General features: G+C 69.7%; 50 protein-coding genes, 1 tRNA gene and 1 riboswitch (2 of these 52 only partly in view). Of the genes, 34 read left to right on the top strand and 17 right to left on the bottom strand.

Annotation, left to right across the window (positions count from 1 at the left end):
* From AC3EO7_RS13230 to AC3EO7_RS13210, 5 genes are all read left to right on the top strand, one after another.
* Nucleotides 1-1,361, top strand: the 3' portion of a protein-coding gene (locus AC3EO7_RS13230) for a peptide ABC transporter substrate-binding protein (protein WP_435591307.1). It extends 301 nt beyond the left edge of the window; only the last 1,361 of its 1,662 coding nucleotides appear in the window; its start codon lies beyond the left edge, outside the window; it ends in the stop codon at nucleotides 1,359-1,361.
* 61 nt (nucleotides 1,362-1,422) lie between these two features.
* On the top strand, nucleotides 1,423-2,349 hold the full coding sequence (locus AC3EO7_RS13225) for an ABC transporter permease (RefSeq protein WP_435591306.1): 927 nt from the start codon (nucleotides 1,423-1,425) through the stop codon (nucleotides 2,347-2,349).
* Nucleotides 2,342-3,304 carry an ABC transporter permease gene (locus AC3EO7_RS13220; RefSeq protein ID WP_435591305.1) on the top strand — a complete coding sequence of 321 codons (963 nt, stop codon included), beginning with the start codon at nucleotides 2,342-2,344 and terminating at the stop codon, nucleotides 3,302-3,304. Before AC3EO7_RS13225 ends, AC3EO7_RS13220 begins: the two co-directional genes overlap by 8 nt.
* Before the next feature lie 8 nt (nucleotides 3,305-3,312).
* A complete protein-coding gene (locus AC3EO7_RS13215) occupies nucleotides 3,313-4,983 on the top strand; it encodes a dipeptide ABC transporter ATP-binding protein (RefSeq protein WP_435591304.1) in 1,671 nt (556 codons plus the stop codon).
* 28 nt (nucleotides 4,984-5,011) lie between these two features.
* Entirely contained in the window at nucleotides 5,012-5,758 is a 747-nt protein-coding gene (locus AC3EO7_RS13210; protein ID WP_435591303.1) for an oxidoreductase, read from the top strand.
* A gap of 525 nt (nucleotides 5,759-6,283) precedes the next feature.
* Here AC3EO7_RS13210 and AC3EO7_RS13205 read toward each other — a convergent pair.
* Nucleotides 6,284-7,153, bottom strand: a complete 870-nt coding sequence (locus AC3EO7_RS13205; protein WP_431972691.1) for an HAD family hydrolase — start codon at nucleotides 7,151-7,153, stop codon at nucleotides 6,284-6,286.
* 368 nt (nucleotides 7,154-7,521) lie between these two features.
* On the opposite strand from AC3EO7_RS13205, the gene ssd reads away from it, so the two are divergent.
* From ssd to AC3EO7_RS13170, 7 genes are all read left to right on the top strand, one after another.
* Nucleotides 7,522-8,634, top strand: a complete 1,113-nt coding sequence (ssd, locus tag AC3EO7_RS13200; protein ID WP_431972692.1) for a septum site-determining protein Ssd — start codon at nucleotides 7,522-7,524, stop codon at nucleotides 8,632-8,634.
* Entirely contained in the window at nucleotides 8,631-9,818 is a 1,188-nt protein-coding gene (locus AC3EO7_RS13195) for a TadA family conjugal transfer-associated ATPase (RefSeq protein ID WP_431972693.1), read from the top strand. The genes ssd and AC3EO7_RS13195 overlap by 4 nt, the downstream gene beginning before the upstream one ends.
* Nucleotides 9,815-10,603, top strand: a complete 789-nt coding sequence (locus AC3EO7_RS13190; RefSeq protein WP_431972694.1) for a type II secretion system F family protein — start codon at nucleotides 9,815-9,817, stop codon at nucleotides 10,601-10,603. Before AC3EO7_RS13195 ends, AC3EO7_RS13190 begins: the two co-directional genes overlap by 4 nt.
* A 297-nt stretch (nucleotides 10,604-10,900) precedes the next feature.
* Nucleotides 10,901-11,515, top strand: a complete 615-nt coding sequence (locus tag AC3EO7_RS13185) for a type II secretion system F family protein (RefSeq protein WP_431972695.1) — start codon at nucleotides 10,901-10,903, stop codon at nucleotides 11,513-11,515.
* Nucleotides 11,516-12,205: 690 nt separating this feature from the next.
* On the top strand, nucleotides 12,206-12,394 hold the full coding sequence (locus AC3EO7_RS13180; protein WP_431972696.1) for a DUF4244 domain-containing protein: 189 nt from the start codon (nucleotides 12,206-12,208) through the stop codon (nucleotides 12,392-12,394).
* 737 nt (nucleotides 12,395-13,131) lie between these two features.
* Nucleotides 13,132-13,425 (top strand): TadE family type IV pilus minor pilin, encoded by a 294-nt coding sequence (locus AC3EO7_RS13175; protein ID WP_435591321.1) that lies wholly within the window; start codon nucleotides 13,132-13,134, stop codon nucleotides 13,423-13,425.
* A 1,001-nt stretch (nucleotides 13,426-14,426) separates the two neighbouring features.
* Nucleotides 14,427-14,741: an Rv3654c family TadE-like protein gene (locus tag AC3EO7_RS13170; RefSeq protein WP_435591302.1), complete on the top strand. Its 315-nt coding sequence runs from the start codon at nucleotides 14,427-14,429 to the stop codon at nucleotides 14,739-14,741.
* A gap of 299 nt (nucleotides 14,742-15,040) precedes the next feature.
* Here AC3EO7_RS13170 and AC3EO7_RS13165 read toward each other — a convergent pair whose 3' ends face one another.
* Nucleotides 15,041-17,455: a DEAD/DEAH box helicase gene (locus AC3EO7_RS13165; protein WP_435591301.1), complete on the bottom strand. Its 2,415-nt coding sequence runs from the start codon at nucleotides 17,453-17,455 to the stop codon at nucleotides 15,041-15,043.
* Nucleotides 17,456-17,891: 436 nt separating this feature from the next.
* Here AC3EO7_RS13165 and AC3EO7_RS13160 point away from each other — a divergent pair, with 436 nt between their 5' ends.
* The 3 genes from AC3EO7_RS13160 (at nucleotide 17,892) to AC3EO7_RS13150 (ending at nucleotide 22,332) form a co-directional block, all read left to right on the top strand.
* Entirely contained in the window at nucleotides 17,892-18,098 is a 207-nt protein-coding gene (locus AC3EO7_RS13160) for a cold-shock protein (protein ID WP_019044597.1), read from the top strand.
* Between the two features lie 855 nt (nucleotides 18,099-18,953).
* Nucleotides 18,954-21,767, top strand: coding sequence for a type I DNA topoisomerase (gene topA / locus AC3EO7_RS13155; protein WP_431967455.1), 2,814 nt, complete (start codon nucleotides 18,954-18,956; stop codon nucleotides 21,765-21,767).
* Nucleotides 21,768-21,828: 61 nt separating this feature from the next.
* Nucleotides 21,829-22,332, top strand: coding sequence for a mycothiol transferase (locus tag AC3EO7_RS13150; protein WP_435591300.1), 504 nt, complete (start codon nucleotides 21,829-21,831; stop codon nucleotides 22,330-22,332).
* Nucleotides 22,333-22,422: 90 nt separating this feature from the next.
* Here the strand turns inward: AC3EO7_RS13150 and AC3EO7_RS13145 are convergent, their stop codons facing one another.
* Complete coding sequence (locus AC3EO7_RS13145; protein ID WP_431967398.1) at nucleotides 22,423-22,968, bottom strand: DJ-1/PfpI family protein; 546 nt, start codon at nucleotides 22,966-22,968, stop codon at nucleotides 22,423-22,425.
* 140 nt (nucleotides 22,969-23,108) lie between these two features.
* Here AC3EO7_RS13145 and AC3EO7_RS13140 point away from each other — a divergent pair, with 140 nt between their 5' ends.
* Together AC3EO7_RS13140 and AC3EO7_RS13135 are read left to right on the top strand one after the other, a co-directional pair.
* Nucleotides 23,109-24,314, top strand: a complete 1,206-nt coding sequence (locus AC3EO7_RS13140) for a DNA polymerase III subunit delta' (protein ID WP_435591299.1) — start codon at nucleotides 23,109-23,111, stop codon at nucleotides 24,312-24,314.
* 72 nt (nucleotides 24,315-24,386) lie between these two features.
* A tRNA-Thr gene (locus tag AC3EO7_RS13135) sits at nucleotides 24,387-24,459 on the top strand.
* Nucleotides 24,460-24,648: 189 nt separating this feature from the next.
* On the opposite strand, the gene AC3EO7_RS13130 is transcribed toward AC3EO7_RS13135, so the two are convergent.
* Entirely contained in the window at nucleotides 24,649-25,161 is a 513-nt protein-coding gene (locus AC3EO7_RS13130; protein ID WP_431967394.1) for an ArsI/CadI family heavy metal resistance metalloenzyme, read from the bottom strand.
* Between the two features lie 96 nt (nucleotides 25,162-25,257).
* Here AC3EO7_RS13130 and AC3EO7_RS13125 point away from each other — a divergent pair, with 96 nt between their 5' ends.
* A complete protein-coding gene (locus AC3EO7_RS13125) occupies nucleotides 25,258-25,617 on the top strand; it encodes an Rv2640c family ArsR-like transcriptional regulator (protein ID WP_431967392.1) in 360 nt (119 codons plus the stop codon).
* A 157-nt stretch (nucleotides 25,618-25,774) separates the two neighbouring features.
* Here AC3EO7_RS13125 and AC3EO7_RS13120 read toward each other — a convergent pair whose 3' ends face one another.
* A complete protein-coding gene (locus AC3EO7_RS13120; RefSeq protein ID WP_435591298.1) occupies nucleotides 25,775-26,128 on the bottom strand; it encodes a DoxX family protein in 354 nt (117 codons plus the stop codon).
* A 92-nt stretch (nucleotides 26,129-26,220) separates the two neighbouring features.
* Between AC3EO7_RS13120 and AC3EO7_RS13115 the strand changes: the two genes are divergently transcribed.
* Complete coding sequence (locus AC3EO7_RS13115) at nucleotides 26,221-27,114, top strand: LysR family transcriptional regulator (protein ID WP_435591297.1); 894 nt, start codon at nucleotides 26,221-26,223, stop codon at nucleotides 27,112-27,114.
* 57 nt (nucleotides 27,115-27,171) lie between these two features.
* Here AC3EO7_RS13115 and AC3EO7_RS13110 read toward each other — a convergent pair whose 3' ends face one another.
* Nucleotides 27,172-28,227, bottom strand: coding sequence for an alpha/beta fold hydrolase (locus tag AC3EO7_RS13110; RefSeq protein WP_431967386.1), 1,056 nt, complete (start codon nucleotides 28,225-28,227; stop codon nucleotides 27,172-27,174).
* A 403-nt stretch (nucleotides 28,228-28,630) separates the two neighbouring features.
* On the opposite strand from AC3EO7_RS13110, the gene AC3EO7_RS13105 reads away from it, so the two are divergent.
* From AC3EO7_RS13105 to AC3EO7_RS13095, 3 genes are all read left to right on the top strand, one after another.
* Nucleotides 28,631-29,296: a hypothetical protein gene (locus AC3EO7_RS13105; RefSeq protein WP_435591296.1), complete on the top strand. Its 666-nt coding sequence runs from the start codon at nucleotides 28,631-28,633 to the stop codon at nucleotides 29,294-29,296.
* Between the two features lie 120 nt (nucleotides 29,297-29,416).
* Entirely contained in the window at nucleotides 29,417-29,878 is a 462-nt protein-coding gene (locus tag AC3EO7_RS13100; protein WP_435591295.1) for a DUF2752 domain-containing protein, read from the top strand.
* A 263-nt stretch (nucleotides 29,879-30,141) separates the two neighbouring features.
* Nucleotides 30,142-30,327, top strand: coding sequence for a hypothetical protein (locus AC3EO7_RS13095; RefSeq protein WP_431967380.1), 186 nt, complete (start codon nucleotides 30,142-30,144; stop codon nucleotides 30,325-30,327).
* 2 nt (nucleotides 30,328-30,329) lie between these two features.
* On the opposite strand, the gene AC3EO7_RS13090 is transcribed toward AC3EO7_RS13095, so the two are convergent.
* The 3 genes from AC3EO7_RS13090 to AC3EO7_RS13080 form a co-directional block, all read right to left on the bottom strand.
* On the bottom strand, nucleotides 30,330-31,679 hold the full coding sequence (locus tag AC3EO7_RS13090; RefSeq protein WP_435591294.1) for a M1 family metallopeptidase: 1,350 nt from the start codon (nucleotides 31,677-31,679) through the stop codon (nucleotides 30,330-30,332).
* Nucleotides 31,679-35,644 (bottom strand): Pls/PosA family non-ribosomal peptide synthetase, encoded by a 3,966-nt coding sequence (locus AC3EO7_RS13085; protein WP_435591293.1) that lies wholly within the window; start codon nucleotides 35,642-35,644, stop codon nucleotides 31,679-31,681. Before AC3EO7_RS13085 ends, AC3EO7_RS13090 begins: the two co-directional genes overlap by 1 nt.
* A gap of 148 nt (nucleotides 35,645-35,792) precedes the next feature.
* Nucleotides 35,793-36,440 (bottom strand): LysE family translocator, encoded by a 648-nt coding sequence (locus AC3EO7_RS13080; RefSeq protein ID WP_431967374.1) that lies wholly within the window; start codon nucleotides 36,438-36,440, stop codon nucleotides 35,793-35,795.
* Nucleotides 36,441-36,539: 99 nt separating this feature from the next.
* Nucleotides 36,540-36,653: riboswitch (SAM riboswitch) on the top strand.
* 46 nt (nucleotides 36,654-36,699) lie between these two features.
* Here AC3EO7_RS13080 and AC3EO7_RS13075 point away from each other — a divergent pair.
* Nucleotides 36,700-38,019, top strand: a complete 1,320-nt coding sequence (locus AC3EO7_RS13075; protein ID WP_435591292.1) for an aminotransferase class V-fold PLP-dependent enzyme — start codon at nucleotides 36,700-36,702, stop codon at nucleotides 38,017-38,019.
* Between the two features lie 165 nt (nucleotides 38,020-38,184).
* Complete coding sequence (locus AC3EO7_RS13070) at nucleotides 38,185-38,784, top strand: Uma2 family endonuclease (RefSeq protein WP_435591291.1); 600 nt, start codon at nucleotides 38,185-38,187, stop codon at nucleotides 38,782-38,784.
* A gap of 6 nt (nucleotides 38,785-38,790) precedes the next feature.
* On the opposite strand, the gene AC3EO7_RS13065 is transcribed toward AC3EO7_RS13070, so the two are convergent.
* The 3 genes from AC3EO7_RS13065 to AC3EO7_RS13055 all read right to left on the bottom strand — a co-directional run bounded on the left by AC3EO7_RS13065 (nucleotide 38,791) and on the right by AC3EO7_RS13055 (nucleotide 40,364).
* Entirely contained in the window at nucleotides 38,791-39,258 is a 468-nt protein-coding gene (locus tag AC3EO7_RS13065; RefSeq protein ID WP_435591320.1) for a flavin reductase family protein, read from the bottom strand.
* 183 nt (nucleotides 39,259-39,441) lie between these two features.
* The gene (locus tag AC3EO7_RS13060) at nucleotides 39,442-39,918 is read right to left on the bottom strand and encodes a YbaK/EbsC family protein (protein WP_431967368.1); all 477 of its coding nucleotides are present in this window, start codon (nucleotides 39,916-39,918) and stop codon (nucleotides 39,442-39,444) included.
* 116 nt (nucleotides 39,919-40,034) lie between these two features.
* Nucleotides 40,035-40,364, bottom strand: coding sequence for a 2-oxo-4-hydroxy-4-carboxy-5-ureidoimidazoline decarboxylase (locus AC3EO7_RS13055; RefSeq protein ID WP_431967366.1), 330 nt, complete (start codon nucleotides 40,362-40,364; stop codon nucleotides 40,035-40,037).
* A 179-nt stretch (nucleotides 40,365-40,543) separates the two neighbouring features.
* Here AC3EO7_RS13055 and AC3EO7_RS13050 point away from each other — a divergent pair, with 179 nt between their 5' ends.
* The 5 genes from AC3EO7_RS13050 to AC3EO7_RS13030 all read left to right on the top strand — a co-directional run bounded on the left by AC3EO7_RS13050 (nucleotide 40,544) and on the right by AC3EO7_RS13030 (nucleotide 45,683).
* Entirely contained in the window at nucleotides 40,544-41,365 is an 822-nt protein-coding gene (locus tag AC3EO7_RS13050; RefSeq protein ID WP_431967364.1) for a crotonase/enoyl-CoA hydratase family protein, read from the top strand.
* Nucleotides 41,366-41,495: 130 nt separating this feature from the next.
* Entirely contained in the window at nucleotides 41,496-41,999 is a 504-nt protein-coding gene (locus tag AC3EO7_RS13045) for a MarR family winged helix-turn-helix transcriptional regulator (RefSeq protein WP_435591290.1), read from the top strand.
* A 50-nt stretch (nucleotides 42,000-42,049) separates the two neighbouring features.
* Nucleotides 42,050-43,789 carry an MDR family MFS transporter gene (locus AC3EO7_RS13040; RefSeq protein ID WP_435591319.1) on the top strand — a complete coding sequence of 580 codons (1,740 nt, stop codon included), beginning with the start codon at nucleotides 42,050-42,052 and terminating at the stop codon, nucleotides 43,787-43,789.
* Nucleotides 43,786-45,036, top strand: a complete 1,251-nt coding sequence (locus AC3EO7_RS13035) for a sensor histidine kinase (RefSeq protein WP_435591289.1) — start codon at nucleotides 43,786-43,788, stop codon at nucleotides 45,034-45,036. Before AC3EO7_RS13040 ends, AC3EO7_RS13035 begins: the two co-directional genes overlap by 4 nt.
* On the top strand, nucleotides 45,024-45,683 hold the full coding sequence (locus AC3EO7_RS13030; RefSeq protein ID WP_435591288.1) for a response regulator: 660 nt from the start codon (nucleotides 45,024-45,026) through the stop codon (nucleotides 45,681-45,683). Before AC3EO7_RS13035 ends, AC3EO7_RS13030 begins: the two co-directional genes overlap by 13 nt.
* On the opposite strand, the gene AC3EO7_RS13025 is transcribed toward AC3EO7_RS13030, so the two are convergent.
* Nucleotides 45,653-47,158, bottom strand: coding sequence for an alpha/beta fold hydrolase (locus tag AC3EO7_RS13025; protein ID WP_435591287.1), 1,506 nt, complete (start codon nucleotides 47,156-47,158; stop codon nucleotides 45,653-45,655). The two genes, AC3EO7_RS13030 and AC3EO7_RS13025, sit on opposite strands and share 31 nt — an antisense overlap.
* Nucleotides 47,159-47,223: 65 nt before the next feature.
* Entirely contained in the window at nucleotides 47,224-48,399 is a 1,176-nt protein-coding gene (locus AC3EO7_RS13020) for a serine hydrolase domain-containing protein (RefSeq protein ID WP_435591286.1), read from the bottom strand.
* A 330-nt stretch (nucleotides 48,400-48,729) separates the two neighbouring features.
* Between AC3EO7_RS13020 and AC3EO7_RS13015 the strand changes: the two genes are divergently transcribed.
* Complete coding sequence (locus AC3EO7_RS13015) at nucleotides 48,730-48,972, top strand: hypothetical protein (RefSeq protein ID WP_435591285.1); 243 nt, start codon at nucleotides 48,730-48,732, stop codon at nucleotides 48,970-48,972.
* Nucleotides 48,973-49,135: 163 nt separating this feature from the next.
* Here AC3EO7_RS13015 and AC3EO7_RS13010 read toward each other — a convergent pair whose 3' ends face one another.
* A complete protein-coding gene (locus AC3EO7_RS13010; RefSeq protein ID WP_431967350.1) occupies nucleotides 49,136-49,627 on the bottom strand; it encodes an inorganic diphosphatase in 492 nt (163 codons plus the stop codon).
* Nucleotides 49,628-49,862: 235 nt separating this feature from the next.
* On the opposite strand from AC3EO7_RS13010, the gene dacB reads away from it, so the two are divergent.
* The 4 genes from dacB to hpt all read left to right on the top strand — a co-directional run bounded on the left by dacB (nucleotide 49,863) and on the right by hpt (nucleotide 54,223).
* Complete coding sequence (dacB, locus tag AC3EO7_RS13005; RefSeq protein ID WP_431967348.1) at nucleotides 49,863-51,254, top strand: D-alanyl-D-alanine carboxypeptidase/D-alanyl-D-alanine endopeptidase; 1,392 nt, start codon at nucleotides 49,863-49,865, stop codon at nucleotides 51,252-51,254.
* Between the two features lie 13 nt (nucleotides 51,255-51,267).
* A complete protein-coding gene (locus AC3EO7_RS13000) occupies nucleotides 51,268-52,386 on the top strand; it encodes a zinc-dependent metalloprotease (RefSeq protein WP_431967346.1) in 1,119 nt (372 codons plus the stop codon).
* A 138-nt stretch (nucleotides 52,387-52,524) separates the two neighbouring features.
* Entirely contained in the window at nucleotides 52,525-53,607 is a 1,083-nt protein-coding gene (gene tilS, locus AC3EO7_RS12995; protein ID WP_435591284.1) for a tRNA lysidine(34) synthetase TilS, read from the top strand.
* Nucleotides 53,608-53,665: 58 nt separating this feature from the next.
* A complete protein-coding gene (hpt, locus tag AC3EO7_RS12990; RefSeq protein WP_431967342.1) occupies nucleotides 53,666-54,223 on the top strand; it encodes a hypoxanthine phosphoribosyltransferase in 558 nt (185 codons plus the stop codon).
* Nucleotides 54,224-54,243: 20 nt separating this feature from the next.
* Here the strand turns inward: hpt and AC3EO7_RS12985 are convergent, their stop codons facing one another.
* Both AC3EO7_RS12985 and AC3EO7_RS12980 read right to left on the bottom strand, forming a co-directional pair.
* Nucleotides 54,244-54,951 (bottom strand): cyclase family protein, encoded by a 708-nt coding sequence (locus AC3EO7_RS12985; RefSeq protein WP_435591283.1) that lies wholly within the window; start codon nucleotides 54,949-54,951, stop codon nucleotides 54,244-54,246.
* Between the two features lie 19 nt (nucleotides 54,952-54,970).
* On the bottom strand, nucleotides 54,971-56,982 hold the 3' portion of the coding sequence (locus AC3EO7_RS12980; protein WP_435591282.1) for a serine/threonine protein kinase. The gene runs 154 nt beyond the window's last position; 2,012 of the gene's 2,166 nt are visible here — the last part of the coding sequence; the start codon falls outside the window, past its right edge; the stop codon is at nucleotides 54,971-54,973.

The following is a 56,982-nucleotide window of genomic DNA, read 5'->3' as shown; positions in this document are numbered from 1 at the left end:
CGATCGAGACCAGCGATCGGAAGAACTATCGGATCACCATCGAGCCGGATTGGAAGTTCACCGACGGCACGGCGGTGACAGCCAAGTCGTTCGTCGACGCGTGGAACTACGGCGCGCTCGGCACCAACGCGCAGCTGCAGAGCTACGTGTTCTCGCCGATTCTCGGCTTCGACGAGGTGTCGGCGGAAAAGCCCACCGCCCAGACGATGTCGGGCCTGAAGGTGGTCGACGATCGCACCTTCACCGTCGAGCTGAAGGCGCCTTCCATCGATTTCGAGAGCGAACTCGGCTACGCGCCTTTCTATCCGCTGCCCGAGGCGGCGTTCGCGGACATGAAGGCGTTCGGGCAGAACCCGATCGGCAACGGACCGTACAAGTTCGCCGACGCGGGCGCATGGGAGCACAACGTCAAGATCGATCTGGTGCCCAATCCGGACTATCGGGGCGGCCGTCCGGCCAAGAACAAGGGCCTGCGGTTCGTCATGTACCAGTCCTTCGACACCGCGTACGCCGATCTCCAGTCCGGCAATCTCGACGCACTCGACACCATTCCGTCCAGCGCGCTCTCGGTGTACAAGCAGGAGCTCGGCGATTGCGCGATCGCCAAGCCGGTCGCGCAGAACCAGCACATCGGCGTCCAGTCCAACGTCCCGCACTTCGCGGGCGAGGAGGGACTGCTGCGCCGCCGCGCCCTCTCGATGGCGATCAACCGGGAGCAGATCTGCGAGAAGATCTTTCACGGCACCCGCATCCCGGCGCGCGACTTCACCGCGAGCACGCTGCCCGGCTTCGACGGCAACCTGCCCGGTTCGGAGGTGCTGAAGTACAACCCCGAGGAGGCCAAGCGGTTGTGGGCGCGGGCCGACGCCATTTCGCCGTGGTCGGGGCGCTACGAGGTCGCCTACAACTCCGACGGCGGCCATCAGGCATGGGTGGAGGCGGTGGCCAACAGCGTCAAGAACACCCTCGGCATCGACGCCATCGCGGTGCCGTACCCGACCTTCAAGAACATCCGCGACGAGGTGAACGCCGAAACCATCCGCAAGTCCTTCCGTTACGGCTGGCAGGGCGACTATCCGACGATGCTGCAGTTCCTCACCTCGCAGTACTACAGCTACTCCGAGACCAACAACGTCAACTACGACAACCCCGAATTCGACCGGCTGCTCGACGCCGCGCTCGCCGCGCCGACCCAGGAGGAGTCCTACCGGATCATCGCCCAGGCGCAGGCCCTGCTGATCAGGGACATGGCCGACATCCCGGTGCTGGACTACGTGGCGGCGGCGGGCCATTCGGATCGGGTCCGCAACGCCCACCTGGCCTGGAACGGCCTGTTCGATTTCGAGGGCATCGAGAAGTAGACGCCCGGGGAGCCGGGCCGACGGCGAAAGTCGGTCCGGCTCGGTACTTTCCGGAGGAAATATGGCTTGGTATGTCGTGCGGCGCCTGCTCCAGATGATCCCCGTGTTCCTCGGCGCGACGCTGCTCATCTACGCGATGGTCTTCCTCATCCCCGGCGATCCGATCAAGGCGCTGGCCGGTGAGAAGCCGCTCACCCCTGCCGTCGAGGCCCAGCTGCGGGCCAGATATCACCTCGACGAGCCGTTCATCACGCAGTACCTGTTCTATCTGAAAGGCATCCTGACCTTCGATTTCGGCACCGCGTACTCCGGTCGTCCGGTCCGCGACGAGCTGGCGAGGGCCTTCCCGATCACGATCAAGCTCTCCGTCATGGCGGTGTTCATCGAAGGCGTGTTCGGCATCGTGTTCGGCCTGATCGCCGGTCTGCGCAAGGGCAAGCTGTTCGATTCGACGATGTTGGTGGCCAGCCTGGTGATCATCGCCGTGCCGGTGTTCGTCGTCGGTTATGTCGCGCAGTTCCTGTTCGGCGTGAAGTGGGGCATCGCGCCGACGACCGTCAGTGCGAAGGCGAGTTTCACGGAACTGCTGCTGCCCGCGTTCGTGCTCGGCTCGCTCTCGTTCGCCTATGTGCTGCGGCTGACGCGAAATTCCGTGGCGGAGAACATGTCCGCCGACTACGTGCGCACCGCGACCGCCAAAGGGCTGAGCAGACGTCGCGTGGTGACCGTGCACATCCTGCGCAATTCGATGATCCCGGTGGTGACCTTCCTCGGCGCCGATCTCGGCGCGCTGATCGGCGGGGCGATCGTCACCGAGGGCATCTTCAACATCCCCGGCGTCGGCGGCACCCTGTACCAGGCGATCCAGCGGGTGGAGCCGCCGACGGTCGTCTCGTTCGTCACGGTGCTCGTGGTGATCTTCCTGCTGGCCAACCTGATCGTGGATCTGCTCTACGCCGCACTCGACCCGAGGATCCGCTATGCCTGAGCTGGAGAAGGACGCGAGCAGCGACATCAGGCCCGGTCAGGAGTACTACGTCGCGCCGCAGGACGAGGTGGAGGTGCTCGCCACCGACCGCGTCGACACGTCGGGCGAGCCGACCAGCATCTGGGGCGACGCCTGGCGGCAGCTGCGGCGCAACCCGATCTTCCTGGTCGCCGTGCTGTTGATCGTGGCGGTGACGGTGGTGGTGCTGTGGCCGGGACTGTTCACCGATCAGGACCCGCGCCACTGCCTCGGCGACGACATCATGGCGCCCCCGCGCCCGGGACATCCCTTCGGCTTCGACCGGCAGGGCTGCGACGTCTACACCAGGACCATCTACGGCGCGCGGGCCTCCGTGCTGGTCGGGCTGAGCGCGGCGGCGCTGTTCGTGCTGATCGGCGGCACGCTCGGCGCGGCGGCCGGGTTCTTCGGCGGAGTGCTGGACGAGATCGTCTCGCGCATCGCGGAGATCTTCTACGCCATCCCGATGATGCTCGCCGCGATCGTCCTGTTGCAGATGCTGCGGCCCGCGACCATGTGGAACGTCGTCCTGGTGCTCGCCTCGTTCACCTGGCCGCAGGCGGCCCGCATCGCGCGCGGCGCGGTCATCGAGGCCAAGAACAGCGAATACGTCACGGCGGCAAAGGCGTTGGGCGTCTCCAGGACGGGAACACTGGTCCGGCACGTGCTGCCGAACGCGGCGGGCCCGCTCATCGTGGTCTCCACCATCTGGCTGGGCGTCTTCATCGTCACCGAGGCGACGCTGTCGTATCTCGGTGTGGGGCTGCCGCCCGACATCGTGTCCTGGGGTGGCGACATCGCCAGGGCCAAGAACGATCTGCGCACCTCGGCGATCCTGTTCTATCCCGCCGCCGCGCTCGCCATCACCGTGCTGAGCTTCATCATGCTCGGCGACGCGGTGCGCGACGCGCTCGACCCGAAGGCAAGGAAGAGGTGAGCGTCGCGATGACGGACCGTCCGCTGCTCGAAATCCGTGATCTCGATGTCTGTTTCAGCTCCGAGGGCAGGCAGGTGCCCGCGGTGCGCAACGTCGGTCTCACCGTGTACCCGGGCCAGACCGTCGCGATCGTCGGTGAGTCGGGTTCCGGGAAGACCACCACGGCGCACGCCGTCATCGACTTGCTGCCCGGCACCGGCCGGATCACCGCGGGGTCGATCGTGTTCGACGGCAAGGACCTCACCAACGCGTCGAAGAAGGAGATCCTCGCGGTGCGCGGGCGCGGCATCGGGCTGGTGCCGCAGGACCCGATGTCCAACCTGAATCCGGTGTGGAAGGTCGGGTTCCAGGTGCGGGAGACATTGGAGGCCAACGGAATCGCCAAAGGATCCGAGGCGCGCCGACGGGCCGTCGAGTTGCTCGAGGAAGCGGGCATGTCGGATGCGGCGCGGCGGATGAATCAGTACCCGCACGAATTCTCCGGCGGCATGCGGCAGCGGGCGCTGATCGCGATCGGGTTGTCGTGCCGTCCGAAACTGTTGATCGCCGATGAGCCGACCTCGGCGCTGGACGTCACCGTGCAGCGTCAGATCCTCGATCACCTCGACGGATTGACCGCCGAGCTCGGCACCGCCGTCCTGCTCATCACCCACGATCTCGGCCTGGCCGCCGAACGGGCCGAGCACTTGGTGGTGATGTACCGGGGGCAGGTGGTGGAATCCGGTCCCGCACTGCGCATTCTGCGCGATCCCCAGCACGCCTACACCAAGAAGCTGGTGAACTCGGCGCCTTCGCTCGCCTCGCAGCGGCTCTCCGCGGTGCGCAAGCGGATCGAGATTCGCGAGCAGGCCGAGCAGATCGCCGAGGCCGAATCGGCCGCGCCCGATGTGGTGGTCGCCGAGCGGCTCACCAAGGTGTTCCCGATCCGCGGCGGCGCGCCGTGGAGGAAGTCGTCGGAGCTGCGTGCGGTCGACGACGTGTCGTTCCGGCTGCGCCGCGGCACCACCACCGCCATCGTCGGCGAATCCGGGTCGGGCAAGTCGACCGTCGCGCAGATGGTGCTCGGCCTGCTCGCGCCGACCTCGGGCGCCGTCACCTTCGACGGACGCGATGTGACCACGTTGGATCGCGCGGGCACCTTCGCCTTCCGCCGCCGGGTGCAGCCGATCTTCCAGGACCCGTACGGCTCGCTCGACCCCATGTACTCGATCTTCCGCACGATCGAGGAGCCGCTGCGCGTCCACCGGATCGGCACGCTGAAGGAGCGCGCCGCGGTGGTGCGTGACCTGCTGGACAAGGTGTCGCTGCCCGCCTCGGTGCAACGGCGCTATCCGAACGAGCTGTCCGGCGGCCAGCGTCAGCGGGTCGCGATCGCGCGGGCCCTCGCGCTGTCGCCCGAGGTGGTGGTCTGCGACGAGGCGGTGTCCGCGCTCGACGTGCTCGTGCAGGCGCAGATTCTGAATCTGCTCAACGATCTGCAAGCCGCGCTGGGGCTTTCCTATCTCTTCATCTCGCACGACCTGGCCGTGGTGCGCCAGATCGCGGACGACGTGCTGGTCATGCAGCAGGGCCGGGTCGTCGAGGCGGCGAGCGCCGAGCAGGTGTTCGACCACCCGCGCGAGGACTACACGCGCCGGCTGCTCGACGCGATCCCGGGGCGGGATCTGCTGGCGGGGTGAGGTGGCCGCGCAAGTAGCCTCGTATCCCGTGACCGATCCGCTGCAGCCCCTCGTCGACCTGCCCGGCGTGCGCGACGCCGCCGACCGCGCCCGCGATGCACTGGCCGCGGTGCACCGGCACAAGGCGAACCGGCGCGGCTGGCCGACCACCGCGGCCGAGGCGGCGGTGCGCGCGGCGCGGTCCTCCGCGGCCATCGACGGCGGCAGCACCGACCTGCCCGCCGACGGCCGGGTGGAGGATCCGATCCTGGCGGGCTCGCTGCGCGTGGGGCAGGCGCTGGACGGCGATGCCCTGCGCAACCTCGCGGGCACCTGGCAGCGCGCGCCGCTCCAGGCCCTGGCTCGGTTGCACCTGCTGGCGGCCGCCGACCTGGTGACCGACGAGCAGCTGCTCGGGCGGCCGCGCGCCGACGCGGGCGTCGCCGAGCGGCTGGATCTGCTGGCGCAGACCGTGTTGACCACCAAGGCGCCCGCGCCGGTCGTCGCGGCGGTGGTGCACGGCGAGCTACTGGCGTTGCGACCGTTCGGCACGGCGGACGGGATCGTCGCGCGTGCGGCATCGCGGTTGGTGTCGGTGGCAAGGGGCCTGGACCCACACAGCCTGGGGGTGCCCGAGGTGTTCTGGCTGCGGCGCAAGCAGGCGTACGAGGCCGCGGCCGCGGAATTCGGGACCGGCAGGCCCGAGGCGGTCGGCGGATGGGTGATCCTGTGCTGCGGTGCGCTGGAGGACGGCGCCAGGGAGGCGACGTCGATCGCCGACGCGGCGTCGGGATAGCGACTCGGCGGACGTCTCGAAGTTCCCCCGCACATCAAAGCGGGCGGCGTTGTCGTTGACGACCTCACCGCCCGCTAGCACGGACTACCGGGTTACCAAGCGTGCTAGGTGGGTTGTGTTCTGCGGCCTCGGCGACTATTCGAACTCCGCCGGTTCATCCCCGCAACCTGTGCGAGGCCTTCGCCGTCGACAATTCGAATCTCGCAGGCCCACAACGCTTCTGCCCTTGTCGCGGCGTGCTCCGCGTGGGTGCCTGGTGTCCGTGCTGGGAAGGGTGGGATGGGAGACTGAACCTTCTCTTCCGGCTCCGCCTTGGCCTTCCGTCCTTCCGTGACTCATTTCTACCACTGTGAGCGGGCTCACTCAAGGGTCGAGAAAACAATGAAAAATCGGCGTGTTTGTCGGCGTTTCGTGCTTGAATGCCTGGTCGCGAACCCTCGGAGCTGGGCTGTCGAACCCCCGGCGAGCCATCGGCTACCCCTGTTGAACAGTGCGGCGGCGCGCAGCCGGGTCCACAGTCAATGATCAGCGGCGGCGCCGCAGCAGGCGATAACTGATCGCTCCGGCCAACACCGCGCTGAGTCCTACGGCCGCGGTCGCGGCAAGGGTGGTCGACGAGGGCGACTGGAATCGCGCCCACAGCGAGACCGGGTTGGAGAAGGCGAGGATCGGCCAGCCGCGGGCAGTCGCCTCGCGGCGGAGATTGCGATCGGGGTTCACCGCCGTCGGGTGGCCGACGGCGCTCAGCATCGGCAGATCGGTCGCCGAATCGGAATAGGCATAGCAGCGCGAAAGGTCGTAACCCTCTGCGGCGGCGAGCTTTTCGATGGCCTCGACCTTGCCGTCGCCGTAGCAGTAGAACTCGACCTCGCCGGTGTACTTGCCGTCCTCGACGACCATCCTGGTGGCCGCGGTGCGCGAGGCGCCGAGCACCTCGGCGATGGGGCCGACCATCTCCTCGCCGGACGCCGAGACGATCACCACGTCGTGGCCCCGAATCTTGTGATCGGCAATGAGATCGGCGGCCTCCGCGTAGATCAGCGGGTCGACCAGCTCGTGAAGTGTCTCGGCGACAATGGATTTCACCTGCTCGACGTCCCAGCCCGCGCACATCTTGGTCAGATGTTCACGCATCCGCTCCATCTGGTCGTGGTCGGCGCCCGACAGCAGGAAGAGAAAGTGCGCGTAGCTGCTCTCCAGCACGGTCCTGCGGTTGAGCAGACCCTGAGCGAAGAACGGCTTGCTGAAGACGAAGGCGCTCGATTTCGCGATCACCGTCTTGTCGAGATCGAAGAACGCGGCCACGCGCCCGCGCCTGGTCGGGGCGCTGTCCGCTGTCGTCGCGGCGCCCGCCTGATGGTCCGGATCCGTTGTCTGGTCGTCCTCGGCCGTCACCCGTTCAGAATATGCACACCGTGCAAATGCCGGTGGGCGGGTCGGGTCACCGGGGGCGGCCACGAGTTTGCTCGAGAGACGCCGGAGCGGCGGTGACGGCAAAGTTCTTCGATGACGGACTTGCGTGCGTGCCGGGGATTGGGTGTAGTATTGCTGGCACCTGGACATGGTCCAGGCGCGTTCAGCCCGACCCCCCGGGGCTGAACCCGACGGCCCCAGCCTCCTCCCCCCCCGGCTGGGGCCGTCCTCTATTTCGGGGACGAATTCCCCTTCTTCGTCGGTCCGACGGTTGTCCACAGCGTCGGAGTTATCCACATTCGGCATCTCGGGTCTTCTGGCGAGCCTTCGCGTGCACCACGCTGACCTGCATGGATAACGACGTCGCGCAGACAGTCTCGATCTCGCCCGCGCTCGTGCTCATCCGGGATGTCCGGTTACGAGACGAGGTCCGCCGGGTCGCCGCGGCCGCGGAGCGCCTGCTCGACGAACGCGAGCCGCCGGTGGGCAGGCATGCCTGGTCAGGGGCGCCCATGGTGATCCTCGACACAGTCACGGCGGGTGAGTGCGCGGCAGCCGGTTACCCGCGGCGGGGCGGCGTCGTTCTGGTGACCGATGGGGAGCCCGGACTACCCGGTTGGCAGGCCGCGGCGGCGGTCGGCGCCGAGCGCGTCATCGCGCTGCCGGGGGCCGCGGTGGGGCTTATCGAGAAGTTTGCTGAGCACGGCGAGCGGCGCGCATCCGACGGTGTCGTGGTGGCTGTCGCCGGTGCGAGCGGTGGCGCGGGAGCCTCGGTTCTCGCGGCTGCCACCGCCCTGCGCGCCGCCGCCGAAGGGTTCCGTCGCGACACCGTGCTCGTCGACGGAGCACCCCTCGGCGGCGGCCTCGACCTGCTGTTGGGCATAGAGACGGGTATGGGGCTGCGCTGGCCGGACCTGGTCGTCGAGGACGGCAGGATCGCGGCGACGGCGTTGCACGACGCGCTGCCGAAGGCGTCGCCGGGGCTGTCCGTGCTGTCCTGCGGCCGCGGCGGTGCCGGTCGATTGCCGGGCGCTATCGGGGCGGGCGCGGCGCGCGCGGTGATCGAAGCAGGCCGTGCCGCAGGCGATCTCGTGATCTGCGACGTGTCCGGTGAGCGCGGCGCGCACGCGGAACAGATGCTCGAAAGCGCGGATCTGGTGGTGCTGGTCGTGCAGGCCACGCTGCGGGCGGTGGCCGCGGCGGAGTCCGTCGCGGCGTATATCGGCAGGCGAAATCCCAACCAGGGCTTGGTGCTCCGCGGTCCGGCGCCGGGCGGGCTGCGCGGAGCCGAGGTGGCCGAGGTCCTCGACCTCCCGCTGCTGGCGGCCGTCCGAGCCGAAGGGGGCTTGGCGGCCCGCCTGGAGCGCGGCGGGCTCGCCACTCCGCGGCGTGGACCGCTCAAGGACGCGGCCGATGCGGTGCTCGCGGTGCTCGGCGCGCCTGCCGTGCGGAGCGAACCGTGAACGCGCTGGTGACGGCCGAGCTCCTGGATCGCGTGCGGGAGCGACTGGCGGGTGAACCGGGCGATCCCGACCCGGCGGCCGTCGCGGCGGCCATTCGCGCCGAAGCGGGCGGCGTCCTCGGTGACACCGACCTGCTGCGCGCGCTGCGGCTGTTGCAGACCGAGATGACCGGCGCGGGGGTGCTCGAGCCACTGCTGCACGATCCTCGGGTCGCGGATGTCCTTGTGACGGCGCCCGACGCGGTATGGATCGACCGCGGACACGGGCTGGAGAGGACCCCGGTCACGTTCCCAGACGAGGCGGCGGTGCGCAGGCTCGCCCAGCGGTTGGCGCTTGCGGCGGGGCGCAGGCTCGACGACGCCCAGCCGTGGGTGGACGGACGACTGGCCGGAACCGAAGCGGCGCTCGGTGATTCGTTCGGCGTTCGGCTGCACGCGGTGCTCGCGCCGATCGCACAGGGCGGCACATGTCTGTCGCTGCGAGTGCTGCGCCCCGCCACCCAGGGGTTGGGCGCGCTGGCGGCGGCGGGCGCGGTGCCGCCGGACGCGAAAACCCTGCTGGAGCGCGTCATCCGGGCTCGGCTCGCGTTCCTGGTGGTCGGCGGCACCGGGGCTGGGAAGACGACCCTCTTGTCCGCGCTGCTCGCCGAAGTCGATGCCCGCGAGCGGATCGTGTGCGTCGAAGACGCGGCCGAACTCGCGCCGCCGCACCCGCACGTGGTGCGGCTCGTGGCGCGCACGGCGAACGTCGAGGGCGTCGGAGCGGTGACGGTGCGCGATCTGGTGCGGCAGGCGCTGCGCATGCGTCCGGACCGGATCGTGGTCGGCGAGGTCCGCGGCGCCGAAGTCGTCGATCTGCTGACCGCGCTGAACACCGGGCACGACGGCGGCGCGGGCACGGTCCACGCGAACTCCCCGCGGGAAGTCCCCGCCAGGCTGGAAGCGCTCGCCGCGCTCGGCGGCATGGACAGCGCGGCGCTGCACAGCCAACTGGCCGCCGCGGTGCAGGTGGTGCTGCACGTGCATCGCCGGGCGGACGGCTCGCGCGGTCTGCGGGAGATCGGGGTGCTCGACCGTGACGCGAGCGGCAGGGTGCGCATCGTCGCGGCTTGGCGCGCCGACGATGCGCCGATTCCGGGTGCGGCCGGGCTGGCGGCCCTGCTGGCGGAACGGATTGGTCGATGAGCGCGGCGATGGTGTGCTTGGCGCTCGCGGTGCTGGTGGTGCCCGAGACGGGTCCGCGCCGACGAATGCGAGGTCTTTTCGCGCGGGGTCGTGCGCGAAAGCCGGACTACAGCAATGTTGTTCGCGTCGCGGTGTGTTCGACGCTTGCGTCAACCCTGGCGATGGGCATCGGTGTTTTCCTCGCCGCGGCGATGCTGGCGGGCACCGTAGGGCTGCGCCGGCGACGGGCTCACGCCGACCGCCGTCGCACCGAAGCATGCGCCCATCTCCTCGACGCCTTGGAAGCGGTCATCGGCGAATTGCGCGTCGGCGCACACCCGAGTGCGGCCGCGGACGTCGCCGCCAGCGAATCACGCGGTGTGGCGGCTCGCGCTTTCGCCGTCAGCGCCGCGCGCGGCAAGCTGGGCGGTTCCGCCGCAGATGGTCTGCGTGACCCGCACGTGGTCATCAGCGCCGAGCTCGCTCGCATCGCCGACGCGTGGCTTATCGCGGAGCGCCACGGCCTGGCCCTCGCCGAACTCTTGACGGCCGCCCGCGCAGACCTGGTGGGTCGCATCCGTTTTCGCGCACGCGCTACCGCCGCCCTCGCGGGCGCTCGCGCCACCGCCACGGTCCTGTCCACCCTCCCGCTGCTCGGCTTGATCCTGGGCCAGCTCATGGGCGCCGACCCGCTGCGGGTCCTCTTCGCCTCCTCGGCGGGAAGCCTGCTGCTTCCACTCGGGGTGGCGCTGGCCTGCACCGGGCTGCTGTGGAGCGATGCGATCACGCGAAAGGCGCTGGTGTGAACGGGCGCGGTGCGGTGTGCGTCGAGCAGTCGCCGGGCGTGCCGGAGGTGGGCGGGAGCCGGATGCCTCGTGCCGAACCTCGGCGGAGATTCGGCGGGCTGTGCGTAGCGATCGGGTATGTCGTCTCGGCGTTCCTTGTGCTTGCCTCGTCGGCGTCGGCCGCCATGGCTTCGACGGAGCGCGGGCGCGCTGCACCTCGTCGGGTTATTGGCTCGGCGCGTGTGCCGGACTCGGTCGCGGGCCGGGATGCGGTGTCGGCGTGTTTTGGCGAATTCGGCTGGGCAGAAAGGGATTCGGATGGCGATCGAGGCCGGTGTCGCAACGTTGGCGGTGGCGGGGGCTTTCGCGCTGTGGCCGGGGCGCGTCGGCGTCGGTCGGAGGCTGCGGGTGCTGGGGCGGACCGGGGAGGGAAAGGAGCCGAAGCCGGACAAGCCGGGCGCTGCGAATCCGCTCGATATCGCGTCGGTGTTCGATCTGCTCGCCGCGTGTCTGCGAGCGGGTCTGCCGATGGCGAGTGCGGCGCGCGTGGTGGCTGCCGGCGCACCGCAGGCGGTGGGCATGGCATTGCGCACGGCCGCGGACCTGCTTGCGCTCGGCGCGGAGCCGGGCTCGGCCTGGGAGCGTGCGGCGCGGGATGCGGAGGGCCGACCGGGAGCTGCCGAGATCGATTCGCTGGCGCGGATGGCCCGACGCTCGGCGCGATCCGGCGCTTCGCTGGCGGTCGCCGTCGGAGAACTCGCCGACCAGCACCGCCGCGCGGTCGAGGATGCGGCAGCGGCTCGCGCGGAACGCGCGGGCGTGCTGATCGGCGGTCCGCTGGGGCTGTGCTTTCTGCCCGCGTTCCTGTGCTTGGGCATCGTGCCCGTGGTGATCGGTCTGGCGGGCCGTGTTCTCGAAGGCGGTCTCCTGTGAACGAGGACCTCCTCGCGAGTCGCGCTCGACGGCAACAGGCTTGCCCGCGCGGATCGGCCGCGCGGGCCGAAGGGAAAGGGGAAGCAGGTGCGAATCGAAGAACCGGCGGATCGTCCGCGGCGACGAGCCGACGGCCCGCTGCTGTCCGAACGGTTGGCTCGCGCCCACGCGGCCGTGTGGGATGCGACGACCGAAGTGGTTCGTGCGCTGCGTGGTTCCGCGGAGGAGGCAGCGGGCCCACGGAGGCGCTCGATCCCACGGGTCGCCCGGGTGGTCGGTATCCGAGTGGCCCGGATGCATGTGAAGTTGCGCAGGAAGGCGGCGCGGCGCGGGATGGCTACCGCAGGCGCGAGCGGATTATCGGCGGCGATGGCGTTTCTGAGCGGGAAGGTGAGGTGACACGGAGTGGTGACAGCGGGCGGAAACACAGCGTTGGCGGCGATGACGCTGCTGGGTCGGACAGTGCGGCGGCGCGAGATGGGGGCGCTGCACGGGAAGGTAAATGCAGGCGGGAACCGGGTACACGCTGTGAAGCCGACACCCGGTGGGATCGCGAGTCCTGTCGGCGGGCTGGCGTGCACGACCGGGCAAGACCCGGAACACAACCCAGCCGGCCCGGCGAGAAACACAGCGGCCGAGGCAGATTCGTGGTTTCGGTACCGCACCCTCGGTGGCCGAGCACGGACGGCCATTGCTCAACTCCAGCTCCGCACGGTGCGGGCAGCCGTCGACGACGACGGCATGAGCACAGCGGAATATGCCATCGGGACTATTGCGGCAGCGGCATTTGGTGCGGTGCTGTACGGGGTGGTGACCGGCGATTCGATCGTGGACGCGTTGACGAAGATCATCGATCGCGCCTTGAACACCACGGTGTAGCGGCGGGGGTGGCCCGACGACGTGCCGGTGCTCGTCCGCTCGCGGATGATCGCGGGGTCGTCGCGGCGAGGACCGGACAGTGTGTTTGTGCCCATTCCCTTGCGGACGACGGCGGTGCCACCACGGTGGGGAACGGGCGGTGTGTGGGTGCCTGTTCGCTTGTGGGCGATGGCAGGGCGATCGCGGTGGGGAGCGGGCGGTGTGTTGGCGCCCGTTCGCTCGCGACCGATGGCGGTGCCATGACGGCGCGGAGGGGTCGGTGTGTGAGTGCCTGTTCGCTCGTTGGCTATGGCGGGGCGATGGTGGCCGAGACCGGACGACGTCTTGAAGGCCGTCTGATCGCGGCCGATGGCGGGACCGTCGCGGTGGGTACTGGGCGATGTGTCGTTGCCTGTGCGGTCGCGGCGGAGAGTGGGGCCGTCGCGGCCAAGGGAGGACGACGTGTCGGTGCTCGTCCGCTCGGGGCCGATGGTGGGTCCGTCGCGGCGAGGACCGGACAGTGTGTTTGTGCTCGTTCCCTCGTGGCCGATGGCGGGGCCACCACGGTGGGGAATGGACGATGTGTCGATGGCCGTCCGCTCGCGATGAATGGCAGGACCGTCACGGTGGGGGCTGGGCGATGTGTCGTTGCGCGTGCGGTTGCAGCGGAGAGTGGGACCGTCGCGGCCAGAGGCGGACGAGGTGTAGGTGCTCGTCCGCTCGCGGATGATCGCGGGGCCGTCACGGTCGAGGCGGCGATCGCGCTCGGTTCCCTCGTCGTTGCGGTGATGGTCTGCCTCGGAGCCCTGCTCGCGGCGTCGACGCAGGTCCGCTGCGTCGACGCCGCCCGTGAGGCGGCACGCCTTGCGGCGCGCGGCGACGAAGCCAACGCGGTCGCCACGGCTCGTCGCGTCGCCCCACCGAACGCCGCCGTCTCGCTCCGCACGGAGGGCGAGCACGTGGTCGTGGTGGTCTCGGCGCGGACACCGCTCTTACCCCTCGAGTTACGGGCCGAGGCGGTGGCGGCGCTGGAGCCGGGGGTGGCGCGGTGAACGGGAGACCCGTCCGCAGCGACGCTACGGCGAGCAGGCCGACGTGGCTCTTGTCGCTTCGCAGGACAGGGAGAGCATCGGCGAGCTCAGCGAAAGTGTCGCGGCTTTCCTGTGTGCGCCGTCCCTCATCGGTCGGCGTGCGTCGACCGCCATCCGACGCGCCTTTGTGCTGTCGGGTGGCGGTGGGCGTGCGTCGGCCCGGGACGGTATTGGTCTGCCGGTCAGCGGTTGGTGAGCGTCGACCTGGGGCGGTGTTGGTCTCTCGGTCAGCGGTGAGTGTATGTCGGCCTAGCGCGGTGTTGGGCTGCTGGTCATCGGTCGGTGTGTGTTGGCCGGGGGCGGTGTTGGGCTGTAGGCCAACGGTCGGAGTGCGTCGACCGCGACCCGACATGCCGCTGTGCTGCCGGTCAGCGTCTGGCGTGTGTCGGCCTGATGCGATGTTGGGCTGTTGGTCGTCTGTTGGTGTGCGTGGGCCTGGGGCGGTGTTGGTCTGTCGGTCAGCGTCTGGCGTGTGTCGGCCTGATGCGATGTTGGGCTGTTGGTCGTCTGTTGGTGTGCGTGGGCCTGGGGCGGTGTTGGTCTGGCGGTCAGCGTCTGGCGTGTGTCGGCCTGATGCGATGTTGGGCTGTTGGTCGTCTGTTGGTGTGCGTGGGCCTGGGGCGGTGTTGGTCTGGCGGTCAGCGTCTGGCGTGTGTCGGCCTGATGCGGCGTTGGGCTGTTGGTCGTCTGTTGGTGTGCGTGGGCCCGGCGCGGTATTGGGCTGCCGGTCGAGGGTCGGTGTGCCTTGGTCCGGCTCGACGTTGGGCTGCCGGTCAGCTGTAGGTGTGTGTCGGCCTGGCGTGGTGTTGGGCTGTCGGTCGGCGGTGGGTGTGCCTCAGACCGGGTCGGCGCTGCGTTGCCCGCCGTCATGGCCAGGGCTGGGGGCGGGGCGCGGAAGTAAAGGGAGCGATCGATCGCGTCGTGAGCGAGGGGAGCGGGGTGGAGCGACGGTGTTCGCCTGCGTGGCGCTGATCGGGTTGATCGCGGCGGCGCTGGTGATCGGGCAGGTAGGGATGGTCGTCGTCGCGCGGCATCGGGCGCAGGCGGAGGCGGATCTGGCGGCATTGGCGGCGGCCGGGGCATTGGACGGCGGGGCCGAGGCGGGATGCGCGGCGGGGGAGGAGGTGGCGCGGCGGATGGGATCGCGGATTAGTGAGTGCCGGATCGATGGATGGCACGCGACCGTGGCGGTGGCGCGGAATATACCAATGGGTCTGTTCGGAGTGCGGACTGTTCATGCGGTTGCTCGGGCGGGACCGGTCGCAGAGGAACAGTGACCGATGTGTACGAACACTGGTCAGTGTTAGTTCCGAACCACGAATTCAGCCATAGGAATAATCGAATAATTACGATGCGATATCTATTTTACGCACGGGTACGGAAATTCTTTGGCGATGAATCCGCACGTCGAGTGGTATGGGGCGTGGCAATGCCCTAGTTAACATGAATCTAATCCTCTTTATTCGGGCGGGCGGTGTGCCCCGACGGTATGGGACGGGACGGGTCGAGCGAGGCAGCCGACAGCCGGTGACCGCCGCGTAGATGGCGCTTCGGTCACGCCGGGAGGACGCTGCCGTCACGAACCGAGATCTGCGTCTTCACCTGCGCGAATGCCGGTCTCGGCAGGCCCGTTCAGCTCGGCCAGTACGGCAGCCAGCAGTCGTGCCGAGGCTCCCTTGTCGAGTGGATGGTTGCCGTTACCGCACTTGGGCGACTGCACGCATGAAGGGCAGCCCGCGGTGCACGTGCAGGAGTCGATGGCCGACAGGGTCGCCGAGAGCCAGCGGCGCAGCTGGGCGAAGCCACGCTCGGCGAAACCTGCGCCCCCGGGTTGGCCGTCGTAGACGAAGACGGTCGGCAGACCGGTGTCCGGGTGCTCGGCGGTGGAGACGCCGCCGATATCCCATCGATCGCAGGTGGCGACCAGGGGCAGCAGGCCGATCGCGGCGTGCTCGGCGGCGTGCAGCGCGCCGGGCGCTTGCCGTGGGTCGATGCCTGCGGCGGCGAGGAGCTCGGGTGTGACGGTGTAGAACACCGCGCGGGTGGGCAGGGTCTGCGGCGGGAGATCCAGCTCGACCAGGTCGAGGACCTCGCCGGTGGGCAGGGTGCGCAGATAGCCGATCACCTGACTGGTCACGGTGACCTGCGCCAACGCGCTGGTCACGGCCCCATGCCGGTGCTGTTCGGTGAGCGCTTCGACGGCGATGTCGGTGACCTGCCGCGCGCTGGTGGTCCATCCGAGTTCGGCGGCGTGCACGAACGCGACGCCGCCGTCCAGGTCGAGCTCGTCGACCACGTAGGTCTCGCCTTGGTGCAGGTGGACCGCGCCCTGGTGCAAGGTGGCGGGGGCGCGCCCGGCGTCGGCGGTGCCGAGCAGCCTGCCGGTCTCGCCGTCGACGATGGCCACCGGCGCGCCGATGCCGCCGCGCACGTCGACGTTGTCGTGCGGGTGCGCATCCGCGGTCACATACCAGCGCGCGGCGCCGTCCCGACCTGCCACGCGACGCCTGATGAGGCCCTCGGCCGCGAGGTCGGCGAGGACCTCTTGTGCGCCGAGTTCGTCCACTTCGGCGTCGGTGAGCGGCAGTTCGAGCGCCGCGCACAACAGCTGCGGTCCCACTACATAGGGATTGCGCGGGTCGGTGATGGTGGCCTCGACCGGCTTGTCCAGCAACGCCTCGGGATGGTGCACGAGGAAGGTGTCGAGCGGATCGTCCCTGGCCACCAGCACGACGAGCGAACCCTGGGTGCGCCTGCCCGCCCGGCCTGCCTGCTGCCAGAAGGAGGCGACGGTGCCGGGAAAACCGGAGATCACCACCGCGTCCAAGCCCGCGATGTCCACGCCGAGCTCCAGCGCGTTGGTGCTGGCCGCGCCGAGCAGAGAACCGTCGGAGAGGGCGGTCTCCAGCTCGCGCCGGTCCTCCGCCAGGTAGCCCGCGCGGTAGGCGGCGATCCGCTCGGCGAGCGTCGGATCCACCTCCGCGAGCAGCCTGCGTGCTTCCATCGCGGTGAGTTCGGCGGCGCGTCTGGAACGGACGAAGGTCAGCGTTCGCGCGCCCTCGACCACCAGGTCGGCCATGATCCGCGCCGCCTCCGAGGTCGCCGAGCGGCGAACGGGTGCGCCGTTCTCGCCGGTCAGCGCGGTGAGCAGGGGCGGCTCCCACAGCGCGACGGTGCGCGGTCCCTGCGGCGAACCGTCCTCGGTCACGGCGACACAGGGCGCGCCGATCAGCCGGGACGCCGCGGCCGAGGGTTCGGCGGTGGTCGCCGAGCACAGCACGAAGACCGGATCGGCGCCGTAGCGGGCCGCGATCCGCCGCAGCCTGCGCAGGACCAGGGCGACGTGCGAGCCGAAGACGCCCCGATAGGCGTGGCATTCGTCGACGACGACGTAGCGCAGCCTGCGGAACACCCTGGCCCAGCGCTGATGGGAACGCAGCATGCCGACGTGCAGCATGTCCGGGTTGGTGAAGATCCACCGCGCGTTCGCCCGCACCCATTGGCGGATCTCGGCGGGTGTGTCGCCGTCGTACGTCGCCGGATGCACATCCCGCAGCGGGCCTTCGTGCGTGAGCGCGCCGATCGCGCGCAGTTGATCAGCGCCGAGCGCCTTGGTGGGAGAGATATAGAGGGCGGTTGCCTTCGGGTCCTCCAGTAGTGCGGTCAGCACGGGCAATTGGTAGCCGAGCGATTTACCGGACGCGGTTCCCGTGCTCACCACGACATGCCGCCCCGACGCCGCCAGGTCGGCGGTCTTGGTCTGATGTGTCCAGGGCGCCGCTATCCCGGTGTTGCGCAGCGCCTCGACGACGTCAGGAGCCGCCCAATCCGGCCACGCGGTGACGCCCGCGGGCCGCGCGGGCAGCTCTACGACGTGCGTCAGCCGGGGATCGGCATCCAGGCCCTCTGTTTGGACACGGTTCAGCAACGATCGCCCGTATCCGGGGCCGCTGCCGCGCCCGTTTCGCGCCACCTGGTCGGTTGGATTCACGGTGTGGCGATCCCGACACGCGAGGAAAGTGTGAAACGTGTGTGGTTGGGAAGGCTCACCAGCCATTTCGATACCAAATAGCGACCTGGGTCACAGCTGGTTTGCCAGATGCCGTCCCGGTTATCCAAGGGCAAACGAACCTGAAGTACGGATTCGAGCATTGTGTCCCTCACCTGCGCATTCGCAAGATCAACTTTTTTGCAAATTGTCGGTAACTCGACTGTTGAATTGCTCGAAGACATGGTTCACTAGTTCCTGGTCGCAAGCTTCTGTGTTCGAGGGACGGATCCAAAGTCCAAACCGTCAGCAGGATCGATGTTGCGAACGGTGTGCTTGGTGCTTTCCTGCAGGGGGAACCAAGAGTACAGCGGTCGGAACGGACCCGGTGGACGAACCCAGTTGTCCGCCGTTCCGGTAAGAAAAGAGAAGGAACAGAATGGCACAGGGAACTGTGAAGTGGTTCAACGCGGAGAAGGGGTTCGGCTTCATCGCGCCGGAGGACGGCTCCGCTGACGTCTTCGTCCACTACTCCGAGATCCAGGGGACGGGCTTCCGCACCCTCGAGGAGAACCAGAAGGTCGAGTTCGAGGTTGGCCAGGGCACCAAGGGCCCTCAGGCCACTGGAGTTCGCGCGCTCAGCTGAGCGACGCTGATCCACAGCTCGTCCCCCACCACCGGTGACCGGAGGTGGGGGACGAGCTATATCCGGGGTAGGTCGAAAAGGGCATTCTGTTCGTGAAAAATATGAACAAAATGCCCCGCCGTACCAATCGGTACGACTTCCCATCGGCTGGCGCCCGAAAGGGGCGGTTCGCGAACCCTCGCGCCGCTCCGGAGGAAGCGCGCATTCCCACGTGGAGCCGGTCGGTGACGCAAAACCGCAGCTCGAGGACCTAACGGCAACCCGATCGGCGCCTCGGGGTCGTCCGCCGACCGAGTGGCCGACCTCCGTTCGGCGCCTGGTCGATCGGTTTGTTGGCTGCACGGTGCCGCATGTTCGCCGCAGCGGAGTTCATCGGCTTCGGCTCGCCCCACGGCCGAGCGCCGGCACGCCGGTCGCGAACGGAACCGCGCGCATCAGCCCCAGCCCCGAAACGCGCCGAAGCCGCTTGACGTCCATAGGGATTGGCGCCCGACCACACATCCGGCCGCCCCCTCACTCCGTATACAACGGAGAAACCATCCAACAGCCGCGCGTCCCCATTACTCGGGGGACGAGTGGCACCAGCCGAATGCACGCGTACCAGCGCGGCAAACAACAGGGCATACTGATCGGCAGTGATCACGTACGCTCAGTGGTTCGGGTCGCAAGCCTCGACCACAGCCAGCGTCAAGGTATAAACGTGACTGGTAGCGATGTCAGCGTCGCCGCCGCTTGCCCCAAACCGTGCACAAACGCGCACCAGCGCGCCGCGCGGGTCGAGAAGGAAAGGTGTTTTCGCCGGTGGCAACACGAGACCGCGGTGCAGCCGACCAGGGCCGTCCCCTGCGTCGTCTCGTGATCGTCGAGTCCCCGACCAAGGCGCGCAAGATCGCGCCCTATCTGGGCCGCAACTACACGGTGGAAGCCTCCGTCGGCCACATCCGGGACTTGCCGCGCGGTGCGGCGGACGTGCCCGCCAAGTACAAAGGGCAGCCGTGGGCGCGCCTGGGCGTGGACGTGGACAACGATTTCGAGCCCATCTACGTGGTGAGCCCGGACAAGAAGGCCAAGGTCACCGAGCTCAAGAGCCTGCTCAAGGACGCCGACGAGCTGTATCTGGCCACCGACCCCGACCGCGAGGGCGAGGCTATCGCCTGGCATCTGCTGGAGACGCTGAAGCCGAAGGTGCCGGTGCGCCGGATGGTGTTCCACGAGATCACCGAGCCCGCCATCCAGGCCGCGGCCGCGGACACCCGCGAGCTCGATCCTGATCTGGTCGACGCGCAGGAGACCAGGCGCATCCTGGACCGGCTGTACGGCTACGAGGTCAGCCCGGTGCTGTGGAAGAAGGTCATGCCGCGCTTGTCGGCGGGCCGGGTGCAGTCCGTCGCGACCCGCGTGATCGTCCAGCGCGAGCGGGAGCGGATGGCGTTCCGTTCCGCGGAGTACTGGGACATCGCGGCCAAGCTGGACGCGGGCACGGGCGAGGCGGCCGACGCGACCAATCCGCGGACCTTCGGCGCGCGGCTGGTGAACGTCGACGGCGCGCGGGTCGCGACCGGCCGGGATTTCGGACCCGACGGGCAGCTCAAGTCCACCAACGGCGTCATCGTCCTCGACGAGGGCTACGCGCGGCGGTTGGCGGAGGCGCTCGACGGCGCGGATCTGGTGGTGTCCTCGGCCGAGGCCAAGCCGTACACCCGCAAGCCATATGCGCCGTTCATGACGTCCACCCTCCAGCAGGAGGCGGGTCGAAAGCTGCGTTTCACCTCCGAGCGAACCATGCGGGTGGCGCAGCGGCTCTACGAAAACGGCTACATCACCTACATGCGTACCGACTCGACCACGCTGTCGGAGTCGGCGATCGCCGCGGCCCGCTCGCAGGCGACCCAGCTCTACGGCGCGGAGTACGTGCATCCCACGCCGCGCCAGTACACCCGCAAGGTGAAGAACGCGCAGGAGGCGCACGAGGCGATCCGCCCGTCGGGCGACACCTTCGTCACGCCGGGACAGCTGCACGCGCGGCTCGACAATGACGAGTTCCGGCTGTACGAGCTGATCTGGCAGCGCACCGTCGCCTCGCAGATGGCCGACGCGCGCGGTACCACGCTGACGCTGCGCATCACCGGCGTCGCGGGCACCGGCGAGGAGTGCGTGTTCTCCGCGTCGGGTCGCACGATCACCTTCCCCGGCTTCCTCAAGGCGTACGTGGAGAGCGTGGACGAGGAGGCGGGCGGCCAGTCCGACGACGCCGAATCCCGGCTTCCCGCACTGGAAGAGGGCCAGGGCGTCACGGCGGTCGAGCTGAATCCCGATGGGCACACCACGAATCCGCCCGCGCGCTACACCGAGGCCTCGCTGATCAAGACGCTCGAAGAGCTCGGCATCGGCCGCCCATCGACGTACTCCTCGATCATCAAGACGATCCTGGACCGCGGGTACGTGTACAAGCGCGGTAGCGCGCTGGTGCCGTCGTGGGTGGCGTTCGCGGTGGTCGGGCTGCTGGAGGCGTACTTCGGCAGGTTGGTCGACTTCGACTTCACCGCAGCCATGGAGGACGATCTCGACGCCATCGCAGGCGGCCGGGAGCAGCGCGGAAACTGGTTGTCCAGCTTCTACTTCGGCGGCGAGCACGGCGTCGAGGGTTCGGTCGCGCGCTCCGGCGGGTTGAAGAAGATGGTCGGCGAGCAGCTCGACGACATCGACGCCCGCGAGGTCAACTCGATCAAGCTCTTCACCGACGCCGAGGGCCGCGACGTCGTGGTCCGGGTCGGCCGTTTCGGGCCGTATCTGGAGCGGATGGTCGTCAATCCCGATGACCCCGAAGGTGATCTGATTTCGCAGCGGGCGAACCTGCCCGACGATCTGCCGCCCGACGAGCTGAGCCCCGAGGCCGCCGAGAAGCTGTTCTCGACGCCGCAGGAAGGGCGCAGGCTGGGCGCCGACCCGGAGACCGGGAACGAAATCGTCGCCAAGGAAGGACGTTTCGGTCCTTACGTCACCGAGATCCTGCCCGAGCCCGCCGCCGAAGAGGCGCCGGCCAAGAAGACCGCGAAGAAGGCAGCCGCGCCCAAGCCGCGCACCGGTTCGCTGTTCAAGTCGATGGACCTGGCCACGATCACCCTCGACGACGCGCTGAAACTGCTGTCGCTGCCGCGGGTGGTCGGCTCCGATCCGGCGTCCGGCGAGGAGATCACGGCGCAGAACGGCCGGTACGGCCCGTATCTGAAGAAGGGCACCGATTCGCGGTCGCTGGCGTCGGAGGACCAGATCTTCACCGTCACGCTCGACGAGGCGCTGAAGATCTATGCCGAGCCGAAGCGCCGCGGCAGGCAGGCCGCGAGCGCGGCCCCGCTACGCGAGCTGGGTAACGACGCGGCCACCGGCAAGCCGATGGTGATCAAGGACGGCCGGTTCGGTCCCTACGTCACCGACGGCGAGACCAACGCCAGCCTGCGCAAGGGCGACGAGGTCGAGTCCATCACCGACGCGCGCGCCTCGGAGCTGCTGGCCGACCGGCGCGCTCGTGGCCCGGTGAAGAAGGCGGCGAAGAAGACCGCGGCCAAGAAGACCCCGGCGAAGAAGACCACCGCCAAGAAAGCCGCGGCCAAGAAGACGACCACCGCGAAGAAGACCGCGGCGAAGAAGACGGCCGCAGAGAAGTCCTGAGCGCGGGCTCGGCGTGGGTTAGCCTCGGTCGGTACGGCCCGTATCCGGGAAAGGACCGACCATGGCCGATCGGGAGCGCGAGGATCTGATCGCGATGCTGGCGGATCAGCGCGAGCTGTTCCGGATCACCGTCCGAGGCATCGACGACGATCAGGCGCGCAAACGCACCACGGTCAGCGAGCTGACCCTGGGCGGGCTGCTGCATCACCTGATCAACTGCGAGCGCCACTGGACCTCGGTGATCGTGACGCGCGACGAGCACGCCGACCTGGACGTCTCCCAGTTCGACGGCGAGTACGTCATGGCGCCGGACGAGACCGTGCAGGGGCTGCTCGACACCTGGGACGAGGTGGCGGCCGCCACGGCCGAAGTGATCCGGACCGTGGACAGCCTCGACACCTCCATCCCCACCCCGACCGCCCCGTGGACGCCAGAAAGAATCTGGCAGACGGTGCGTTTCACGATCCTGCACATCCTGCGCGAGATCGCGCACCACTCCGGGCACGCCGACATCATCCGCGAGGAACTGGACGGGCAGAACAGCACCTACTCCAGGGCCTCCTGAGAGTCGGCGGCCGGAGCGAACGCCTATTCGCGCAGCCGGACGCAGTTCGTCCTCAGCTCGCGTACGGCCGCAGCGAACGCGCAGGTACGCCTATTCGCGCAGCAGCCGGACGAACTCGCGCATCCAGGCGGGATGGTCAGGCCAGGCGCGGCCGGTGACGATGTTGTCCTCCACGTGCGCCTCGCTGTCCACGAACTTGCCGCCCGCGGCCTCGATGTCGGGGGCGAGGGCGGGGTAGGCGCTGCACGAGCGGCCGGTGAGCACGCCGGCCGCGGCGAGGATCAGCGGGCCGTGGCAGAGGGCGGCGATCGGCTTGCGTTGTTCGGCGAAATGCTGGACGACGCGCTGGCAGTCCGGGTTGTTGCGCAGGTACTCCGGTGCGCGGCCGCCGGGCACCACCAGCGCGCCGTAGTTCTCCGGGGCGACGTCGGCCAGCGCGAGGTCGGCGGGCCAGCTGTGGCCGAGCTTCTCGGTGTAGGTGTCGAAACCGTCCGCGAAGTCGTGGACGACGAATTGGAGCTTCTTCACGGTCGGCGCCGCGATGTCCACCTCGTGCCCCTCTTCGAGCAGGCGCTGGTAGGGGTAGAAGACCTCGAGGTCTTCGGCGGCGTCCCCGGCGATCAACAGGATTCTCACGATGATTCCACCTCCGCGTCGAGCATCCGTCAGCGTGGTGAGCCGGGTCAACGACTTCGCGATCGATGCCGCGTGTCGCGCGGGGACAGGCCGTGACCGGCCGAGGGAACGTGTCGGATCGGACGGCTAGGGTGTATGCCGTGGCGGGAGTCTTCGATCGGTTGGTCGGCCAGGATGCGGTGGAGTCCGAGCTGACGGCTGCCGCGATCGCGGCCCGCGCCGGGGTGGTCGAGGGCGCGATGACGCACTCCTGGTTGTTCACCGGACCGCCCGGATCCGGCAGATCCATTGCGGCACTGTGCTTCGCGGCGGCCTTGCAGTGCACCGACGCGGGCACGCCCGGCTGCGGCAAGTGCCACGCCTGCACCACGACCATGGCGGGCACGCACGGCGACGTGCGGCGGGTGGTGCCCGAGGGGCTGAGCATCAGCACCAAGGAGATGCGCGAGATCGTGCAGGTCGCCTCGCGTCGCCCGAGCACCGGGCGCTGGCAGGTGGTGGTCATCGAGGACGCCGACCGTTTGACGGAGGCGGCAGGGAACGTGCTGCTCAAGGTGGTCGAGGAGCCGCCGGACCGCACGGTGTTCCTGCTGTGCGCGCCGTCGGTCGACCCCGAGGACATCTCGGTGACGCTGCGCTCGCGATGCAGGCACGTGCACCTGGTGACGCCCTCGGTCCCGGCCATCGCGCAGGTGTTGAAGGAGCGCGACAAGCTCGACGAGAAGACCGCGAACTGGGCGGCTTCGGTCAGCGGCGGTCACGTCGGGCGGGCCAGGCGGCTGGCCACCGACGAAGAGGCGAGGGCGCGCAGGCAGCGGGCGCTGGCCTTGGTGTCGGCCGTCGCGCGACCGGGCGCGGCCTACGCCGCCGCCGACGAACTGGTGAAGGCCGCCGACGACGAGGCCAAACAGATGAGCGCGGCCCGCGACGAACGCGAACGCGAGGAGCTGGCCACCGCGCTCGGCGCGGGCGGGACAGGCAAGGGCGCGGCGAGCGCGACCCGAGGGTCCGCGGGCGTGCTGAAAGACCTGGAGCGCCGTCAGAAGTCACGCGCCACCCGCACCGGTCGCGACGCCCTCGATCGCGCACTGATCGACGTAGCAGGGGTGTACCGCGACGCGCTCGCCGTCCGCTTCGGCGCCGCGCGCGCGGGCTCGGGCGTCGTCCTCACCCATCCCGACCTGTCCGACCAGATCCACGACCTCGCCGACCGCGTTCGCCCGGAAGGCCTGCTGGGCTCCATCGAGGCCGTGCTCGCCTGCCGCGAAGCCCTCGACCTCAACGTCAAGCCCCGCTTCGCCCTCGCCGCCATGGTCGCAGCCATCATGGCCGCCCAATCCGCCTGACCGCACCCCCCGGGACCACCCGTTTTCGCGATCCGGCCACGGAGACGATAGACTCGCGTCGCCGAAAGGCACGCCGCCTTAGCTCAGTCGGTAGAGCGCTTCACTCGTAATGAAAAGGTCGGGGGTTCGATTCCCCCAGGCGGCTCAATTTTTTTCCTGGCGGAGGCTGCTGTGAGCCCCTCACCGCCTGTTCAACGCACCGGTAGCAACTCGCCGACCAACTCCGCGACGCGCTTGCGGATCTCGTCGTGGATCGGGCGCACGGCGAGCGAGAAGATCACAGCGACAAGCCCTGCCGTCGCTACGACTTCGTCGACAATTTCGACTGGTTCGGTTATCGGCAGCAGGTGGCCCCGGAGGCGATCGCCTCTTGTTTGGCCGCCGGGGTGCAGCACGAGTCCGCTGCGGCCTCGGCGGATGTGTCCGCGCAACACTCGGCCACGGCCTCGGCGCTGTCGAGTTCGGGTGCGGCGCCGAAGGTTTCACTGTCGGCGAGCACCGTGTAGACCTCCCATCGTTCGGTGCCGGGGCCGCTGACCCACACCTTGTCCTGGGTGGCGAAGCAGCACGTCGTGGCGATCTGCTCCTCGGTGAACAGCCCGGCCTCGGACAGGCGCGCGATTTCGGAGTGCACCTGTTCGGGGGACTCGACCTCCACGCCGAGGTGGTTCAGGCTGCCGCCGTGGCCTGGATTCTCGATCAGGACCAGTTTCAGCGGCGGTTCCGCGATGGCGAAGTTGGCGTAACCGGGCTTACGCTTGGCCGGTTCGGCCTGGAACAGCGTGGAGTAGAACGCGACCGCGGTATCGAGGTCGTCGACATTGAGGGCGAGTTGAACGCGGGACATCAGAACCTCCAAGTAATTCGATATATGTCGAATAGCTGACAACCCGAGTCTTCTACCTTCTTCGACATATGTCAATAAGGTGCGTACGATTGGGGCATGCCGAAGGCGCTTCCCGTGATAGACATGTCCGCCCCGGTGTGCTGCGCCCCGGTGGCCGCCGCGCCCGTGGGCGAGTCCGCCGCCCTGGAGGTGGCATTGCGCCTCAAGGCCATCGCCGACCCGGTTCGCGTTCGCCTGCTGTCGCTTCTCCTCACCAGTCCCGGCGGTGAGGAGAACGGCGGCGATCTCGCCGCGGCGGTCGGCGTCTCCGAATCCACCGCCAGCCATCACCTCACGCAACTGCGCAAAGCGGGACTGATCGAATCCGAGCGACGTGGCATGAACACAGTCCATCGCGCCCGCCGCGACTCCCTGTCCGCGCTCTGCGTCGTTCTCGACCCCAACTGCTGCCGGTGATCGAGCGCTGACCGCGCGGGCGGGATTACTCGGACAACGCCTCATTCCTGACCCAGCTGGGTCTGCTGCCCGCTCCGAGCGAGGCCTGAGGCCGGTTCGGCACCGGAGGCTCCCTCCGTGCGCGGTGCGGAAGGAGATTTCGCCGTATTCGCGGGGCTCAGCCGAATCGGTACGCCAGGGTGGCGGCGAGAGTGGCCGCGGTCAGTGCGAAGGCGGTCGCGGCCATGCCGAGCTGGTAATCGCGGACCCGCAGGTGCGCGATGATCGCGCCGACGAAGTAGAGCACCAAACCGGTCGCCGCGGCGATGCCGACCGGCGGAATGACGAATCCCGCGACCAGTCCGAGCGCTCCGGCGCCGAGCAATACGCCCAGCGGAAGCATCCACGACTCCGGCACCTGCACCTGTTTCGACGCCGCGACCGGAATGGGGTGGCGCACGAAGTCCATCCAAGCTCCGGTCGCCGCGCCGAGGGCGGTGAGCGCGGTCAGGGTGACGTAGAGGGCGAACACGAGGGGACCTTCCTGGCGGCGACGACCTTGTTCCCTCAGTCTCGATTCGGCGGTCGTTGTCGCACCAATACCTGTATCCATAACCTGACGGCATGGATGTCGATACTCGGCTGCTGCGCTACTTCGCCGCCGTCGCCGAGGAGGGGAACCTCACGCGCGCGGCGGAACGGCTCTACGTGTCGCAACCGGCGCTCACGAAGCAGATCAAGCAGCTCGAAACCTTGTTGGGGGCGCGACTTTTCACCCGTTCGCGGGCGGGGATGACGCTGACCGAAGCCGGGCGCGCGCTGGCACTGCGGGTGCCCGCCCTGCTCGACGACTGGAATCGCGCGCTCTCCGAAACCCATGCCGCGGCCGCGCGGGAGGCCCGCGTCCTGCGTGTCGGTTTCCTCGCCAGCGCCGCCAACGAGGCCACTCGGGAGATCATCGCCGCGTTCGGCGATCGCAGGCTGGGCTGGCGCGTCGATATGCGCCAGAGCCCATGGTCGGACCCCACCGCGGGGCTGGCCGCGGGCAGCGTGGATGTGGCACTGCTGCGGCTGCCGATTCCGGACCAGGAATCGTGGCGGGTCGAGGTGCTGCTCACCGAGCCGCGCTGTGTGGTGCTGCCGAATACGCACCGGCTTGCCGATCGAGACGAGATCCCCTTCCGCGAACTGCTCGACGAGCCCTTCATCGCGGCCCCGCAAGCGACCGGTCGGTGGCGTGATTATTGGCTGGCCGTCGACGAGCGGGAGGGCGTTCCGCCGCGCATCGGCGCGGTCACCAAGCATCCGGACGACTGGCTCAACGCGATCGCGAACGGATACGGCGTGGCCCTGGCTCCGGAGTCCACCGCCCGCTTCTACCAGCGGCCCGGTGTGGTGTTCCGTCCGGTGGTCGGCATCGCCGCCAGCCAGGTGGGCGTCGCGTGGAATCCGATCGATGACGGCAACGCGCCCGTCCAGGACTTCGTTCGCAGCTGCCTGCGCTTCAAGCAGGCGTGACGGGGGCGTTGCTCCCGGGCCGGGCGCCGTTGACCGGCCCGGGAGCAACTCTGCGGATCAGACCGCGGTGGCGCGGTGGTTGCCCGCGCTCTGGGCGATCCTGTCGATTTCGGCGTTGAAGCGGTCGGCGGCCTCGATGTTGCCGAGGTGACCGGTGGGCCAGATCTGGTAATCGGCCAGCGAGCCCGTCGCGGTGAGGGCGTCGACGATGGGGCGGTTCATGCGGGCGGGTAGCAGGTGGTCGTGCTCGCCCGCGATGACGGTGGTGGGGACCGTCAGGTGCTTGGCCGAGTCGCCGAGGTCGAGCGCGGCCAGGGCGGCGGCGTGCAGGCCGCGGGTCAGCGGACGGCAGGAGCGGACGATGCCGAGCGAGAAGGCGACCTCGTCGGCGGTCGCGTTCTTGGTCATCAACCTGGCCTTGATGAGCGAGGTCACGACCGGACCGCCCGGCAGCGGCACCGGCGCGTTCAGCAGCGTCTCGGCGACCACCAGCGGCAGGCGGACGCCCGCGCCGAAGACGGTGACCGGACGGCTGGCCATCGTGAGCGGCTTGTTCAGCAGCGGAAGGAGATCCGTCTCGTGGCGGATCTCGCGGGCGGCGGTGTTCGCGAGCACCACGGCGTTGGCGCGCGCAGACACTTGCTCCGGGTAACGGGCGGCCCAAGCCTGCAAGGTGATGCCACCCATGCTGTGGCCGACCAAGGTGGCGCGCTTGCCGCGCGGCAAGGCGGCGTCGAGGACGGTGGCCAGGTCGTCGGCGAGGGTTTCGCCGCTCGGCGCGATTCGTCCCAGTGTGCTCTCGCCATGGCCGCGCTGATCGTAGGCGATCACGCGGTAACGGTCCGCGAGTGCGTTGATCTGCGGGTTCCAGTACTCGATGCAGCAGCTCCACCCGTGGATGAGCACGATGATTTCGCCGTCGGCAGGTCCGTAGGCGTGCACTCGGAGCTGGGCGCCGTCGACGGTGGTGACCGGAATCGTTTCGCAGGGCACTGTCGGCTTGTTCAGCGAAGTTGTCGCGAACTTACGGGATCGCAGTCCGGCCCGATAGGCCGCGGTGAGCGGTTCGGCGCCGCGTATCCCAGCCAGTGTCTTCATCGACGTCACCAGCATTGTGCACTCCTTTGTGTCATCCGCCACAGTACGGTGCAAGCAAAGTGCTTGCAAGTGCAAGCGCTCTATGGCGGAAATCCTGGCGCATATCTGTGGATACCCAATATTCGGTCCGGTGAACTCTGCTCGAGGGGAGAAACATCGCGCGCGAGCGAAGTCTCTCCCGGAGTGCACACGGATCGAACGGTCACATCCGGTACATCGCAGTCCGGACGCGCGTCGCTATCGGCGGTATCCGATCGTTATCAGTCCGAAGCCCGGCTTCGTTCGGCGCGGTCCGCCCGATCCGGATGGATGCGCGCCGACGACGGCCGCCGCACCCATCGACTGTCGCCAGGATGTCCCCGGCGCGGGGCATTCTGTACGCGCACAGGGAGATTCCCGGATGGGTGAGGAGAGAGGTGTGACCGACAGCTTCATGCTGGCCACCAGAATCCCGATGTCGCGCGAGGGTTTCGAGAGGTGGTTGGACACCCCGGCGCCGGGACCGGACGCCATCGCCAATCCGGAAGCGATGTTCGACGGGTGGTTCTGGGACGGCCGCCGAGCCGGCTCCGAATGGGAGAGCGCCGTCGTCGGTCGGACACCGCGGAGGTTCTTCGCCGAGCGGGTGCGTGAGTCCTGCGCCGGGCGCCCGCACGACACCGTGCTGCTGCACCGCGACGGCGCGCTGGAGGCGTACCTGTTCCACCTCGGCTACGTGGAGTCGAGTGTGCACACGGCGCTGCTGATGTTCGCCGCGGCCGGGGCGTTCAGGACCGAACCCGGCGAAGACGCGGTGCTGTTCTGGGCGGAGACCAGCGGCGGTCTGCCGGATCCCGACTGGGACGGGTGGCTGTCCGTGTTGTCGGTGGGCGACAGCGGGGCACGGTTTTCCGGAGCGATCGACCTGACCGCAGCCGTCACGGGCCTGCGTCCGGTCGAGAACCGCTTCTTCGGCATGGTCGAGCGTCTGGCCGAGGAGGAAGAGTCTTGGGGCGACGATTCCGATGGGCCCTACCGCACGGCCGCGCCGCGCGACCCGTCCTTCGTCGACCCGGCGGTGCTGGCGGACGCCGCCTCGCGATAGCCGAGCTCGGCGTTCCGCTCGCTGTCGACGGCAACCCGTCGCGGCACCGTGTGACACCGGCTTTCGTGCCTTCCGCTGCCGGTAGCGGGAAGCCGCGCGCCCCGGCTACCGTGGATTCTCGTGGAGACCACGCACCTCGCCGCCCAGCCCCCGTTCCCGCCGCAGCAGCGGGTGCGGCGCACGGGGTGGCGCGCGCTCGGGTTGCCTGCGCTCGCGGCGGGAGCGGGTATCGGAGCGGTGGTCCTGTTGCACTTCCGCGATCCGCACGTGGAGGGTTCCTACGGCATCTGCCCGGTCTACGGCCTGACCGGGTTGTACTGCCCGGGGTGCGGTGGCATGCGCGCCGTGCACAACCTCACCGACGGCCGCCTGCTGGACTCGCTGCACAGCAACCTGCTCGCCATTCCGCTGCTGCTCGCCTTCGCGGTGTTCGTCGGCGACTGGGCGGTGCGCGCGTGGCGCGGCGAACGCCCCCGCGTCCCCGACCTGCCGCGCCCGTTCATGTGGACGGTGCTCGCGCTTTTCGTCGTGTACTCGGTGCTGCGCAACACTCCGTGGGGCACCTGGCTGGCGCCCGTTTGAGCGGAGCCTTGGCCTGCGCTGATGACGGACTGAGCGTGCGACGGTCTACGCGATTCCCCCGCGCGGCAACGGGCAAGCTCTCGGTATGACCGATTCACTCGAGACGCGGGTGCGTGCGAAGCTGCTGCGCCGGCTGGCCGGATTCCCCCGCTCGGCAACGGGCAAGCTCTCGATATGACCGATTCACTCGAGACGCGGGTGCGTGCGAAGCTGCTGCGCCGGCTGGCCGGATTCCCCCGCTCGGCAACGGGCAAGCTCTCGATATGACCGATTCACTCAAGACGCGGGTGCGTGCGAAGCTGCTGCGCCAGCTGGCCGAGGACGCTCCCGACAACGAACACGACGACCCGAGGCAGATTTCGGTGGCGGCCGACCTGGACGCCCTGGACAGCGTCGCCGAGGACGACCCGCTCGTGGAGGAGCTCGCTACCCGCTACCTCGTGTTCTGAGCTCAGCGCGCGCCGGCCTGCCCACCGAGGGGCGGCAGCTGGGGCAGCGGTTCGTCGCGCAGCCAGCTGTCCCACAGCGGGCGCAGCGGCACCAGGCTGTAGTGCCCGGCCAGATCGGTGAACTCCTCAGTGGTGACCGAGGAATGCCGATAGCGCCGCACCCATTCGTGCAGCAGGTCGGCGAAGCCGGGCTCACCGAGTTCGAGGCGCAGCGCGTGCAAGGTGAGCGCGCCGCGCTTGTACACCCGGTCGTCGAACATGTGCCTGGGCCCCGGGTCCCCGATGACGATGTCCTGCGGTTCTCTCGCCAGGTTGTGCCGGGCGGCGCGGGCGAGTTGATCGGCGGAGGGCCCTCCCGATGCCTCCGACCAGATCCATTCCGCGTAACAGGCGAAGCCTTCGTGCAGCCAGATGTCGCGCCACTGCCGCAAGGTCAGGCTGTTGCCGAACCACTGGTGCGCCAGTTCGTGCGCGACCAGCCGTTCGGAGCCGCGGCGGCCGTCGCAGTGGTTGGCGCCGAACACCGAGATGCCCTGGGCTTCGATCGGGATCTCCAGGTCGTCGTCGGTGATCACCACCGTGTACCCGCCGAACGGGTACGGGCCGAACCGTTCGGTGAAGACCTCCATCATCCGCTCTTGCCGCGCGAAGTCGTGCTCGAACTCCGCGCGTAGCCGGGGCGGCACGATCGCGTGCATCGGCACCGGTCCGTGCACCGCGCCGACGCGGTACTTGCGGTACGGCCCGATCTGGATGGTGGCCAGGTAGCTCGACATCGGCTCCGGCTGTTCGTACACCCAGGTGGTCTGGCTCGCCTTGGTCTGCTTGCGCACCAGGGTGCCGTTGGCGAGCGCGTAGTACGGGCTGTCGGTGGTCACCGAAATGCGGTAGCTGGCTTTGGAACTGGGGTGGTCGTCGCAGGGAAACCAGGACGCCGCGCCGTTGGGCTGGCTGGCCACCAGCGCGCCCTCGGACAACTCCTCCCAGCCGACCTCGCCCCAGGGCCCGCGCACCGGCTTCGGTACGCCCGCGTACTGGACGACCACCGAGAGCACGCCGCCCGCCGGAATCCGCTGCTGCGGCGTGACGACGAGCTTGCCGTGCTGGTGCACGTATTTGCCGGCCTTGGCGCCGTTCACGAACACCTTCGACACGGTCAGCGCCTGCGAGAGATCCAGACCGAAGCGCGGCTGGACCGCGGTGGTGACCGCGGTGATCTCGGCGCGGCCGGTCAGCCGATTGCTGGCGACCTTGTAGACCAGTTCCAGCTCGTACCGCGAGACGCGATAGCCCCGGTTGCCGTTCTGTGGCAGGTAGTCGTCGATGGGGGCCGCGTAGAACTTCTCACCCATCAGCCCTCCTCGCCGGGGTCGTCCGTGCGCCGGGTCCACGGTGCGATCGGGTTGCCCCACCACCTGGTCGACGGGGGCACCGTGTCGCCGCGCATGACGAGCGAGGCAGGGCCGACCGTCGCGCCCGCGCCGAGTCCGGCGGCGGGAAGGGCGACGCAGTGCGGCCCGAGGGTGGCGCCCGCGCCGAGGGTGACGGTGTCCATGGCCATGATTCGATCGTGGAACAGATGGGTCTGCACCACGCAGCCACGCTCCACCGTGGCGCCGTCGCCGAGTGTCACCAAATCCGCCTCAGGTAACCAGTAGGACTCGCACCATACCCCGCGACCGATGCGCGCGCCGAGTGCGCGAAGCCAGAGATTCAGCACCGGCGTTCCGGTCGCCGCGCGGGCGAACCAGGGCGCGGCGACCATTTCCACGAACGTGTCCGAGACCTCGTTGCGCCACACGAACGAGCTCCACAGCGGGTGCTCCTCGGCCCGGATCCGGCCGACCAGCAACCACTTCGCGGCCACGGCGCTGCCGCAGGCCACCGCGCCCGCGACCAACAGCACGACACCGCTGAGCAGGGCGGTGGGCAAATGACCGATCCGCTGGGCCAGCCAGGCCAGCGCGAAGAGCACGCCCAGCCCGATGCCGAAGGTGACGAGCACCGGGACGAGCCTGCACGTCTCCACCACGGCCCGCGCCACCCGCAGCCGCCACGACGGATCGAAGGTGCGGCGAGTGTCGGCGGTTTCGGAGGCGCGGCGCAGCCGCACCGGCGGACTGCCGAGCCACGAGGAGCCCGCCTTGGCCTTGGACGGCGCGGCCGAGAGCACGGCGACCAAACCGTTCTTCGGCACCCTGCGGCCCGGCGCGGTCATGCCCGAGTTGCCGAGGAAGGCGCGCTTGCCGACCTTGGCCTCGCCGATGCGCAGCCAGCCGCCGCCGAGTTCGTAGCTCGCGATCATGGTGTCGTCGGCGAGGAACGCGCCGTCGGCGACCGTGGTGAACTTCGGCAGCAGCAGCACGGTCGACGCCTCGACGTGCTTGCCGACCTTCGCGCCGAGCAGGCGCAGCCACAGCGGCGTCAGCAGGCTGGCGTAGAGCGGGAACAGGAAATTGCGGGCGGCGTCGAGCAGCCGTTCGGTGGCCCAGGCCTGCCAGCCGACGCGGCTGCGCACCGGGTGGTAGCCCTCGGTCAGCCCGATGGCGAACAGGCGCACGAGGACGACGGTCGCCGCCGCGTACACGCCGAGCGTGACCAGCATGGCCACCGGCAGCATCGCGAAGGCGCGGACCAGTCCGCCGGTGAGCGTCACGGTGTCCCGCACCCACCAGGCCAGGAACGCGCCGCCCGCGCCGAGACCGAGAATCGGGAGGGCGGCGAGCGCCATCGAGGTGATGCCGAAGATCACGACCCAGTGCGGGGCGCGCGCCGGTCTTTGCGCGGGCCAGCGGTGCCGCGCGCGACCGACCTTCACCGCGGGGGAGCCCGCCCATTCCTGCTCGGCCTTCACCTTGCCCGAGACCGCGGAGCCCGGGGCGACCTCGGCGTTCTTGCCGATCTTCGTGCCGGGCAGCAGGATCGAGCGCGCGCCGATCACCGCGCCCTGCCCGATGACGATCGGGCCGATGTGCACGAGATCGCCATCGATCCAGTAGCCGGAGAGGTCGACCTCGGGTTCCACGCTGCACCCGTCGCCCAGTTCGAGCATCCCGGTCACCGGCGGCAGCGTGTGCAGGTCGACGCCCTTGCCGATGCGCGCGCCGAGCGCCCGCGCGAAGGGCACCATCCACGGTGCGCCGGACAGGTTCTCCGCGCCGCTCGCCTCGGACAGCCGCACCGCCGCCCACAGCCGCAGGTGCACCGAGCCGCCGCGCGGATAGCTGCCGGGCGTGATGCCACGCAGCAGGGCGCGCGATCCCGCCACGCACAGCGCCATCCGGCCGGGCGGGGTGATGAACAGCAGGAACGCGATCAGCGCCCACCACCAGGACAGCCGGGGCAGCCAGGGCAGCGATCCCGACCAGGCCGCGACATTGCCGACGATGGCCAGCCAGGTCAGCCACTGCAAGCCGGTCAGGGTGGTCAGCGGCACCGTGGCGAGCACTTGCACCCACTGGGCGAGGCGCGGGGTGGGACGCACCGTGCGTTCCTCGACCGCGGCGGCCGGTGCGCTGGCATCGAGCAGGTCGGCGAGCGCGCCGAGGCGCGGGTGGTCGTAGAGATCGGCGACGGCGATGCGTGGATAGCGCTCGCGCAGCGCGGTGACCAACTGGGCGGCGGCGAGGGAGCCGCCGCCGAGGTCGAAGAAATCGGTATCGGGACCGGTCGCCTCGGCGCCGAGGATGGCGTCCCACAGTCCGGCGACCCAGCGCGCGGTGGGGGAGAGACCGTCGTCGTCGGATTCGACGGGCGCGGCCTTGGGCAGCGGCCACGGCAGCGCGTCGCGATCGACCTTGCCCGACGTGCGGGTCGGCAGTTCCCCGACCACCGCGAGGCGCGGCACCAGCGGTGCGGGCAGCTGGTCGGCGAGCAGCTCGCGCGCGGCGTGCACGTCGAAATCGCCGTCCGGCCCGGTGAGATAGCCGATCAGGATCTTGTTGCCCGCCTTGGTGGTTCGGATCGCGGCGGCCGCGCCGGTGACGCCGGGCAGATGCTGGAGCGCGTTGTCGATCTCGCCGAGTTCGATGCGGCGGCCGCCGAGCTTGATCTGGTCGTCGGCGCGGCCGAGGAAGACGAGACCGGCGCGCTCGTTGCGGACCAGATCGCCGCTGCGGTAGGCGCGTTCCCAGCCGAGCGTGGCGAGCGGAGCGTACTTCTCGGCGTCCTTGGCCGGATCGAGATAGCGGCCGAGACCGACGCCGCCGATGACGAGTTCGCCGGATTCGCCCTCGCCGACGGGGTTGCCCTGCGCGTCGACCACGGCCAGATCCCAGCCGTCCAAGGGCAGTCCGATGCGGATCGGCGGCTCGCCGGTGAGCAGTGCCGCGCACGCCACGACGGTCGCCTCGGTGGGGCCGTAGGTGTTCCACACCTCGCGCACCGAATCCGCGTTGCCCGCAAGGCGTTCGGCGAGTTCCGGCGGCACGGCCTCGCCGCCGAAGATCAGCAGCCGGACCGGTTCCAGCGCCTCGGCGGGCCAGGTGGCGGCCAGCGTCGGCACCGTCGAGACGATGCTGATCTCGCGGCGAACCAGCCAGGGGCCGAGATCGGCGCCGGTGCGCACCAGCGCGCGCGGCGCGGGCACCAGGCAGGCGCCGTGCCGCCAGGCCAGCCACATCTCCTCGCAGGAGGCGTCGAAGGCGACCGAGAGACCGGCGAGCACCCGGTCGCCGGGCCCGATCGGCGCGTCCCGCAGGAACAGTCGCGCCTCGGCGTCGACGAAGGCGGCGGCGCTGCGGTGGGTGATCGCCACGCCCTTCGGAGTGCCGGTGGAGCCGGAGGTGAAGATGATCCAGGCGTCGTCTTCGGGGCTGGGTGGCGCGATATCGGATTGCTTTGCGGTGGTAGTTGTTTCGGTGCCGGAGCGAATACCGTCGGCGGTGGCGACGGCGCTGACTCGCGCCTCGCCGAAGACCAGCCGGGCCCGCTCGTCGGGATCGTCGGCGTCGACGGGGACGTACGCCGCGCCCACCCACAGCACGGCCAGGATCGTGACGTAGAGATCGCTGCTGCCCGAGGGCATTCGGACGCCGACTCGGTCGCCGGCGCGCACGCCTGCCGCGGACAGCTCGGCCGCGCGGGCCTCGATCGCGGCGAGCAGTTCGCGATACGTGATCAGGATCTCGCCGTCGTCGAGGGCGTGCGCGTCGGGATGGGTCTGCGCGGTCGCCGTCAGGATGTCGACGAGAGTCCGCGGCGGGGGCGTTGCCGCGCCACGCAGCAGGGGGTCGGACTGCGACCTTCCGGTCGTCGGGCTCTCGCCCGCCGCGGCTTCTACCTGCGGCTGGAGCATCACGTCCGGCCCACCTCTCATAGACCTGCCTTGCATTTCCCGACGGTTGTTTCACATGAGGGTTACCGATTGGCAAACGCCACGGTGACCAACTGACCACGGTACCCGCGGTATCGGTGAATCCCCGGGCGCGGCAGCGGCGCGCGGTGTGCCTGCGATCGGCACGTCGCTAGGCCGCCGAGGCCGCGGTCCCGAGACCGAGCGCGGTCAGAATGCCCGCGCTGGCCTGCTCGAGCCGATCGCTGACCTTCGGGCTGCGCAAGAACGCCACCGCGCGGGAGGCGAGCAGGGCGAGCAGGATCATTTCGACGGCGGCGACGGTGCATTCGACCGCGCCGAGCGCGAGGGTGTTCAGGAACGTGACTTCGGTCATGAACTGGGGCAGCACGGCCAGGTAGAACAGGCCGACCTTGGGATTGAACAGACACGAGACGACGCCCGCCGTGAACGCCGAGCGAACCGTCGGCGCACCGGCTTTCGCGCCGCCTGCCGACGCGCCGGAATCGAGCTCGGCATCGGAGCGCGCCCGTCGCTTGCGCAACTCCACCAGCGTGCGAATTCCCAAGTACACCAAATAGATTCCGCCGACGACTTTCAGCGCGCGATATGCCGTCGCGGACTGCTCCAGCAGTGCGGCGACCCCCGCGGCCACCATCACCGCCCACACCAGGCCACCGAGCGCCGAACCCACCGCCGCGGCGATGCCGGGACGGGCGTCCACGATCGAAAAGCGTAGCACCAGAAACGAATCCGGCCCCGGCGTGAGCGACAGCAGGACGCACAAGCCGACGAAGCCGATCAGCAGGGAGGGCGTCACCCCTCGAGTGGAACGCAGTTCGCTGCCCGGCGCAACCGACTTTCGGCCGCGAAATCCGGCGGTTGACAGAGCGGCGGGCGGTCTGTCAGTCTCGGAACAGGTCACGAGTATCAGCGCAAAGCCCCGGCTAGCTGGTCGGCAACCCTCCTCCGCGGTGGGGTGCTCCGGGTGACGACCTGGCCGCCGTCCGACCGGGCGCGGCAAGCGCGGACTCGGCGAATCTCCCGATTGCGAGTCCCTGACCCGACGGGATCACGTGATGACTGCTGTTGTGGGCCAGACCTGTGCCGCCCTCGCCCGCGTGTCGGGTGACGACCTGCCGGTGCCGCTCGTCCAGGGCGGAACCCGCACCTACGCCAACTTCGACTACGCCGCCAGCGCGCCCGCGCTGGCCCCGGTCACCGACCGGATTCAGCGGCTGCTGCCCTACTACGCCAGCGTGCACCGCGGCGCGGGCTACGCCTCCCGCATCTCCACCGAGTGCTACGAGGCCGCGCGCGGTTCGGTCGCCCGTTTCCTCGACGCCGCCGACGATCAGGTGGTGGTGTTCACCCGCAACACCACCGACTCGCTGAACCTGCTCGCCGCGTGTGTGCCCGGTGACACGGTGGTGCTCGATATCGAGCATCACGCCAACTTCCTGCCCTGGACGCGAAACGGTCGCCGCGTGGTGCGCGCCGCCGACACCGTCGCCGAGACCATCCGGTCGCTGGTGGCCGAGCTGTGCAGCAAGCCCGCTGCGCTGCTGGCGGTCACCGGGGCGTCGAATGTCACCGGCGAGGTGCTGCCGCTGGAGCGGCTGGCCGACATCGCGCACCAGTGCGGCGCGCGCATTCTGGTCGACGCGGCCCAGCTCGCCCCCCACCGGCGAATCAGTCTGCGCGAAAAGGGGATCGACTACCTCGCCTTCTCGGGCCACAAGCTGTACGCCCCGTTCGGTGCGGGCGTGCTCGTCGGCCGCCGCGACTGGCTCGACAAGGCCGAGCCCTATCTCGCGGGCGGCGGCGCGGTCCGCGCGGTGAGCGCCGAGCGCACCGAGTGGGCGCCCGCGCCGCAACGCCACGAGGCGGGTTCGCCGAACGTGCTCGGCGTGGCCGCGCTCGCCGCCGCCTGCGACGCGCTCGCGGCGATCGGCCCGGAGACGCTGACCGCCCACGAGCGCCTGCTCGCCGACCGTCTGCGCGACGGATTGTGTGCCATCCCCGGCGTCGAGACGCTGCGCATCTGGTCCGACAGCCCCGACTCGGTCGGCATCGTGGCCTTCACCGTCGCCGGTTTCGCGCCCGGTCACGTCGCCGCCTATCTCTCGGCCGAGCACGCCATCGGCGTGCGCGACGGTCGCTTCTGCGCGCACCCGCTGCTCGCCCGCCTCGGCCTCGACGGCGCGCTGCGCGCCAGCATCGGCCTCGGCACCACCTCCGCCGACGTCGACCGCCTCGTCGCCGCCGTCGCCACCCTCGTCCACCACGGCCCCTCCTGGAACTACGCCCAGACCGACGGCCTCTGGAACCCCACCCCCGAAACCCGACCCTTCACCGCCGACCCCGCCACCGGCGCCGCCCCCTGCCTCGTCGCCTAGGGGCGCTGCGGCGCGGCTTCGCGGCCGGTTGGGAGCGGTCTCGGCGGGATAGTATCGGCGAGACCGTTTCCCGACCTGAGGTGGGCCGTTGAGCGAACGGAGTGAGCGAATCATGTGCCAGCGCGCTATGCGCATGCCGGAGCCGAGCGTCAGCGAGGCGCAGGCATGAGCAATCTGCCTGCGTGGGCGACCGATCCGGGTGCGTTGCTCATCACCGAGGCGGGCTACGACGCGCTGCCGGAGGATGTGCAGCGTCAGATCGAAGTGCTCGACGGTCATGTCATCTTCTGCCGCAGTGGCAGTTTCCAGCACAACAATGTGGCTCGGCGGCTGGCCAACGCTTTGGAGCGGACGCGCCCGGCCGAACCGTGCACCGGAGTCGTCACCGATTTCGAGATGCACTACGTCAACGGCAGGCCGGGTAGTCCTGGGTTCTCCTTCCGCAGGCCCGATGTGGTACTGCACCGGTGCGTCGAGGAGGACCGCAAGCTCACCACCGCCGACGCGCTGCTGGTCGTCGAGGTCGTGTCACCGGGTTCGGAGTACACCGACACCGTCGACAAGCGGGCCGAGTACGCGCACGAGGGGATTCCGCTCTATCTGGTGGTGCACCTCGACGCCGAGCGTCGCGTGAAGATCGTTCAGGAGTACCGACTGGACTGGGCGAGTCGCACCTATCGGCTCGCCGAAACGCATCAGGACGCCTTGCGACTGACAGGTCCGTTCCCGATGGAGGTCGCGTTCAAGGAGTTGGACGGCGACTGAACCCGCTCAGTCCTCCAGCGAGGACGGGCGGTGGTAGCGGCCGTTGTAGTAGAGCAGCGGTGCGGCGGCCGGTTTTTCGTCGGTGTTGTCGTGGACCCGGGTGGCCAGGCCGACGACGAAGGTGTGGTCGCCGATGGGGATGAGCTGCTGGACCAGGGCGCGGATCCAGATCGGGGTGCCGTGCAGGACGGGTTCGCCGGTGTCCAGGGTGGTCCACAGGGAGCGGTCGGTGAAGCGCTCCTCGGCGGAGCGGGCGAAGCGCTTGGCGATGTGCTGCTGGTGTTCGCCGAGGAAGTGGATGACCACCGAATCGGCGTCGAGCATCGCGGCCATGCTGGACGAGGTGTGCGCGATGTTGAACGACACCAGCGGCGGTTCCAGCGAGAGCGAGGCGAACGAGGTGGCGGTGAAGCCGACCGGTCCCTTCTCGGAGCAGAGCGTGACCACGGTGACACCCGCCGGGTAGTGGCGCATGGACGCGCGGTACTGCTCGGCGGTGATTCCGCTCAGATCGTCGGGGATCCGGACGCCGGTGGGCGGGGGCGGTGCTTCGGTCACATGACGAAGCTACGCCCGATCCGCCCGCGCCGGGCCGGGCAATTGTTGTTCGATTGCCGTTCGCCCGGGAAACCCGCAGGTCGCGGGAGGATGTGAGACTCAGTCCACATCGATGGGCAGGCCCGCGGTGATCCGGATCAGCTCGCGGAACGACGTGCGGAACAGCGTGTTCGGATGCCCGCCAGCCGCCCACACCTCCGGGTGCCTGGCCAGCGCATTGTCCACCCAGGTGGGCAGGTTCGCCGGATGCCCGACCGGCGCGACGCCGCCGAGAGGCTGTCCGGTCACCTGGCGCACCAATTCGGCGGACGCGCGGGTGAGCGTGCCTTCCAGCCGCGCGCCGGTCTGCTCCAGATCCACCTGGTGCGCGCCGGAGACCAGCAGCAGCACCGGGTCTTCGTCGAGCAGGAACACCAGCGATTTGATGATCGCGCCCACCTCGACTCCGAGGGCGCGCGCCGCGTCGGCGGCGGTGGGGGTGGGTGTCGGCTGGCTGAGGATGACGCCGTGATGGCCGCGCGCGATCAGTGTGTCCGCGACTCGGCAGGCGACCGGAGGTAGCTGGGCCCTGCTCATGGATCCAGGGTAAGCGGACCGGCGGCTCCGTTCCGGCCATGCGCGAATTCTCGACGGACTTCGTCCGGCCGTGGCCGGGGCGCGATTGCGGGCGGTACGCGGGGCCGGCGCATCGGTCAGTACTCCGGATAGCCCTCGGCGGGTCCGAGCATGGTGGTGATCCGCTCCCTCGTTATCCGCGCCAGCTCGGTGACGCAATGCGGATCGCCGGGCGAGATCCCCTCGTGGACAACGGCTTCCAGCGCGCGATCCAGATCGTCGGGGGAGAGCGCGAGCAGCTCGACGTCGGCCTTGGCCAGCAGCGCGTCCCGATCCGGATAGGGTCGCGCGTCGGCGAGCGTGACCGCCCAGGTGACATTGCCGCAGCATTCGAACATGGCGTGTACGGCGCGATTGTGCGACAGGGTGTTGAAGCGGTCGAGGCCGATTCCATGATGCATCAGCATGATTGCCTCCCAACCCGGTGCGTTGGTTTGCTGACGTGACAATGATCCGCCTCTCTTCGAGGCGGGAACCAGTGCGATGCAGATGTTTTGCACAGGATTTACAGACCGCGCCGGGCCTCGTCCCACTGCCGCCGCGGATCCGCCGGAGCGGACGGGCGCGGAGCGTATACGCTGTACAAATGACTGATTGGCAGGCTTTCACCGTCGAGACCAAGGACCACGTCGCGCAGGTGACGCTGACCGGTCCCGGCAAAGGCAATGCGATGGGCCCGGACTTCTGGCGGGAACTTCCCGAGATCTTCCGCGAGCTCGACGCGGATCCCGAGGTGCGCGCCATCGTGCTCACCGGCTCGGGCAAGCACTTCTCCTACGGGCTCGACCTGCCCGCCATGGCGGGCACCTTCGGTCCGCTGCTCGCCGACAAGGCGCTGGCCGCCCCGCGCACCGATTTCCTCAAGGAGATCCGGCGGATGCAGGCTTCGGTCACCGCGGTGGCCGAGTGCACCAAGCCCGTCATCGCGGCGATCTCCGGCTGGTGCATCGGTGGCGGCCTCGACCTGATCGCGGCCGTCGACATCCGCCTGGCCAGCGCGGATGCCAAGTTCAGCCTGCGTGAGGCCAAGGTCGCGATCGTCGCCGACATCGGTTCGCTGCACCGGCTGCCCGGCATCATCGGCGAGGGGCACCTGCGCGAGCTCGCCTACACCGGCAAGGACATCGACGCCGCGCGCGCCGAGAAGATCGGCCTGGTCAACGAGGTGTTCCCGGATCAGGACGCGGTGCTGGACGCGGCGCACGCCATGGCCCGCGAGATCGCCGCCAACCCGCCGCTGGTGGTGCAGGGCGTGAAGGACGTGCTCGACCAGAAGCGCGCCTCGGAGGTGGCCGAGGGCCTGCGCTACGTGTCGGCATGGAACGCGGCCTTCCTGCCCTCGGAGGACCTGACCGAGGCCATCCAGGCCGTCTTCGAGAAGCGCGATCCGCAGTTCAAGGGTCGCTGAAGCAGTTCGAAGGTCGCCGGCGTGACTCGAAGGTCGCCCGCGCCGGCAATTTCGTTTGCCCCGACCGTCCACGCACCGACATACTTGCGATAAACAACTAATTGATTGACGCAAGTAAAGGTGGCGGCGCGTGGACACGGACGACCTGTCGATCGACACCATCGCGGTGCAACTCACCCGGCTGCAGCGCATCCGGGACAGGACCGCCCTGCAGATCCATACCAAGGACGGCGTGGACCCTGCCGTGTTCGCGGTGCTGTTCCGGCTGCTCTGCGATGGCCCGATGCGCTCCGGCGCGCTGGCCGAGGCGGTGTACTCGGACGCGTCGACGATCAGCCGTCAGGTCGCCCAGCTGGTCGAGCGGGAGCTGGTCCGCAGGACGGCCGACCCCGCCGATGGACGCGCCACGGTGCTCGAGGTGACCGAGCGCGGCCGCGAGGTGGCCGAGCAGATCCGCAGGCGCCGCCACGACAATCTCACCCGTGTGATGGCCGAATGGACGCCGGAGAACCGGGCGCTGTTCGCGGGCCTGCTGTGCCAGTTCGTCGACGATTTCGAACGCGCGCGGCCCGCGATGATCGCGAGTCTGCCGCACGTGGGCGCGAAGGCCAGTGGAACGGAGAACGATTCGTGACAGCGCCGACCGCCGTGGCTTCGCCCGTTGGGTTCAGCCACCGGCAGATCATGACCATCCTCAGCGGGCTCATGCTCGGGATGCTGCTCGCCTCGCTGGACCAGACGATCGTCTCGACGGCGATCCGCACCATCGCCGACGACCTCGACGGCTATGCGCTGCAGGCATGGGCCACCACCGCCTACCTGATCACGGCCACCCTCGCCACGCCGCTGTACGGGAAGTTGTCCGACATGTTCGGCCGCAAGCCCTTCTTCATGGCGGCCATCAGCATCTTCGTGGCCGGTTCGCTGCTGTGCACGCTCGCGCAGTCGATGTACCAGCTGGCCGCCTTCCGCGCCGTGCAGGGCATGGGCGCGGGCGGTCTGATGTCGCTGGCCTTGGCCATCCTCGGCGATATCGTCAGCCCGCGTGAGCGCGCCCGCTACCAGGGGTACTTCCTCGCGGTGTTCGGCACGTCCAGCGTGATCGGCCCGGTGCTCGGCGGCGTGCTCGCCGGAGAGGACACCATCCTCGGCGTCAGCGGCTGGCGCTGGGTGTTCCTGGTCAACGTGCCTTTGGGTCTGGTCGCGCTGGCGGTGGTGTCGCGGGTGCTGCGCCTGCCGAAGAAGCCGCACTCGACCAATCGGATCGACTGGTTGGGCGTGCTGGTACTGGCCGTCGGGCTGGTGCCGTTGCTCGTCGTCGCCGAACAGGGGCGCGAATGGGGTTGGGGCAGCGCTGCTTCGCTCACCTGCTACGTGATCGGGGCGCTCGGCATCGCCGGGTTCGTCGTGGTCGAGAAGGGACTGAAGGACGCGGCGCTGATCCCGCTGCGGATCTTCGCGAACAGGACCTTCGCACTGGGCGTCGTCATCTCGTTCGTGGTCGGCGCGGCCATGTTCGGCGGTATCTCGCTGCTGCCGCAGTACCTCCAGGTGGTGCGCGGGGCGAGCCCGACGCTGGCCGGACTGCAGATGCTGCCGATGGTGCTGGGGATGATGGTCGGTTCGGTCGTCTCCGGCCAGTTGATCTCGCGGACCGGGCGCTACCGGATCTTCCCGATCATCGGGGCGAGCACGCTCACCCTCGGCCTGTTCCTGCTGCACTTCCTCGACGCGGACACCCCCTTGTGGCTGGCCATGCTCTACATGGGCTGCACCGGCTTCGGCCTCGGCAACCTCATGCAGCCGCTCACCTTGGCGTTGCAGAACGCGCTGCCGCCCAAGGACATGGGCGTCTCGACGGCGGCCGCCACCTTCTTCCGGCAGATCGGCGGCACGCTGGGCGTCGCGGTGTTCCTCTCCATCCTGTTCGCGCAGCTGACGCCGAACATCACCGACGAACTGCGCAGCGCCGCGAGCGACCCGAAGTTCGGGCAGGCGGTGCTCGCCGGTGTGCAGAGCGCCGACCCGGCCGACGCGGCGCTGGCGAAAGGCCTGCTCGCCCAGGACACTTCGGCCGCCGGGGAGGTGCTGCGGGACAGCTCGATCGTCCAGCAGCTGAGCCCGGAGCTGGCCAGGCCCTTCCAGGTGGGCTTCGCCGACTCCATGTCGACGGTGTTCCTCGCGGTCACCGGCCTCGCGCTGATCGCGCTGGTGCTGGTGCTGTTCTGGAAGGAGGTGCCGCTGCGCACGGTCGGCGGCATCCAGGCGGCGAACGACAAGGCCGAATCGGCGGTGCAGGCCGAGGCGCGCGTGGTGGAGCAAGCGGGCCTGCCGCTGCCGGGCGGCGCGACCGTGGAGCCGCCGCTGGAGCAGAGCGCGCGGCCCGAGCCCGCGCGGCGCGGCGTCGACGGGCCCGATTCGTGAACGACGGCCGGTGGCGCCGCTTTGCGGAACGGCTGCGGCGACTGCCCGCGGCCGTCGGCTACTTGGTGATCGGCGGCGTCACCGGCCTGTTCGCGCTGTTCGGGGCGATGGGGTTGTTCCTCGTGGCGGTGCTGAGCCTGATCGGGGTGGGGATACCCGCGCTGCCCGAGGCGGCGCGGGTGCTGCGGCCGCTGGCCGCGTTCGAAAGGCGAAGGGCGGCGGCGCGACTCGGCACGCCGATCGAGCAGGTCTACCGTCCGCTGACCGGTGACCTGCGGGAGCGGCTCGCCACGCTCGTCGCCGATCCGGCCAACCGGCGCGACCTCGCCTGGCTGGTGGTGCACGCGCTGACCGGGTTCCCGCTGGCCGCGTTGGCGGTAGTGCTGCCGGTGAGTGCGGTGAATCAGGCGCTGATTCCGGCGTATTGGCGGCTGCTTCCCGAAGGCGCCCTCACCAGTTACGGCTTCGTGGTCGACTCCTGGCCGAGGGCGGTGCTCAGCCTGCTGATCGCGATTCCCGTCGGCGCGCTGGCGCTGCGCATCCCGGCAGTCGCCGAGGCGCAAGCGCGGGCGGCCAGGGCGCTGCTCGCCCCCGACGAGGGCGCGGTGCTCGCCCACCGGGTCGCCGAACTGACCGCGACCAGGGCCGCCGCGCTGGACGCGCACGGCGCCGAACTGCGCCGCATCGAACGGGACCTGCACGACGGCGCGCAGGCCAGGATCGCGGCGGTGATCATGCAGCTAGGTCTGGCCGAGCAGCTGCGCGAGCGGGACCCCGAGGCCGCCGCGGGCATGGTGCGCACCGCGCAGGACACCGCCGCCGCGGCGCTGGCCGAACTGCGCGACGTGGTGCGCAGCGTCTACCCGCCGGTGCTCTCCGACCGTGGCCTGGCCAGCGCCGTCTCGGCGCTGGCCGCGCGCAGCCCGATCCCGTGCGTCGTCGAGGTGGGATCCGCGGGCCGCCGCCCGATGGCGGTGGAGGCGGCGGCCTACTTCGTGATCGCCGAAGCCCTCACCAACGCCACCAAACACTCACGGGCCGAACGCCTTTCGATCACCCTCGGCGGCACGGCCGCACTGCTGGTCGTCGAGGTCGGCGACGACGGCGTGGGTGGGGCGGAGCCGGCCGAGGGCGGCGGACTCGCAGGCATCCGGCGCCGGGCCGAGGCGCTCGACGGCCGGATGACGCTGGACAGTCCGCCCGGTGGGCCTACTGTGGTGCGCGTGGAGCTGCCGTGCGGGTCGTGATCGCCGAGGACGACGCCCTCCTTCGCGAGGGTCTGGCGCTGCTGCTGAACACCGCGGGCATCGAGGTGGCCGCGGCCGTCGACAACGCCGACGACTTCCTGGCCGCCGTCGCCGCCGACCGGCCCGACGCGGTGGTGGTCGACGTCCGGCTCCCGCCCACCTACACCGACGACGGGTTGCGCGCCGCGGTGCGCGCCCGCGCGATCCATCCGGGGCTACCGGTGCTGGTGCTCTCGTCCTACGTGGAGGACAGCTACGCCGCCGAACTGCTCGGCGACGGCGCGGGCGGCATCGGATATCTGCTCAAGGAGCGGGTCGGCAAGGTGGACCGGTTCCTGGAATCGGTGCGCCGCGTCGCCGCGGGCGGCACCGCGATGGACCCCGAGGTGATCTCGCAACTGCTGGTACGTCGCCGGGCCGACGACCCGCTCGCCGCGCTCACCGCGCGGGAGCGGGAGGTGCTCGCGCTGATGGCCGAGGGCCACGCCAATCCGGCCATCGCCGAACGGCTCGTCGTCACCGAAGGCGCTGTGCACAAACACATTCGGAACATCTTCGCCAAGCTCGGCCTGTCCGCCGACGAGGCCGGGCACCGCAGGGTGCTTGCCGTGCTCGCCTACCTCAACGCCCGCCCAGGATCGTCCTGACAGATCAGGTCGCTCTCGGGCAGCGTGCCGTCGCGGAAGTAGGTGTTGACCGCCGCGTAGACGCAGGCGTTCGGGTACCGCCCGAAGATCGAGTGGATCGGCACGTCCCGCAGGGTGATCATGCGCGAGCCGGTCAGCGCGCGGTGCATGGCGAGCGCCCCGCCGTGCGTGGTGCGGGTGTCGCCGGTGGCCTGCACGATCAGGCTCGGCACGGAATTGCCGATGGCGGTGGGACTTTCGATCGGCGTCGGCCAGAACGCGCAGGGCGTGATGTTGTCGGCGAACGCGCCGAACAACGGCTGACTCGCCCTGCTCGCCTCGATATTGCGCCAGTACCAGTTCGGGTCGCGCGGGGCGTCCACGTCACCGCACATGATCGCCATCTGCGCCGAGTTGTCGCCCGGCCGGGCGGCGAGCATGAAGGCGAGGACGGTGGCGAGTTCCGGACTCGGCTCCGCGGGCATGCCCGCGGCCGCGTCGAGGATGCTGCCCAGCTGGTTCGCCACCTGCGGGTACTGCCGCGGATCGTCGAGGCCGAGGAACAGCACCATGGGAATGCTGTGGTCGTCCAGCTCGAACTCGCCGAGCCGGACGGGCCGCTCGTTCGCGCGGCGGACCAGCTCGAGCACGGTGGCACGGACGGTGGCGCGGTCGGCGCCGAAGCGATATTCGGCGTCGTGGCCCGCAGCCCAGTCGGCCCATCGGTCGAAGGCCGCCTCGTTGGCCGGGCCCATGTCCTGGATCATGCCGACCGGGCCGTACCGGTGCGGGTCCGCCACGCTGTCCAGCACGATGCGGTCACCGCGCTCCGGGAACATCTGGGTGTAGACCGCGCCGAGGTAGGTGCCGTAGGAGGTGCCGAAGTAGCTGATCCGGTCCTCGCCGAGGGCGGCGCGGACGACGTCCATGTCGCGTGCGGTGTTGCGGGTGGTGATGTGGCGCAGCCGCTCGCCCTCGTTCGCCGCGCACCGCGCCGCGAGCTCGGCCTGCTGCGCAACGGATTCCGCGTAGCTCGCGGCGTCGAGGCCCGCCGATTGCAGGCCGAACCCGCGCGGCCAGCGGCAATTCACCGGGGTGGAGCGGCCGACGCCGCGCGGATCCATGCCGATGAGGTCGTAGCGGGCGCGCACCTCCTCGGTCATCGCTTCGCGGACGTCGACCATGGCGTCCAGGCCCGCGCCGCCGGGACCGCCGGGGTTCGAGAGCATGACCCCGCGCCGTTGCGCCGGGTCCGCGGCGGGGATGCGCGAAACGACGACGGTGAGTGTCTGCCCTTGGGGTGCGGCGTAATCCAGCGGGACGGTGACCTCGGCACACTGCGCGCCCAGCGGATCGAGTCGCGGGTCGTCGCAGGACTGCCACGACAGTTGCTGGTCGTGGAAGCGGTCGAGTCGCTCGTCGGCGGATGCCGGTGCGGCGATGAGGAATCCGGCGAGGACGGCCGTCGCGGCCGCGATCGCCTTCGTGGGATGCACTGTGGAGTCTCCGATTTCGTTCAGCGCCGGGAGCGGCGCGGTGCGGGTAGGGCGTCGGGCGTGGATCACCGCGAGCACACGGCGGCGTCGAACGCTCGCTGCACCAACTCGGCGGTCTCTTCGCTGGTCGGCAGCTGATTCACGGTGACGGTCACCGCGAGCCCGTCGGCGGTGACGCCGTTGCGGGTCTCGAATCCCGGGATGCTGCCGCCGTGTCCCCACACCTCTTTGCCACAGGAATTCGGCAGGTGGATGAGCCCCAATCCGTAGCCGGCCTCCGGCATCCGGTCGAAGGGCACGGTGCGCCGCATCTCGTCGAGTTGCGCGGCGGGCAGCAGCCTGCCGTTCAGCAGCGCGCGGAAGAAGCGGTTCAGGTCGGCGCCGGTCGCGATCATCGCGCCCGCGGCGTCGGCCCAGGAGGGGTCGAGGTCGGTGAAATCCGCGCGCACGCCGTCGATCTCGTGGTAGCCGACGGGATGCGGTCCGCGGATTCCGGTCTCACCCACCGCGGGGAACCAGGTGTCGCGCAAGCCGAGCGGCTCGATGATCCGCGCGGTGATCTCGGCGGACGCGCTGCGTCCGGTCGTTTGCTGGATCAGCATGCCGAGCAGCACGTAGTTGGTGTTGGTGTACACCGCGCGAGCGCCGGGCTCGTAGTTCGGCGGCATGGTCATCGCCAGGCGCACCAGTTCGGCCGGGTCGTATCGCCGCAGGCGCACTGCCTCGGTGTCGACCTCCAGCTGCGCGGTGCCGCGCTCGGCGCGCAGTTCGGGATCGCCTCCGGCCAGGTAGTCGGGCAGGCCGCTGGTGTGCTGAAGCAGCTGCCGCACCGTGATCCGGTTTCCGTCGTTGCCGCTGCCGTGCACCACGCCGGGCAGGTAGCGCTCGACGGGCGCGTCGAGTTCGACCTTGCCCTCGGCGACCAGTTGCAGCACGACCGTAGCGACGAATGTCTTTGTGTTGCTGCCGATTCGCACGCGTGCATCACCGGGAAACGGTGCGCTCGTGGCGATATCGCCGACGCCCGCGGTAACCGTGCGGTCGCCCGCATCGGTGGTGAGCACCGCCTGCGCGCCGGGGAAGCCACCGTGCACCGTCGCGTCCAGCGCCCGCTGAATCGCCACGGTACGGTCGGCGTCGGCCGGCACGGTGTCGGTGGCGCACGCCGCGGCGGCGAACAGCGCGCCGAGACAGATCCCGGCCGCGGCCGCGCGCAGGCCGTTGTGTCGAAAAACGGTCATGAGCTGTGCGTTCCTCTCCTCAGTGCGCGGCGCAACGCTTGTGCGCCTTGCGTTTCCGAGCATAGGAACGCGAGCTCGGCGCGCCTATGACGCGCGCACCCGTATTCGCGGTGGTGCGTACCGGATCCGCGAGGTAGTGCCAGCACTACCTCGGCCTCCGGTCGCGTACGTCTCCGGTCGGCCGTAGCGGGGGAAACGCCGCGAAGGGTAGAGAAGGTGGAATCGCCCGAGGGCTGGGGTGATCGAACCCTAGGGGTGGCTGTTCGCGGTCGTTTTCCCGCCTACCTTTTGAGGAGTCAACTTCAAACCTCGCTTTCCAGGAGCAGTGAAATGCGATTCAAGTCCTTCCTCGCCGCTGGCCTTCTTGCCACCGCAGCCGTCGCCGGGGTGTCGACGGCTGCCACGGCGAACGCCGCGCCGACCTACCAGGCCGCGGGTTACGGCGCCACCTACATCGGCACCTACGCCACCTTCGAAGCCTGCCGCGCCGACGGCGTCTCGCCCAGCACCGGCGGCTACTACTGGGAGTGCGTCGAGGCCTGGGACGGCTGGGACCTCTACATCTACTACTGACGGCTCACGAGACCATCCGTAAACGGCGCTGCCGCACCGTGATCGGATTCCTGGGGACGTCCGGCACAAGCCGGGCGTCCCCCTTCGCGTTCGGGGGCGGCACGATGCGGGACAACGAAAAAGGCGGGAGGTCCGTACGGACCTCCCGCCTTCGTCGTGTGGCTCAGTGGCCGCCCTTCTCCTCCAGGCGCTTGAAGGAGGCCGCCACCTCGGCTTCGGCCTCGGCGCGACCGACCCACTCCGAACCCTTCACGAACTTGCCAGGCTCCAGGTCCTTGTAGCGCTCGAAGAAGTGCTTGATCGCCGAGAGCTCGTACTCCGGCACGTCGGCCAGGTCCTGGATGTGGTCCCAGCGCGGATCGCCCGCGGGCACACACAGCACCTTGGCGTCGCCGCCCGCCTCGTCCTCCATCTTGTACATCGCGACCGGACGCGCCTCGACGATCACGCCGGGGAACACCGAGTCGGGCAGCAGGACCAGCGCGTCCAGCGGGTCGCCGTCCTCGCCGAGCGAGTTCTCGATGAAGCCGTAGTCGGCCGGGTAGGCCATGGAGGTGTAGAGGAATCGGTCGAGGCGGACCCGCCCGGTCTCGTGATCGACCTCGTACTTGTTGCGAGAACCCTTGGGGATCTCGATGGTGACGTCGAACTCCACGCCATCTCCTTCTGTGCTGCATCCGGTGGCTCGAGCAGGCACGACCGCCGACTCGCCAGGTTGTTCGGGGGAACGGTAGCGAAACGAGGATAGTGTGATCGGTGGGGCCGAGGTTTCGAAGGGCATGCGCCACGGTGGTGCGCGTCAGCCGAGTCAGGGAGACGACGGGCACGTGTTTGGTGGGAACAAGAGGAATATCGGTGACTTGGCCGCGCGGCGACGCCGCAGGACATGGATGGGATTCGGGGTCACCCTCGCGGTGCTGCTGATCGCCGCCGCGGGCGCGCTGGTCGTCATCGAGCCGTGGACGCCGGAATTCCGGCACGGTGGGCTGACCGTCGCCGCGCCGCCCGCCCTTGTCGAGCCGTTCCCACAGGTGGCGCCCGCGCCGTCGGACGCGCCCGCGCCCAGTCCGGCCGGGGTCGTCGCCGCACTCGGGCCCGCGCTGGGCAATCCGGATCTGGGCGCGTTCGCGGGCATCGTCACCGACGCCGACAGCGGGACCACGCTGTGGAGCCAGGATCCCGGCACGCCGATGATCCCGTCGTCCACCGCCAAGATCCTCACCACCGCGGCCGCGCTGCTCGCGCTGCCCCCGGACCAGCGGGTCGCCACCAGGGTGGTCGCCGGTGCGGCGCCCGGCGAACTGGTTCTGGTCGGCGGCGGCGATCCGACGCTCACTGCGCAGGCCGACGGCAAGGGCTACTACCCGAACGGGCCGCGCCTGGCTGACCTGGTCGCGCAGATCCGCTTCTCCGGAAGCGCGGTGGACACCATCGTCGTCGACACCACCGCCTTCGCGGGCGCGACCATGGCCAAGGGCTGGGAGGACGCCGACATCCCCGGCGGCTCCATCGCGCCGATCGAATCGGTGATGATCGACGGCGGCCGCCTCGACCCGCTCGTCGAGTACTCCCCGCGCACCGCGACGCCCGCGCTGGACGCCGGACGCAGGCTGGCCGCCGAACTCGGGCTCGACCCCGGCCGGGTGCGCCCGGGCAAGGCCGCGCCGGACGCGGCCGAGGTGGCGAGCGTGCAGTCCGCGCCGCTGCGTGACCGGCTGCGCGACATGATGGTCCACTCCGACAACGTGCTCGCCGAGACCATCGGCCGGGAAATCGCCCTGGCGACCGGGTACGAACCGTCGTTCGACGGCGCGGTCGCCGCCGTGGCCGCCACACTGGTGAAGGCGGGCTTCGATACGAACGGGGTGGTGATGCACGACACCAGCGGACTCTCGACGGACGACCGCATCCCCGCGCGCCTGCTCGGCAAGATCGTCGCCACCGCGGCCCAGTCGGCCGGTGACACGCCCGCGGGCACCAAGGCACGGCCCGCGGGCGACAAGCTCTCCGCCACGCTGGCGCCGATGCTCGACGATCTGCCGGTCGCGGGCGCGACGGGCTCGCTGGCCAGCCGGTACGTCACCCAGAACAGGGGCGGCGCCGGGTGGGTGCGCGCCAAGACCGGAACTCTCACGGTGGCCAGCACGTTGGTCGGGTATGTGCTCGACCGGGATGGCCGGGTGCTGGCCTTCGCGTTGATGTCGAACGATCGGCCGCCGGAGGTGAGCAGGCCCGCGTTGGACGCCATCGCAGGCACGCTGCGCAACTGTGGATGCTCGTGACGGGTGGTTGACCATGTTCGAAGGCGCTGACAATACTCGCGAATCCGCTCTCGCCGATTCGGTATCGGACGGCAAGGCGCAGCGGCGTCACTCCGGGTTGTCCGGCGCCGTCGACTGGCGGCTGGCCGCCCGCACCGGATCGGCCCTGGTTCCGCCGGGGCCGCGCACCTCGCGGTATTCGGCCGAACAGGTAGTCGCCGAATTGGCCGAGGCGTCCGTGCGGGCCGAGATTCCGGTCCGCCAGGTGAGCGGCCTGCTCGACGACCAGCCTGTGCCCGCGGCGCGCATCGTCGACCGGCCCGGCTGGATCGGCGCGGCCGCCGACTCCATGGCCCAGCTCACCGGCACCGGCGGCGATCCGCACGGCCGCGGCCTGCTCGCGGGCAAACCCGCCGGCGTGCAGGCGGGCGCCATGCTGGCCTTCCTCTCCACGGCGATCCTCGGCCAGTACGACCCCTTCACCGGACCGGACGGCACGCTGCTGCTGGTCGCGCCGAACATCATGGCCGTCGAGCGCGCGCTCGGCGTCCCGCCGAGCGATTTCCGCTTCTGGGTGTGCCTGCACGAGGTGACCCACCGGGTGCAGTTCTCCTCCGCCCCTTGGCTGGCCGGTTACATGCGGACCAATGTCGATGTGCTCTCCGAGGTGGGCGACGAGCCGGTGGCCGACATGCTGGGCCGACTGGTCGACGAACTGCGCGACCGCCGCCGCGGCACCGCGCACGACGACCCGGCCACCCGCGGCGTGGTCGGTCTGCTGCGCGCCACCCAGGCGCCGCCGCAGCGCGAGGCGCTCGATCGGCTGCTCATGCTCGGCACCCTGCTCGAAGGCCACGCCGACCACGTGATGGACGCCGTCGGCCCCAGTGTCATCCCGTCGGTCGGGCAGATCCGCGCGGCCTTCGACAAGCGCCGCAAGCGCCCGACCAACCCGCTGCAACGCCTGCTGCGCGCCCTGCTCGGCGTGGACGCCAAGGTCGCCCAGTACGTCCGTGGCAAGGCTTTCGTCGATCACGTCGTCGACCGCGTCGGCATGGAGCGGTTCAACGTCGTGTGGACGAACCCCGAGACCCTGCCCCTGCCGGACGAGATCGAGAACCCGGACCGCTGGATCGCCCGCGTGCTGGGCTGAGCGTTCGCCGGGCAGGCCGCGCGATCGGGGCCCGGCGAACGGAAACTTCGGTGCTGCTTGCTTTTCGCGGGGTGAACGGCCGGATTCGCGCTTCGGTCCCGGCATCGTGTCGAGCAGAGGATGGGTAATGTCCTCGGCATGGGCCGTGCCGTACGAGCGACGCCCGGGCCGCGCGAGGCGACCGGGTCGACCGCGGGCAACCCTGGTTCGGGCGAGCCGCGCAGGCTGCCGGAAACCGCGGCGGTGCTCGAGGTCAGGCGCGCGGTGCGGGCCTGGGCGGGGGAGTACCTGGCCGCCGGTGCGGCGGTCGCGGTCGGCCTGTCCGGTGGGGCGGACTCGCTCGCGCTGACGGCCGCGGCGGTCGTCGAGATGGGGGACGTCCACGCGCTGATCGTCGACCATCGCCTGCAAGACGGCTCGGGGCAAGTGGCGGCGGACGCCGCGGCGGCGGCGCTCGCGCTCGGCTGCCGGTCGGCCCGGGTGCTCGCGGTGGACGTCGGCGTCGAGGGCGGTGTGGAAGCGGCGGCTAGGACGGCCAGGTACCGGGCGTTGGACGCCGCCCGCGAGGGTGCGCCCGTCCTGCTCGGCCACACCCTCGACGACCAGGCCGAGACGGTGCTGCTCGGCCTCGCGCGCGGTTCCGGCGGACGCTCGATTCACGGCATGGCGGCCTACGCGGAACCGTGGGGCAGGCCCCTGCTCGGCATCCGGCGAGCCACGACCAGGCAGATGTGCGCCGACCTCGGTCGCACACCACACGAGGACCCGCACAACCTGTCGCCCGAGTTCACCAGGGTCCGGCTGCGCACGGAGGCGTTGCCCCTGCTCGAGGACGTGCTCGGCGGCGGTGTCGCGGCCGCGCTGGCCCGCACCGCCGAGCAGCTGCGCGAGGACGGCGCGCTGCTCGACGTGCTTGCCGATGAGTTGCTGGAGGCTGCCAGGGTGCCCGGGACCGTCGGTGATGAGGTGGCGTTGTCCATCGAGACGCTCGCCACTGCCCCCGCCGCGCTGCGCCGCAGGGCGATCCGGTCCTGGCTGTTGGACAGCGGTGCGAAAAACCTGACCGACAAGCATTTACGTGCGGTGGACGCCCTGGTGACGGCGTGGCGCGGGCAGGGCGGCGTCGCCGTCGGCGGCGGGTCACCGGACACGAGGTTGGTTGCGGCGCGCGAACATGGCAGGCTGACATTGCGTGGACACGACCGATGCCCGCGCAAGTGACTGATGCCGAGCGGGATCGATCGAAACCAGCGGCGCACAGGAAGGGAAACCAACTGACGTGTACGGGGACGACATCGCGTCGGTGCTGATCACCGAGGAACAGATCGCCGCCAAGACGCAGGAATTGGCCGAGCTCATCGCCAAGCGCTATCCGGCCGACGCACCCGAGGGCGATTTGCTGCTTGTTGGCGTGCTCAAGGGTGCGATCTTCTTCATGACCGATCTGGCCAAGGCGCTGCCCATTCCGACCCAGATGGAGTTCATGGCCGTCTCCTCCTACGGCTCGTCCACCTCGTCGTCGGGCGTGGTGCGGATCATGAAGGACCTGGACAAGGACATCGCGGGCCGCAACGTGCTGATCGTCGAGGACATCATCGACTCCGGCCTGACCCTGTCCTGGCTCAAGCGCAACCTGTCCACCCGCAACCCGGCCTCGCTCGAGGTGGTCACTCTGCTGCGCAAGCCGGACGCGCTGCGCACCCACGTCGAGGTCGCCCACGTGGGCTTCGACATCCCGAACGAGTTCGTCGTCGGCTACGGCCTCGACTACGCCGAGCGCTACCGCGACCTGCCCTACATCGGCACGCTCGACCCGAAGGTGTACGGCGGGTCCTGAGTCGACGGGTCCTGGTCGATTCAGGGCAGCAGCGCGAAAATCGTTGCCGGTGAGCCCGATCCGCCACGGTAGAGCGGGCCGCCGACCAGGATCCACGCGCCCGTCGTCGGCAGTTCCGCCAGATTCGCCAGGCACTCCAGGCTGATCCGGCGCTCGCGGTAGAGCAGCTTGGAGACGGTGTAGGAGTCGTCGGCGCCGAGGTCGGGGCCGAAGGTGTCGATGCCGAGTGCGCCGCGTGTGCCGAGCCGCCCGGTGCGCAGCAGCCATTCCATCGTCTCGACCGCGAAACCCGGCTGGCGACCTGCCGATTCGCCGGTGCCGACGAATTCCGGCCCACCCCATTTGGCGTCCCATCCGGTCCACGCGATCACCGCGGCGCCGTCCGGGATGCGGCCTTGCTGCGACTCCCACCGCCGCAGATCGTCCACCGTGACGGCGTAATCGCGGTCCGCCGCGCACTGCTCGCGCACGTCTATGCGCACGGCGGGCAGCAGCAGGTCGGCGGGTTCCAGTTCGTCGGCGGCGAGCCCGTCGGCATGGAAGTGGATCGGCGCGCCCCAATGGGTCCCGGTGTGCTCGCCCTGCTGGATGTACCGCAGGTAGTAGCCGTCGTCGGCCACGGTGGCGACGACGTCAATTCGGAATTCCGGATCGCCGGGAAAGATCGGCGCGGTCGCCGGATCGTGCACATGCGACAGGCTGACCAGCCTGCCGAACGGTGGCTTCATCGCGCTCCTGGGTGCGTGGCTACAGACCCGGCGCCGTCACCCGCCGCAGCGCGTCCAGATCCCGTTCCATGGCGCGGAACAGCAGGTAGACCACGACGAAGGTGACGATGCTCGCGATGCACATTATCCGCAGCGAGACGATGATCTTGGTCAGGTCCGGGGTGCTCAACAGGGTCGACCCCGCGACCGCGATGAGCGGAACCGATGCGGCGAGCAGCACATACAAGCCACTGCGGCGGCGCAGCGCGCGCAGATCCTCGGCCTCGGCTCGTTCGATTCCGCCCTGACCCAAGAACATCGGGTAGATGCAGCGAACGATGTAGAAGTTCATCAGCAGGAACGGATACGTCATCGCGATGACGCCGGAGACCGTGTGCAGGATCATGAAATGCGTGTAGTCACTGGCCGATACCTGGTCGGTGGTGCCGCGCAGGGCGAGCGGATAGACGAGGCCGGAGAGCAGCCACAGCGTGAAGATGATCAGCGCGGCCCGGTCCCCGAGTCGCACGGCCTCGGCGCGTGCCTTGCGCAGCATGTCCTTGTCGTAGCGGACGCCGGCTGCCAACCCGTGCGGCACCGTGATCAGGTATCTGGCCAGGTAGACGAGCAGCACCGTGCTGATGGCGAAGCCGAGGCCGTTGACGATCACCGAGTAGATCTCGAACTGCCGCTGCGCCTGTGCGGACTGCCTGCTGTGCATGAGCATGTTGTTGTGGTCGATGTTGTAGGCCGAGGCCAGCAGGTTGGGCACCGCGATGGCCAGGCCGACCAGCACCACGCGCCAGGCCCGCAGCCGCACCCGCCAGCTGCGCTCGGGCGGGTCGACCAGGTCGCGGGCCCGCGGGTCGAGGCACAGATCCAGCTGCTCGGCCAGCACCGCGCCGCTCGGCCAGCGCCGCCGCGGATCGGGCTCCAGGCAGGTCAGCAGGACGCGGCGCAGTGCGGGCGGGCAGTCGGCGGGCAGCTGCGCTAGCGCCGCCGCGGGCACCCCCGCTCGGCGCGTGCGAAGGGCGGCCTCGACGGTGGCGGGCTCGTCGGCGAAAGGTCGTGTTCCGGTCAGCAATTCCCACAGCAGGACGCCGAGCGCGTAGAGGTCGCTGCGGGTGTCGGGCGCGGGGGTGTCGGGATCGAGCGCGGCGGCGAGCTGTTCCGGAGACCGATAGGCCAGCCAATCGCGCAGCGCGGCAGAGGAATCGGGCGGCGCGGCGGTGCTTTCGCCGGGGGTGAAGTCGGCGAGTTTGGGGATGCCCTCGCTGGTGAACAGCACGTTGGCCGGGTCGATGGCGTGGTGGGCGATGCCGTGACGGTCGGCGTATCCCACCGCGTCGGCGAGGCGGCGGCCGATCCAGGCCACCGTTTCCGGCCAGCTGAGCGTGGCGAGCTCGGCGCGCACCAGGGAGTCCGAGGGCCGGATCTCGCCCTTCGCCTCGATCGCCGCGTCCAGCGCGCCGAGCAGCAGCGCGCCGCCCATCTCCGCGTCGGCCGCGCGGCGACGCCGCAACAACTCCGCCGCGGTGCCGCCGGGCAGGTACTGCATGTAGACGAGGCTGCTGATCTCGCCGCCGGAAGTGAGCACCCGCTCGTCGAATACCCGGACGATATGGGGGTGATCGAGCTGGACCATCGGCTGCGGGTCCGCGCCGCCCGCCGTGGCCACCCGCACCGCGACCACCCGCTGCATGGACCGCTGCCTGGCCAGGAACACCCGTCCGGCGCGGCCGCGGCCCAGTTCGGTCCGCAGGTCGAAATCATCGATCCGCTGCCCTGGCGCGAGTTCGCCGGGGTCGCGATCGACGTGCACCATTCCCGAGTGATAGTGGTCGCCGGTGAGCCGGTCGCGCACCGCGTCGGCCAGTTCGGGGTACTCCGCGAGGAACTCCTCCAGCGGGAGCGGACCGCGGCCGCGCCGGGCGATGAATTCCTCGCACACCAGGTCGACCAGCTCCGGACTGTTGCCGACCTCGGGAAATTCCTTGCGGTACTCCTCGATGCGCTTCGCGGGCCCGCGGCCGCCCCAGCGGTGCCGCAGGT

The sequence above is a fragment of the Nocardia sp. bgisy118 genome, from assembly GCF_057708605.1.
Note: the sequence above shows the minus strand (reverse complement) of the source record. Positions and strands in the feature narration are given on the sequence as shown.

What these genes read in the sequence shown, in the direction of transcription:
- AC3EO7_RS13225 (WP_435591306.1), top strand. Translation starts at nt 1,423, where the DNA reads ATGGCTTGGTATGTCGTGCGGCGCCTGCTCCAGATGATCCCCGTGTTC.
- AC3EO7_RS13220 (WP_435591305.1), top strand. Translation starts at nt 2,342, where the DNA reads ATGCCTGAGCTGGAGAAGGACGCGAGCAGCGACATCAGGCCCGGTCAG.
- AC3EO7_RS13215 (WP_435591304.1), top strand. Translation starts at nt 3,313, where the DNA reads ATGACGGACCGTCCGCTGCTCGAAATCCGTGATCTCGATGTCTGTTTC.
- ssd (WP_431972692.1), top strand. Translation starts at nt 7,522, where the DNA reads ATGGATAACGACGTCGCGCAGACAGTCTCGATCTCGCCCGCGCTCGTG.
- AC3EO7_RS13190 (WP_431972694.1), top strand. Translation starts at nt 9,815, where the DNA reads ATGAGCGCGGCGATGGTGTGCTTGGCGCTCGCGGTGCTGGTGGTGCCC.
- AC3EO7_RS13185 (WP_431972695.1), top strand. Translation starts at nt 10,901, where the DNA reads ATGGCGATCGAGGCCGGTGTCGCAACGTTGGCGGTGGCGGGGGCTTTC.
- AC3EO7_RS13160 (WP_019044597.1), top strand. Translation starts at nt 17,892, where the DNA reads ATGGCACAGGGAACTGTGAAGTGGTTCAACGCGGAGAAGGGGTTCGGC.
- AC3EO7_RS13150 (WP_435591300.1), top strand. Translation starts at nt 21,829, where the DNA reads ATGGCCGATCGGGAGCGCGAGGATCTGATCGCGATGCTGGCGGATCAG.
- AC3EO7_RS13130 (WP_431967394.1), bottom strand. Translation starts at nt 25,161, where the DNA reads ATGTCCCGCGTTCAACTCGCCCTCAATGTCGACGACCTCGATACCGCG.
- AC3EO7_RS13125 (WP_431967392.1), top strand. Translation starts at nt 25,258, where the DNA reads ATGCCGAAGGCGCTTCCCGTGATAGACATGTCCGCCCCGGTGTGCTGC.
- AC3EO7_RS13115 (WP_435591297.1), top strand. Translation starts at nt 26,221, where the DNA reads ATGGATGTCGATACTCGGCTGCTGCGCTACTTCGCCGCCGTCGCCGAG.
- AC3EO7_RS13110 (WP_431967386.1), bottom strand. Translation starts at nt 28,227, where the DNA reads ATGCTGGTGACGTCGATGAAGACACTGGCTGGGATACGCGGCGCCGAA.
- AC3EO7_RS13095 (WP_431967380.1), top strand. Translation starts at nt 30,142, where the DNA reads ATGACCGATTCACTCAAGACGCGGGTGCGTGCGAAGCTGCTGCGCCAG.
- AC3EO7_RS13090 (WP_435591294.1), bottom strand. Translation starts at nt 31,679, where the DNA reads ATGGGTGAGAAGTTCTACGCGGCCCCCATCGACGACTACCTGCCACAG.
- AC3EO7_RS13085 (WP_435591293.1), bottom strand. Translation starts at nt 35,644, where the DNA reads ATGAGAGGTGGGCCGGACGTGATGCTCCAGCCGCAGGTAGAAGCCGCG.
- AC3EO7_RS13075 (WP_435591292.1), top strand. Translation starts at nt 36,700, where the DNA reads ATGACTGCTGTTGTGGGCCAGACCTGTGCCGCCCTCGCCCGCGTGTCG.
- AC3EO7_RS13070 (WP_435591291.1), top strand. Translation starts at nt 38,185, where the DNA reads ATGAGCAATCTGCCTGCGTGGGCGACCGATCCGGGTGCGTTGCTCATC.
- AC3EO7_RS13065 (WP_435591320.1), bottom strand. Translation starts at nt 39,258, where the DNA reads ATGCGCCACTACCCGGCGGGTGTCACCGTGGTCACGCTCTGCTCCGAG.
- AC3EO7_RS13060 (WP_431967368.1), bottom strand. Translation starts at nt 39,918, where the DNA reads ATGAGCAGGGCCCAGCTACCTCCGGTCGCCTGCCGAGTCGCGGACACA.
- AC3EO7_RS13055 (WP_431967366.1), bottom strand. Translation starts at nt 40,364, where the DNA reads ATGCTGATGCATCATGGAATCGGCCTCGACCGCTTCAACACCCTGTCG.
- AC3EO7_RS13050 (WP_431967364.1), top strand. Translation starts at nt 40,544, where the DNA reads ATGACTGATTGGCAGGCTTTCACCGTCGAGACCAAGGACCACGTCGCG.
- AC3EO7_RS13040 (WP_435591319.1), top strand. Translation starts at nt 42,050, where the DNA reads ATGACCATCCTCAGCGGGCTCATGCTCGGGATGCTGCTCGCCTCGCTG.
- AC3EO7_RS13020 (WP_435591286.1), bottom strand. Translation starts at nt 48,399, where the DNA reads ATGACCGTTTTTCGACACAACGGCCTGCGCGCGGCCGCGGCCGGGATC.
- AC3EO7_RS13015 (WP_435591285.1), top strand. Translation starts at nt 48,730, where the DNA reads ATGCGATTCAAGTCCTTCCTCGCCGCTGGCCTTCTTGCCACCGCAGCC.
- dacB (WP_431967348.1), top strand. Translation starts at nt 49,863, where the DNA reads ATGGGATTCGGGGTCACCCTCGCGGTGCTGCTGATCGCCGCCGCGGGC.
- AC3EO7_RS13000 (WP_431967346.1), top strand. Translation starts at nt 51,268, where the DNA reads ATGTTCGAAGGCGCTGACAATACTCGCGAATCCGCTCTCGCCGATTCG.
- tilS (WP_435591284.1), top strand. Translation starts at nt 52,525, where the DNA reads ATGGGCCGTGCCGTACGAGCGACGCCCGGGCCGCGCGAGGCGACCGGG.
- AC3EO7_RS12985 (WP_435591283.1), bottom strand. Translation starts at nt 54,951, where the DNA reads ATGAAGCCACCGTTCGGCAGGCTGGTCAGCCTGTCGCATGTGCACGAT.